Origin of the sequence: Actinoplanes auranticolor, from assembly GCF_018332655.1 — a bacterium.
GTDB lineage: Bacteria > Actinomycetota > Actinomycetes > Mycobacteriales > Micromonosporaceae > Actinoplanes > Actinoplanes auranticolor.
On record NZ_BOQL01000040.1, the window covers coordinates 1 to 56,454 of the forward strand.

The 56,454-nt window shown below is 69.9% G+C and carries 52 protein-coding genes and 1 pseudogene (1 of these 53 only partly in view); 19 read left to right on the forward strand and 34 right to left on the reverse strand.

What is annotated here, in order from left to right; all coding sequences use genetic code 11:
- Positions 1-119: 119 nt before the first annotated feature.
- Positions 120-734, forward strand: coding sequence for a dihydrofolate reductase family protein (locus Aau02nite_RS24610; protein WP_212990929.1), 615 nt, complete (start codon positions 120-122; stop codon positions 732-734).
- A 24-nt stretch (positions 735-758) separates the two neighbouring features.
- Here Aau02nite_RS24610 and Aau02nite_RS24615 read toward each other — a convergent pair whose 3' ends face one another.
- Positions 759-1,934, reverse strand: a complete 1,176-nt coding sequence (locus Aau02nite_RS24615; protein ID WP_212990930.1) for an FAD-binding oxidoreductase — start codon at positions 1,932-1,934, stop codon at positions 759-761.
- A gap of 129 nt (positions 1,935-2,063) precedes the next feature.
- Here Aau02nite_RS24615 and Aau02nite_RS24620 point away from each other — a divergent pair, with 129 nt between their 5' ends.
- Complete coding sequence (locus Aau02nite_RS24620) at positions 2,064-4,151, forward strand: S9 family peptidase (RefSeq protein WP_212990931.1); 2,088 nt, start codon at positions 2,064-2,066, stop codon at positions 4,149-4,151.
- A gap of 37 nt (positions 4,152-4,188) precedes the next feature.
- On the opposite strand, the gene Aau02nite_RS24625 is transcribed toward Aau02nite_RS24620, so the two are convergent.
- From Aau02nite_RS24625 to Aau02nite_RS24665, 9 genes are all read right to left on the reverse strand, one after another.
- Positions 4,189-5,712, reverse strand: coding sequence for an FtsX-like permease family protein (locus tag Aau02nite_RS24625; protein WP_212990932.1), 1,524 nt, complete (start codon positions 5,710-5,712; stop codon positions 4,189-4,191).
- Entirely contained in the window at positions 5,709-6,398 is a 690-nt protein-coding gene (locus tag Aau02nite_RS24630; RefSeq protein ID WP_212990933.1) for an ABC transporter ATP-binding protein, read from the reverse strand. The genes Aau02nite_RS24625 and Aau02nite_RS24630 overlap by 4 nt, the downstream gene beginning before the upstream one ends.
- Positions 6,395-6,931, reverse strand: coding sequence for a PadR family transcriptional regulator (locus Aau02nite_RS24635; protein WP_212990934.1), 537 nt, complete (start codon positions 6,929-6,931; stop codon positions 6,395-6,397). Before Aau02nite_RS24635 ends, Aau02nite_RS24630 begins: the two co-directional genes overlap by 4 nt.
- Before the next feature lie 69 nt (positions 6,932-7,000).
- Positions 7,001-8,545 (reverse strand): fused response regulator/phosphatase, encoded by a 1,545-nt coding sequence (locus tag Aau02nite_RS24640; RefSeq protein WP_212990935.1) that lies wholly within the window; start codon positions 8,543-8,545, stop codon positions 7,001-7,003.
- A complete protein-coding gene (locus tag Aau02nite_RS24645; protein ID WP_212990936.1) occupies positions 8,542-9,888 on the reverse strand; it encodes a sensor histidine kinase in 1,347 nt (448 codons plus the stop codon). Before Aau02nite_RS24645 ends, Aau02nite_RS24640 begins: the two co-directional genes overlap by 4 nt.
- Entirely contained in the window at positions 9,885-10,916 is a 1,032-nt protein-coding gene (locus tag Aau02nite_RS24650) for a SpoIIE family protein phosphatase (RefSeq protein ID WP_212990937.1), read from the reverse strand. The genes Aau02nite_RS24645 and Aau02nite_RS24650 overlap by 4 nt, the downstream gene beginning before the upstream one ends.
- Complete coding sequence (locus tag Aau02nite_RS24655) at positions 10,913-11,305, reverse strand: anti-sigma regulatory factor (RefSeq protein ID WP_212990982.1); 393 nt, start codon at positions 11,303-11,305, stop codon at positions 10,913-10,915. Before Aau02nite_RS24655 ends, Aau02nite_RS24650 begins: the two co-directional genes overlap by 4 nt.
- A gap of 23 nt (positions 11,306-11,328) precedes the next feature.
- Positions 11,329-11,748: an STAS domain-containing protein gene (locus Aau02nite_RS24660; protein ID WP_212990938.1), complete on the reverse strand. Its 420-nt coding sequence runs from the start codon at positions 11,746-11,748 to the stop codon at positions 11,329-11,331.
- 3 nt (positions 11,749-11,751) lie between these two features.
- The gene (locus Aau02nite_RS24665) at positions 11,752-12,621 is read right to left on the reverse strand and encodes an STAS domain-containing protein (RefSeq protein WP_212990939.1); all 870 of its coding nucleotides are present in this window, start codon (positions 12,619-12,621) and stop codon (positions 11,752-11,754) included.
- 200 nt (positions 12,622-12,821) lie between these two features.
- On the opposite strand from Aau02nite_RS24665, the gene Aau02nite_RS24670 reads away from it, so the two are divergent.
- The 3 genes from Aau02nite_RS24670 (at position 12,822) to Aau02nite_RS24680 (ending at position 14,003) form a co-directional block, all read left to right on the forward strand.
- Entirely contained in the window at positions 12,822-13,175 is a 354-nt protein-coding gene (locus Aau02nite_RS24670; protein WP_212990940.1) for an anti-sigma factor antagonist, read from the forward strand.
- Between the two features lie 87 nt (positions 13,176-13,262).
- A complete protein-coding gene (gene mscL, locus Aau02nite_RS24675) occupies positions 13,263-13,709 on the forward strand; it encodes a large conductance mechanosensitive channel protein MscL (RefSeq protein WP_212990983.1) in 447 nt (148 codons plus the stop codon).
- A gap of 60 nt (positions 13,710-13,769) precedes the next feature.
- A complete protein-coding gene (locus tag Aau02nite_RS24680; RefSeq protein ID WP_212990941.1) occupies positions 13,770-14,003 on the forward strand; it encodes a hypothetical protein in 234 nt (77 codons plus the stop codon).
- Here the strand turns inward: Aau02nite_RS24680 and Aau02nite_RS24685 are convergent.
- The 4 genes from Aau02nite_RS24685 to Aau02nite_RS24700 form a co-directional block, all read right to left on the reverse strand.
- Positions 14,000-14,779 (reverse strand): zf-HC2 domain-containing protein, encoded by a 780-nt coding sequence (locus Aau02nite_RS24685; protein ID WP_212990942.1) that lies wholly within the window; start codon positions 14,777-14,779, stop codon positions 14,000-14,002. The genes Aau02nite_RS24680 and Aau02nite_RS24685 overlap by 4 nt on opposite strands.
- Positions 14,780-14,821: 42 nt before the next feature.
- Positions 14,822-15,460, reverse strand: a complete 639-nt coding sequence (locus Aau02nite_RS24690) for a CGNR zinc finger domain-containing protein (RefSeq protein WP_212990943.1) — start codon at positions 15,458-15,460, stop codon at positions 14,822-14,824.
- A 162-nt stretch (positions 15,461-15,622) separates the two neighbouring features.
- Positions 15,623-15,970: a hypothetical protein gene (locus Aau02nite_RS24695; RefSeq protein ID WP_212990944.1), complete on the reverse strand. Its 348-nt coding sequence runs from the start codon at positions 15,968-15,970 to the stop codon at positions 15,623-15,625.
- Positions 15,971-15,974: 4 nt separating this feature from the next.
- The gene (locus Aau02nite_RS24700; RefSeq protein WP_212990945.1) at positions 15,975-16,430 is read right to left on the reverse strand and encodes a TetR/AcrR family transcriptional regulator; all 456 of its coding nucleotides are present in this window, start codon (positions 16,428-16,430) and stop codon (positions 15,975-15,977) included.
- A 101-nt stretch (positions 16,431-16,531) separates the two neighbouring features.
- On the opposite strand from Aau02nite_RS24700, the gene Aau02nite_RS24705 reads away from it, so the two are divergent.
- A complete protein-coding gene (locus Aau02nite_RS24705; protein ID WP_212990946.1) occupies positions 16,532-17,335 on the forward strand; it encodes a L,D-transpeptidase family protein in 804 nt (267 codons plus the stop codon).
- A gap of 34 nt (positions 17,336-17,369) precedes the next feature.
- Here the strand turns inward: Aau02nite_RS24705 and sthA are convergent, their stop codons facing one another.
- Together sthA and Aau02nite_RS24715 are read right to left on the reverse strand one after the other, a co-directional pair.
- Entirely contained in the window at positions 17,370-18,773 is a 1,404-nt protein-coding gene (sthA, locus tag Aau02nite_RS24710; RefSeq protein ID WP_212990947.1) for a Si-specific NAD(P)(+) transhydrogenase, read from the reverse strand.
- A 39-nt stretch (positions 18,774-18,812) separates the two neighbouring features.
- Positions 18,813-19,385, reverse strand: a complete 573-nt coding sequence (locus Aau02nite_RS24715) for a hypothetical protein (protein ID WP_212990948.1) — start codon at positions 19,383-19,385, stop codon at positions 18,813-18,815.
- A gap of 137 nt (positions 19,386-19,522) precedes the next feature.
- On the opposite strand from Aau02nite_RS24715, the gene Aau02nite_RS24720 reads away from it, so the two are divergent.
- Both Aau02nite_RS24720 and Aau02nite_RS24725 read left to right on the forward strand, forming a co-directional pair.
- On the forward strand, positions 19,523-20,290 hold the full coding sequence (locus tag Aau02nite_RS24720) for an alpha/beta fold hydrolase (RefSeq protein ID WP_212990949.1): 768 nt from the start codon (positions 19,523-19,525) through the stop codon (positions 20,288-20,290).
- A gap of 89 nt (positions 20,291-20,379) precedes the next feature.
- Complete coding sequence (locus Aau02nite_RS24725) at positions 20,380-21,039, forward strand: fasciclin domain-containing protein (protein ID WP_212990950.1); 660 nt, start codon at positions 20,380-20,382, stop codon at positions 21,037-21,039.
- Positions 21,040-21,052: 13 nt separating this feature from the next.
- Here the strand turns inward: Aau02nite_RS24725 and rho are convergent, their stop codons facing one another.
- Positions 21,053-22,264, reverse strand: coding sequence for a transcription termination factor Rho (gene rho / locus Aau02nite_RS24730; protein ID WP_212990951.1), 1,212 nt, complete (start codon positions 22,262-22,264; stop codon positions 21,053-21,055).
- Between the two features lie 254 nt (positions 22,265-22,518).
- Positions 22,519-23,294: pseudogene (locus Aau02nite_RS24735) on the reverse strand (helix-turn-helix transcriptional regulator); the annotation flags it as partial.
- A gap of 301 nt (positions 23,295-23,595) precedes the next feature.
- Here Aau02nite_RS24735 and Aau02nite_RS24740 point away from each other — a divergent pair.
- Positions 23,596-24,249 (forward strand): fasciclin domain-containing protein, encoded by a 654-nt coding sequence (locus tag Aau02nite_RS24740; RefSeq protein WP_212990952.1) that lies wholly within the window; start codon positions 23,596-23,598, stop codon positions 24,247-24,249.
- 62 nt (positions 24,250-24,311) lie between these two features.
- Here Aau02nite_RS24740 and Aau02nite_RS24745 read toward each other — a convergent pair whose 3' ends face one another.
- The 3 genes from Aau02nite_RS24745 to Aau02nite_RS24755 are packed head-to-tail and all read right to left on the reverse strand — an operon-like array spanning position 24,312 to position 25,810.
- On the reverse strand, positions 24,312-24,512 hold the full coding sequence (locus tag Aau02nite_RS24745; RefSeq protein WP_212990953.1) for a hypothetical protein: 201 nt from the start codon (positions 24,510-24,512) through the stop codon (positions 24,312-24,314).
- A gap of 3 nt (positions 24,513-24,515) precedes the next feature.
- Positions 24,516-25,427, reverse strand: a complete 912-nt coding sequence (locus Aau02nite_RS24750; RefSeq protein WP_212990954.1) for a hypothetical protein — start codon at positions 25,425-25,427, stop codon at positions 24,516-24,518.
- Entirely contained in the window at positions 25,424-25,810 is a 387-nt protein-coding gene (locus Aau02nite_RS24755; protein ID WP_212990955.1) for a hypothetical protein, read from the reverse strand. The genes Aau02nite_RS24750 and Aau02nite_RS24755 overlap by 4 nt, the downstream gene beginning before the upstream one ends.
- A 52-nt stretch (positions 25,811-25,862) precedes the next feature.
- Between Aau02nite_RS24755 and Aau02nite_RS24760 the strand changes: the two genes are divergently transcribed.
- The gene (locus Aau02nite_RS24760) at positions 25,863-28,952 is read left to right on the forward strand and encodes a CHAT domain-containing protein (protein WP_212990956.1); all 3,090 of its coding nucleotides are present in this window, start codon (positions 25,863-25,865) and stop codon (positions 28,950-28,952) included.
- A 20-nt stretch (positions 28,953-28,972) separates the two neighbouring features.
- On the opposite strand, the gene Aau02nite_RS24765 is transcribed toward Aau02nite_RS24760, so the two are convergent.
- From Aau02nite_RS24765 to Aau02nite_RS24790, 5 genes are all read right to left on the reverse strand, one after another.
- Complete coding sequence (locus Aau02nite_RS24765; protein ID WP_212990957.1) at positions 28,973-29,776, reverse strand: nitroreductase family protein; 804 nt, start codon at positions 29,774-29,776, stop codon at positions 28,973-28,975.
- Positions 29,776-30,129 (reverse strand): hypothetical protein, encoded by a 354-nt coding sequence (locus tag Aau02nite_RS24770; RefSeq protein WP_246595415.1) that lies wholly within the window; start codon positions 30,127-30,129, stop codon positions 29,776-29,778. The genes Aau02nite_RS24765 and Aau02nite_RS24770 overlap by 1 nt, the downstream gene beginning before the upstream one ends.
- Positions 30,126-30,827, reverse strand: coding sequence for a class I SAM-dependent methyltransferase (locus Aau02nite_RS24775; protein WP_246595417.1), 702 nt, complete (start codon positions 30,825-30,827; stop codon positions 30,126-30,128). The genes Aau02nite_RS24770 and Aau02nite_RS24775 overlap by 4 nt, the downstream gene beginning before the upstream one ends.
- Positions 30,828-30,974: 147 nt before the next feature.
- A complete protein-coding gene (locus Aau02nite_RS24785) occupies positions 30,975-32,015 on the reverse strand; it encodes a DUF4034 domain-containing protein (RefSeq protein ID WP_212990959.1) in 1,041 nt (346 codons plus the stop codon).
- A 34-nt stretch (positions 32,016-32,049) separates the two neighbouring features.
- A complete protein-coding gene (locus tag Aau02nite_RS24790; RefSeq protein ID WP_212990960.1) occupies positions 32,050-32,802 on the reverse strand; it encodes a TetR/AcrR family transcriptional regulator C-terminal domain-containing protein in 753 nt (250 codons plus the stop codon).
- A 102-nt stretch (positions 32,803-32,904) separates the two neighbouring features.
- Between Aau02nite_RS24790 and Aau02nite_RS24795 the strand changes: the two genes are divergently transcribed.
- Positions 32,905-34,419, forward strand: a complete 1,515-nt coding sequence (locus tag Aau02nite_RS24795; protein WP_212990961.1) for an MFS transporter — start codon at positions 32,905-32,907, stop codon at positions 34,417-34,419.
- Positions 34,420-34,439: 20 nt separating this feature from the next.
- Here Aau02nite_RS24795 and Aau02nite_RS24800 read toward each other — a convergent pair whose 3' ends face one another.
- From Aau02nite_RS24800 to Aau02nite_RS24820, 5 genes are all read right to left on the reverse strand, one after another.
- Positions 34,440-35,114 (reverse strand): cytidylate kinase family protein, encoded by a 675-nt coding sequence (locus Aau02nite_RS24800; RefSeq protein WP_212990962.1) that lies wholly within the window; start codon positions 35,112-35,114, stop codon positions 34,440-34,442.
- A 10-nt stretch (positions 35,115-35,124) separates the two neighbouring features.
- Complete coding sequence (locus Aau02nite_RS24805; protein ID WP_246595416.1) at positions 35,125-35,613, reverse strand: MarR family transcriptional regulator; 489 nt, start codon at positions 35,611-35,613, stop codon at positions 35,125-35,127.
- Positions 35,614-35,621: 8 nt separating this feature from the next.
- Positions 35,622-36,869, reverse strand: a complete 1,248-nt coding sequence (locus Aau02nite_RS24810) for an FAD-dependent oxidoreductase (RefSeq protein WP_212990964.1) — start codon at positions 36,867-36,869, stop codon at positions 35,622-35,624.
- A 136-nt stretch (positions 36,870-37,005) separates the two neighbouring features.
- Positions 37,006-38,709, reverse strand: coding sequence for a glycoside hydrolase 5 family protein (locus Aau02nite_RS24815; RefSeq protein WP_212990965.1), 1,704 nt, complete (start codon positions 38,707-38,709; stop codon positions 37,006-37,008).
- A gap of 147 nt (positions 38,710-38,856) precedes the next feature.
- Positions 38,857-39,261 carry an NUDIX domain-containing protein gene (locus Aau02nite_RS24820; RefSeq protein WP_212990966.1) on the reverse strand — a complete coding sequence of 135 codons (405 nt, stop codon included), beginning with the start codon at positions 39,259-39,261 and terminating at the stop codon, positions 38,857-38,859.
- 233 nt (positions 39,262-39,494) lie between these two features.
- Between Aau02nite_RS24820 and Aau02nite_RS24825 the strand changes: the two genes are divergently transcribed.
- The gene (locus Aau02nite_RS24825) at positions 39,495-39,656 is read left to right on the forward strand and encodes a hypothetical protein (RefSeq protein ID WP_212990967.1); all 162 of its coding nucleotides are present in this window, start codon (positions 39,495-39,497) and stop codon (positions 39,654-39,656) included.
- Positions 39,653-39,943, forward strand: coding sequence for a hypothetical protein (locus Aau02nite_RS24830; protein ID WP_212990968.1), 291 nt, complete (start codon positions 39,653-39,655; stop codon positions 39,941-39,943). Before Aau02nite_RS24825 ends, Aau02nite_RS24830 begins: the two co-directional genes overlap by 4 nt.
- A gap of 155 nt (positions 39,944-40,098) precedes the next feature.
- On the opposite strand, the gene Aau02nite_RS24835 is transcribed toward Aau02nite_RS24830, so the two are convergent.
- Positions 40,099-40,749: a DUF6518 family protein gene (locus Aau02nite_RS24835; RefSeq protein WP_212990969.1), complete on the reverse strand. Its 651-nt coding sequence runs from the start codon at positions 40,747-40,749 to the stop codon at positions 40,099-40,101.
- Positions 40,750-41,032: 283 nt separating this feature from the next.
- Positions 41,033-42,088 carry an aldo/keto reductase gene (locus tag Aau02nite_RS24840; protein WP_212990970.1) on the reverse strand — a complete coding sequence of 352 codons (1,056 nt, stop codon included), beginning with the start codon at positions 42,086-42,088 and terminating at the stop codon, positions 41,033-41,035.
- Between the two features lie 119 nt (positions 42,089-42,207).
- Between Aau02nite_RS24840 and Aau02nite_RS24845 the strand changes: the two genes are divergently transcribed.
- Positions 42,208-43,047: a helix-turn-helix transcriptional regulator gene (locus Aau02nite_RS24845; RefSeq protein ID WP_212990971.1), complete on the forward strand. Its 840-nt coding sequence runs from the start codon at positions 42,208-42,210 to the stop codon at positions 43,045-43,047.
- Between the two features lie 257 nt (positions 43,048-43,304).
- Here the strand turns inward: Aau02nite_RS24845 and Aau02nite_RS24850 are convergent, their stop codons facing one another.
- Positions 43,305-43,802 (reverse strand): winged helix-turn-helix transcriptional regulator, encoded by a 498-nt coding sequence (locus Aau02nite_RS24850; protein WP_307857953.1) that lies wholly within the window; start codon positions 43,800-43,802, stop codon positions 43,305-43,307.
- An 86-nt stretch (positions 43,803-43,888) separates the two neighbouring features.
- Between Aau02nite_RS24850 and Aau02nite_RS24855 the strand changes: the two genes are divergently transcribed.
- The 5 genes from Aau02nite_RS24855 to Aau02nite_RS24875 form a co-directional block, all read left to right on the forward strand.
- A complete protein-coding gene (locus Aau02nite_RS24855) occupies positions 43,889-44,476 on the forward strand; it encodes a dihydrofolate reductase family protein (RefSeq protein ID WP_212990973.1) in 588 nt (195 codons plus the stop codon).
- Positions 44,473-45,054, forward strand: a complete 582-nt coding sequence (locus Aau02nite_RS24860) for a GNAT family N-acetyltransferase (protein ID WP_212990974.1) — start codon at positions 44,473-44,475, stop codon at positions 45,052-45,054. The genes Aau02nite_RS24855 and Aau02nite_RS24860 overlap by 4 nt, the downstream gene beginning before the upstream one ends.
- A gap of 1,002 nt (positions 45,055-46,056) precedes the next feature.
- Positions 46,057-47,532, forward strand: coding sequence for an Ig-like domain-containing protein (locus Aau02nite_RS24865; RefSeq protein WP_212990975.1), 1,476 nt, complete (start codon positions 46,057-46,059; stop codon positions 47,530-47,532).
- 282 nt (positions 47,533-47,814) lie between these two features.
- Entirely contained in the window at positions 47,815-50,784 is a 2,970-nt protein-coding gene (locus Aau02nite_RS24870; RefSeq protein ID WP_212990976.1) for a LamG-like jellyroll fold domain-containing protein, read from the forward strand.
- A gap of 305 nt (positions 50,785-51,089) precedes the next feature.
- Positions 51,090-56,454: the 5' portion of an RHS repeat domain-containing protein gene (locus Aau02nite_RS24875; RefSeq protein WP_212990977.1), read on the forward strand. 971 nt of this gene lie beyond the right edge of the window; 5,365 of the gene's 6,336 nt are visible here — the first part of the coding sequence; its start codon is at positions 51,090-51,092; its stop codon lies off the right edge, out of view.

The following is a 56,454-nucleotide window of genomic DNA, read 5'->3' on the forward strand; positions in this document are numbered from 1 at the left end:
CCAACGTCCCCGGACATCACATCTAGCGCGTTTCTGTCGTACCGCTGCGGCGTCCGCCGGCATGATCCGCTACGCCGGAATCGGCCCTTTTGTCGGCTAAGCCATGGCATCGTGATGTGGTGGCAAAGACGCAGTACTACACCGCGACCAGCATCGACGGCTTCACCGCCGATCTGGACAATTCGCTCGACTGGCTGTTCGAGGTCGACGAGGGCACGGACAACCCGTTCGGCGCGTTCTTCTCCGGCGTGGGCGCCTTCGCGATGGGCGCCGCCACGTACGAGTGGGTGCTGAAGAACGACAACGTGCTCGAGGAGCCGGAGAACTGGCACGAGATGTACGGCGACGTACCGTGCTGGGTCTTCACCCACCGCGAGCTCCCGCCGGTGCCGGACGCCAACGTCTTCATGGTCAGCGGTGACGTGCAGCGGGTGCACCAGGCGATGATGGTCGCCGCCCAGGGCCGCAACGTCTGGCTGGCCGGCGGCGGCGACCTGGTCAGCGAGTTCGCGGACGCGGGCCTGCTCGACGAGATCATCCTGGCCATGGCCCCGGTGATGCTCGGCGCGGGTACGCCGCTGCTGCCCCGCCGGCTGACCTCGCAGCAGCTGGCGCTGACCCACGTCGCCCAGATGGGCCAGTTCGCCTACCTGACCTACGCGGTGGGCTCCCTGGCCAAGCTGGGCCGCCACCTGGCCGCGGACGCCCTGGCCCGGGAACCCGCCTACCGCTGACCCGGCCGACCGGCCGGCGAGCGGTCAGAAGAGGTCTCGCCGGCCCGCCATGGCCACCGTCGTGCTGATCGGTGGCGGGGCCGCGACCACCACGCACCGCCCGCCCCGGGCCAGCAGCACTCCCCGCACCGCGTCCAGAATGCCCTCGACCCGCTCCGGCGCGAGCGTCCCCGGCAGCACCGCGTGCACAGTGCCCATCCCGGCCGAGCCGCGCACCGGCACCGCCATCCCGGCCACGTCCCGCAGCGCATAGACCGCCGCATGCAGATCAGCGATGGACACAGCGATCCGCAGCGCCACGTCATCGCGCCCGAACGGGTATCTGCCCCACCACCTCGGCGCCGTCGGCGTCACCGCGGTCGCGCCGCCCAGGACCGTGGCCAGCCGCCGGGCACGCTCGCCGGCGTCCGCCGCATCGCCCTCCAGCAGCACCGCCAGTGCACCGGCCGGCTGCGTCGCCGTGCGGCTGCCGGCCGGGACCGGCAGGTCGACCTCGATGGCGCTCGGCGAGAGGCGCTGCGCCAGCGTCGCCTCGACCACGTCGTGGACCTGCAGCGGCGTGGCGACCGGCACGTTCACCCAGCGCCGGGCCGCCGGCAGCGGCTGCAGGCGGACAGCGGCCGAGACGATCACGCCGGCCACCTCCGCGATGCCGGGGCTGCCGTTCTCGCCGTCCGATTCCGCCGGCATCCCTTCGATGTCCACGTAACTGATCCGGTCGACCTGGGCCGCCGGGCTGCCGTACCGGTGGCGGAGCGGTCCCGACTCGTTCACCGCGAGCATGCCGCCGATCGTCGCCTCCGGCGACGGCGGGTCGACCGCCAGGCGCTGACCGCGCAGCGCCAGCGCGGCCTGCACCGCACGCACCGGTGTGCCCGTGCCGATCTGTGCTGTCATCCCCGCCGGGCCGTGGTCCCAGATGCCGTCCAGGCGGCGGGTGTCCAGCAGCAGGTCGATGCCCTGCGGCGGGGCACCCCAGTCGATTTTGGAGCCGCTGCCCCTCGCCACCACCGCCAGGCCGCGCTCGGCGGCCAGCCGCAGCGTGTCCATCACAGCGCGGGTGGTCGCCGGTGCCGCGACGAAGCTCGCCAGGTGGCCGGCCACCATGTCCGGGGCGGCCGCCTCACGGGCGAAGTCGGGACCACATATGTCGATCAGCGCGCGCAACAGCGGCTCACGCCCGGGAAGCGCGGTCACCATCAGCCCTCCCCCGAAGATCGCACAGGTCGAAGATCGTCCACTCTGGCATATCGTACACATGTTCGAATGGCGAGGGGAGACGTGCGTGTGACCGCCCCGGGCTGCGCCCTCCCGGTAACGTGGTTCAGCGTGACCACCGACATGCCCACGACCCCGCCAGCGGTCCGTCAGGTGCCCGCTGAGCGCACCTTCCACGGCGACACCGTCACGGATGAGTTCTCCTGGCTCGCCGAGAAGGAGAACCCGGACACCATCGCCTACCTCGAGGCGGAGAACGCCTGGACCAAGGCGGCGACAGCGCACCTCACCGACCTGCAGGACACGATCTTCAACGAGATCAAGGGCCGCACCCAGGAGACGGACCTGTCGGTGCCGAGCCGCAAGGGCGGCTACTGGTACTACACCCGCACGGTCGAGGGCAAGCAGTACGGCATCCAGTGCCGCGTCGCCGCCGCACCGGGTGACGTCGACCCGCCCGCCACCGGGGACGGCGCCCCGCTGCCCGGCGAGGAGGTGCTGCTCGACGGCAACGAGCTCGCCGAGGGCAAGCAGTTCTTCGCGCTCGGCACGTTCGACGTCAGCCCGGCCGGTGACCGCCTCGCCTACTCGGTCGACTTCGACGGCGACGAGCGCTTCGTCCTCAAGGTCAAGGATCTGCGCACCGGCGAGGTGCTCAGCGACGAGGTGCCCGACACCTTCTACGGCAGTGCGTGGTCGGCCGACGGCTCCACGCTCTTCTACATCACCGTCGACGACGCCTGGCGGCCCAACAAGGTGTGGCGGCACATCGTCGGGCAGGCCGCTGCGGACGACGTGGTCGTCTACGAGGAGGCCGACGAGCGCTTCTGGGTCGGGGTGGAGCTCACCCGCAGCGAGAAGTTCATCGTCATCGACGCCAACAGCAAGGTCACCAGCGAGGTACGCGTCATCGACGCGGCCCGGCCCACCGCCGAGCCCGCCGTCATCCGCGAGCGGGTCCAGGGCGTCGAGTATTCCGTCGAGCACCACGGTCACCGCTTCCTGATCCTGCACAACGAGAACGCCGAGGACTTCGCGCTCGCGTACACCTCGGTGGACAACCCGGGCGACTGGGTGGAGCTGATCGGTCACCAGCCCGGCACCCGGCTGGAGTCCGTCGACGCGTTCCAGCGGCACCTGGTCGTCTCGCAGCGCCGCGACGGGCTCACCGGGCTGCGGGTGCTCGCTGACGGCAGCACCGACAGCTACGACATGCAGTTCCCGGAGCCGATCTACAGTGTCGGCCTCGCGGGGAACCCCGAGTACGACACGAACATCGTGCGGATCAGCTACACCTCGATGGTCACCCCGGAGTCCGTCTACGACGTAGACCTGATCACCCGCGCGATGGTGCTGCGCAAGCAGAAGCCGGTGCTGGGCGGGTACGACCCGGCGGACTACGAGCAGTTCCGCGAGTGGGCGGTGGCCGACGACGGCACCAAGGTGCCGATCTCCGTCGTGGCCCGCAAGGGCACGCCGCGCAACGGCACCGCGCCGCTGCTGCTGTACGGCTACGGCTCGTACGAGATGAGCATGGACCCGTACTTCTCCATCGCCCGTCTGTCGCTGCTGGACCGCGGCGTCGTCTACGCCATCGCGCACATCCGCGGCGGCGGCGAGATGGGCCGGCGCTGGTACGAAGAGGGCAAGATGCTCACGAAGAAGAACACCTTCACCGACTTCGTGGCCTGCGCGCGGGCGCTCGTGGCCTCGTCGTGGACCACGCCCGAGCGGCTGGTGGCCCGCGGCGGCTCGGCCGGCGGTCTGCTGATGGGCGCGGTGGCGAACATCGCGCCGGAGGCGTTCGCGGGCATCGTCGCGCAGGTGCCCTTCGTGGACCCGCTGACGTCCATCCTGGACCCCTCGCTGCCGCTGACGGTGACGGAGTGGGAGGAGTGGGGCAACCCGCTCGAGAACGCCGACGTGTACGCCTACATGAAGTCCTACAGCCCGTACGAGAACGTCGCGAAGCTGGCGTACCCGAAGATCCTGGCCGTGACCAGCCTGAACGACACCCGGGTGCTCTACCACGAGCCGGCCAAGTGGATCGCCCGGCTGCGGTCGGTGGCGCCCGACGGGTCGTACCTGCTGAAGACCGAGATGGGCGCCGGGCACGGCGGCCCCAGCGGCCGTTACGACTCGTGGAAGGAAGAGGCGTTCGTGCTCGCCTGGACCCTGGACACCGTCGGCCTCACCTGATCGGGGTGGCCCGGCCCGCCGGGGCCGGGCCACCGCCTCAGGCGACCCGCAGTTCGTCCAGGTCGGTGCTGCGCCGCAGCAGCAGCAGACCCACCCCGACGACCAGCAGCATGACCGCGACGGCGCCGCCCCCGAGCACCAGCAGATCGTCCAGGGGTACGGGCACCGCCCTGGTCACCACCGGGTGCTCCACCCAGCTCGGCGATCCTGGGTAGCAGTCGCTCGGACCGCCGGAGCAGGTCGCGCCGCCCCTTCCGGTGGCCTCGGCGGGGACGACCGCCCGCAGCAGGCTCACTCCCACCGTGAGGGCCACGAGGACCGCCGGCACCAGCGGGGCCAGCGTCTGCCAGGCGATCGAGGCGCCCAGGACCCCGCGCGGCACCCCGGCGGCGATCAGCCCGGCGTAGGTGCGGCGCCGGGCGACGATGCTCTCGGCCAGCGCGACCATGATCCCGGCCGCCGCGACCAGCGCTCCCACGACGACAGCGATCCGCACCAGGTCCACCGCGTTCCGGAAGAAACTCTCCTGGTCGGACTCCGCCACGATGTCCTCACGACGGGCCAGAGCCTCGTTCGTCACGGCGAAATGGGTCACCATGTAGGCGCGGTAGGCCAGCACGCCGGCCCCGACCACCAGCGCGGCCAGCAGCGCCGACAGGGTGCGGCTGCCGTTCCAGGGATCCGCCATCAGGTTCCGCCCGGCCAGCAGCATCGCGGGCCGGCGGCCGAAGCGGTGCAGCAGCCGGCCGGCGGTGTAGGCGATCCAGCCCGTACCGATGATCACGCCGGCCACGGCCAGCAGCACGCCCACGAAGGCGACGACGAGGGCCAGGTCCCCGCCGGCGGTGTCGTCGAGGCGGGCGAGGAACGCGCCGAGCGGCCGGATCACGAGCGGCGCGAACACCCCGACGAGGATGAGCACCCCGGGCCAGAGCCGTGGGGACTGCGACCGGACCCGGCGGACCACCCCGAGCGGCGTGATGATCACCCGGCGCAGCAGAAACGCGCCGATCAGGGCGGCGAGCACCGGCACCAGCACCAGCACCCCGGTGAAGGCGAGCGCGGACGGCAGCACGTCGGTCGGCAGGGGCAGCCGGCCGTCCGCCGGCCGCCGGTGCAGCAGGACCCGGAGCAGCAGGAACGCGCCGGTGCCGACGATCGAGCCGAGCAGCGCGGCGGCCGCCGTCTCGGCCGCGGCGATCCGGACCGCCTGGCCCGGGGTCGCGCCGGCCAGCCGCATCGCGGCCAGCCGCCGGTCCCGGGCCGGGCTGCCGAAACGGATGCTCTGGCCGGCCAGGAAGAGCACCGGTACGGCCAGCATCAGCAGGGTGAACACGACTCCGGGCCGCAGCCCCGGCTCGCGGAGCAGGGAGTTGCTGTACACCTCGTTCAAGATGTCGGAGCCGTCCTGCTCGGTGCCCAGCTCCGGCACGGCCACCACAGCCGCCGCCGCCAGCAGCACCACGGCGGCCGGGGCCGAGCTCACCGCCGTGAAGGTCATCCGGACCTTGTCGGTGCGGCCCCCGGCGACGGCCAGCTGGGCCAGTGTCGCCGCTTTCACGAGCCGATTCCCAGGCCGAGACCGCTGTGGTCGACCACGCCGTCCCGCAGGGCGATCTCGCGATCCGCGTACGCGGCGACCTGCGCGTCGTGGGTCACCAGCAGGACGGAGGTGCCCTGCTGGCGGGCGATGTGCACGATCTCGGTGAGCACCTGCTCGCCGGTCAGCACGTCGAGCGCGCCGGTCGGCTCGTCGGCGAAGAGCACCTTGGGCTCGGTGACCAGCGCCCGGGCCACCGCACAACGCTGCTGCTGCCCGCCGGACATCTTGCCGGGCAGTTGGTCGGCCAGATCACCGACGCCGAAGCGGCCGAGCCACAGAGTCGCCGCCTTCCGTGCTTCTCGCCGCCCCGAGCCGGCGAGAAGCAACGGAAGAGCGACGTTCTCGGCGGCCGTCAGCTCGGGCACCAGCTGGCCGAACTGGAACAGCACCCCGAACTCGGTCCGCCGCAGCCTGGACCGGCTCGCCTCGCTCAGGAGGCCGAGGTCCTGGTCGCGGTAGCGCACCTCACCGGCGTCGGCCCGGAGGATCCCGGCCAGGCAGTGCAGCAGGGTGGACTTGCCGCAACCGCTCGGGCCCGTGACGGCGACGATCTCGCCCGCGCCGATCTCGAGGTCGATGCCCCGCAGCGCCGGGGTGGGCCCGTACGAGCGCTGCAGTCCGGTTCCCTGGAGCAGGGCGGTCATGTGATCACCTCTCGGTGCAGATCGGTGATGCGCAGCAGCGTGGCCTGCAGCCAGCGCAGATCCGCATCGAGGTGGGCGATGGCGTAGTCGGCGGCGACGACGTCACCGGCGGTCGAATCCCGGGTGGTCTTGATCGCGGTCAGCTCGCGCATCCGGGTGGTGTGGGCGGTGCGCTGGGCGACCAGGTAGTCGGTCGCCGCGGTCGTCCCGCTGGCGAGCAGGCTGACGACAACCTTCGCGAAGAGGACGCTGTTCACGTACGGGGCCGGCGGCTCGATGGCGGCGAGCCACTCGCCGAGCTTTTCGCGCCCGGCGTCGGTGATCGCGTACGTAGTGCGGTCGGGGCCACCGTCGCGGTCCTGGCCGGCCTGCTCGACGAGACCGTCCCGCTCCAGCCGCCCGAGGGTCGCGTAGACCTGCCCGAAGGCCAGCGGTTTGGCCTGCGGCAGCCGGGTGTCGTGGGCTCGTTTGAGGTCGTAGCCGTGCTGTGGCCCGACGGAGAGCAACCCCAGGAGCAAGTGGGACGTGGACATGGCCCTCACTATTCACTGAGTGAATAGCTGGCGTCAAGTCATCGTGTTATGCGTTGCGTCAGGAAAAAGTTACGAGGCGCTACGGCGCAGCGCGACGACCGCGATGTCGTCGGCCTGCTCCCCCGCGCCGGCGAGATTGACCAGCAGCCGCTGGCAGAAGGCGTCCAGGCTGGGCTCCACCCGGGTCGCGCAGTTCGCCAGCGCACTCAGCCCCACGTCGATGTCCGCGTCCCGGCGTTCGATCAGGCCGTCCGTGTAGAGCACCAGCGTGCCCCCGGGCGGCAGGATGAACTCCAGGTCGGCCGGCCGGGGCGCGTTGATGCCCAGCAGCGGGCCGCGCGGCTGGAGGAAGTGGGCCTCGCCCGCCACATGCAGCAGCGGCGGCAGGTGGCCCGCGCTGGCCAGGCGTACGCGGCCGGTGTCCGGTTCCAGGGTGAGCAGGCACAGCGTCGCCGACTCGGCCGGCAGCACCGTCCGCATGAAGCGGTTGACCAGCTCCAGCACCGCGCCCGGCGGATGGCCCTCCACCGCGTACGCGCGGACGGCGTGCCGCACCTCGGCCATCACCGTCGCCGCGTGCAGCGAGTGGCCGGCCACGTCCCCGATCGCGACCAGCAGCCGGCCGTCCAGCATGGTCAGCTCGTAGAAGTCGCCGCCGACCTCGGTCTGCGCGCCGGCCGGCTCGTAGCGGACCGCCAGCTCCAGCCCCGGCACGTCGGGCAGGCGGGACTGCAGCAGGCTGCGCTGCAGGGTGACGGCGATCCGGTGCTCCTCGTCGTACGAGCGCTGCGCCTCCACCGCGGCCGCCACCGCCTGCGCGAGCTGGCGCAGCACCGGAAAGCCCGGGCTCTGCGTGCTCGCCGGCACGGCCACGTAGACCGGCGTACGGTCGCCGCGCAGCCGGGCCGCCGCCACCGCGACCGACTCGCCCTCCGGCCACGGGCCGGCGTCGCTCCAGGCGGCCGGCTCGTCGGTACGCAGGGTGGACCCGACGGCGATCTCGTGGTGCTCGACCGGCCATGACCGCACCGTCGCGGGGGCGCCGTTCGCCACCGCGGCCAGGCCGTCACCGTCGGCCGCCTCGGCCACGACCACCACCGGTCCGCCGAAGATCTCGTGGGCCCCGTCGGCCGCCGCCTGCAGCAGGCCCGGCAGCGTCGAGGCGGAGTTGATGGCCAGCGTCGTCTCCGCCAGCCGGACCATCCGGGCGGCCAGCGTCTCGGCGCGCTGCCGGGCCCGGTAGTAGCGCAGGACGGCCTGGGCCGTGGCGATGAGCTCGTCCGGCTCGATCGGCTCGACCAGGTACGCGTCCGCGCCCCGGTTCAGGCCCTGGGTCCGGTCCACCACGTCCACCGCGTGCGCCGACACGTGGATGACCGGCAGGATGCCGTACTCGGGATCGGTCTTGATCCGCTCGCAGACCTCGAAGCCGTTCATGTCCGGCAGCTTGACGTCGAGCACGACCAGGTCGATGTCCGCCTCGGTGAGCCGGAGCAGCGCCTCCCCGCCGGTCTCCGCCTCGACCACCGAGAACCCGGCCCGCGACAGCCAGCTCACCAGCAGGTAGCGCTTGGTGGCGCTGTCATCGACGACCAGCACAGTGGCCGGGGTCATGGCGACACCGGCAGGGAGACCGTGAAGGTGCTGCCCTTGCCCGGTTCGGAGGAGACCCGCAGCGCGCCGCCGAGGATGCCGACCAGCCGGCGGGCGTACGGCAGCCCCAGCCCGGTGCCCTTGCCGCTCAGCGCCTGGCTGCCGGGCACCTGATAGAACTCCTCGAAGATGCGTTCCTGCAGCTCGGGCGCGATGCCGGCCCCGGTGTCGGCCACCGTGAACTCGATCTCGCCGCCGACCCGGGTGGCGGCCAGCCGCACCGAACCCTCGGCGGTGAACTTGATCGCGTTGGTGAGCAGGTTGCGCAGCACCTGGGCGAGCAGCACCTCGTCGGAGTGCAGCCGCGGCACGGCGGGCTCCTCCACCACGAAGTCGACCCCGGGCCGGGTGGCCAGCGGACGCAGGGTGCCGCGGAGCTGGCCGAAGACCGCCTTGAGGTCGACGTCGCTCCAGTTCGGCTCGAGCCGGCCGGCCTCCGCCTTGGCCAGGTCCAGCAGGTCGTTGACCAGGGACAGCAGGTCGGCGGCGGAGCCCCGGATGAGCTCCACCTGGCGCTCCTGCTCGGAGGTGAGCGGGTCGGAGGCGTCGTCGCTGAGCAGCCGGCCGAGGCCGATGATCGCGGTCACCGGCGCCCGCAGCTCGTGGCTGACGTTGGCCAGGAAGCGGCTCTTGGCCTCGCTGGCCGCGCGCAGCTGCACGGACTTCTCGTCCAGCTCGTTGTAGAGCGCGACGACGCCCCGGTTGGTCTCCTCCAGCTCGTCGGAGAGCTGGTGGTAGAGGGCCATCACGCCCCGGTTGGTCTCCTCCAGCTCGGCGTTCAGCCGGGCCAGGTCGTCGCGCTGCGCGCGTACCTCGTCCAGGGTCGCGATGAGCTGCTGGTTCTGCACCGCGAGCTCGTCGAACGGGGATCCCGGCACGTGTCCGGTGAGTTCGCTACGAATGTCATCCATACGGCCGGGACTCAGGACCGGGGCGTTCGGCGGGAGTCGACGTGACATCCGCACGATCGTTCCGGTCTCGCCATCCCTTACCTCCATCGAGTCGACCAGGCGTGCGACCTGTGCCAGCTGAGCGGCGAGCTGGTCCGCGTCCCCGTGCGCGGCGTGTTCCAGCTTCACCGTCAGTGCAGGTACCCCGTCCGGGCTCGCCGCGAACACCACCTCGGTCTCGCGGCCCGCCGCGACCAGCAACCGGCCGACCTCGCTGAGCGCGGTGGCCAGGCGGATCTGATCCTGGTCCTCCAGGCCGACCAACCGGCCCACCTCGCGACCCAGCTGCCGCACGGCGAACACATCCTGCTCCACCCGGATCCGCGTGCTCACCAGCGGATCGGGGCTGTTCATGACACACGCGCCACGAGGACGCCGGCGTCGTCGCGCCGGGTGCCCGCGTCGCGCAAGACGGTCGCCGCGATGACCTGCGGGGAGTGCGAGAGCAGACCCGGATAGTCGGTCGCCTTCCAGCGATCGACCACGCCGTCGGAGTGCATCAGCACGATGCCGCCGGCCGGCAGCGGGTAGTCGTACTCGCGGATCTGCCGGCGCTGGTGCCCGACGATGCCGGGCAGCGAGACCATGCCGCGCCGGCTGCCGTCCGGGTTGAGCACCGTGCCGGCGATGTTGCCCAGGCCGGCATAGCGGACCAGGCCGGCGCCGGGGTCGAGCTCCGCCACGGCGAGCGCGGCACCCCGGGTGTGGCTGAGCTTGCGGTGCAGCGCCTCCACGACGGCGGCGGGCGGCGCGGCGGGGGTGTCGGCGAAGACCCGGACCGCTTCCTGGGTGGCCGCGTGGGCGAGCCGCCCGTGCCCGAGCCCGTCGCAGACCAGCACCTGCCGGCGGCCCTCGGCCTCGCGCACGGCGAAGCCGTCACCGCTGACCGGCTCGCCGGCCAGCGCCCGGGTCAGCCCGGCCGCCCAGGCCTGCGGCGGGGTCTCGCCGGCCCACACCTGCAGGGCCATGACAGTGCCCTGTCCCGGTACGGAATGCAGGTCGCACCAGCTCGACTGGCGCACGATGGCGCCGAGGCCGATGCCCAGCGTGCCGGCCGTGGAGTGCCCGTCGCCGATGGAACGTGTGATGTCGGCCATGCCGGGGCCCCGGTCCAGGGCCAGAATCTCCACCCCGGCCCGGTTCGGTACGCGCACCGGGCGCAGCAGCAGGGTCCCTTCGTCGGCGTGCTTGACGAGGTTGCTCGCGGCCTCGGTGGCGACGATGGCGAGATCGGCGATGCGTGCGGCGGGCATACCCAGCTCGGTGGCGAGCCTCTCTGCGGCCCGGCGGACCGCTGCGGCCGTACCGGCGGCTTCCACCCGGAACCAGACTCCCGCGTCGAGGAGTCCCTCGGGTAGCACTGCCACCGCGCCTCCGCTCATCGGCACCACTTGATCACGCTGATCGTCGTACCTTGACCGACTGCGGTGTCGATGTCGAACTCGTCGACCAGCCGGCGCGCCCCGCTCAGACCCAGACCCAGGCCACCGCCGGTGGTGTAGCCGTCGGTCAGCGCCAGATCCAGGTCGGGTATGCCCGGTCCCTGATCGCTGAAGACGATCCGGATGCCGCTGCGGCGACCGTTGTCGACCCGGCCGGCCGCGACGGTCCCACCGCCACCGTAGACCAGGGTGTTGCGCGCCAGCTCACTGGCGGCCGTGACGAGTTTGGTCTGATCGACCAGGGAGAGCTTGACCGACACGGCAAGGGTGCGGACCAGCTGGCGGACCCGGACGACATCCTGGTCGGAGCGGATGGCCAGAGTCTCCATCGCGGCGATGTCGTCCCCGGCCGTCACGATGCGGCTACGACGGCCTCGTCGGCGTCGTCCTCGTCGTCATCGATGTCCTTGAATTCGAAGTCCCTTTCGCGGGCGAGCAGCGCCATGCCGAGTTCCACGTTCAGCGCCGTGCGGATGCCGGGCAGCGACAGACCGAGCTCGACGAGGGTGATGGCCACCGCGGGGCGCATGCCGACGACCACCGTCTCGGCGTCCAGCACCCGGGAGATCGAGGCGATGGTGGCCAGCGTGCGGCCCACGAACGAGTCGACGATGTCCAGGGCGCTGATGTCGATGATCACGCCGTGGCAGCCGGTCTCGACGATCCGGTCGGCCAGATCCTCCTGCAGCTGCAGGGCGGTCTGGTCCTCCATGTCGATCTGGATCGACACCAGCAGGATGTCGCCGATCTTCAGGACCGGTACGCGTTCCACGGCTCAGCTCTCCCGGCGTCCGGCACCGCGCCGGCCGGCGTTGACGTCGGCCTTGCGCAGGACGTGGCGCAGGGCGTCGGCGAGGCTCGCCTTGGTGGCGATGTCACCGAACTCGATGCCCAGCGCCACGATGGTCTGGGCGATCTGGGGGCGGATGCCGGAGATGATGCAGTCGGCGCCCATCAGCCGGGCGGCCACCACGGTCTTGAGGATGTGCTGGGCGACCTGGGTGTCCACGGCCGGGACCCCGGTGATGTCGATGATCGCGTACGGCGAGCCGGTGTCCACCAGGGTCTGCAGCAGGCGTTCCATCACCACCTGGGCGCGGGCGGAGTCCAGGGTGCCGACCAGTGGGACGGCCACGACGCCCTCCCACAGCTTCACCACCGGGGTGGAGAGCTCCAGCAGCTGCTCGGCCTGATCGGAGATCAGCTCCTCGCGCGCACGGACGTAGCTGTCGAAGGTGAACAGCCCGGCCCGGTCGACGAAGGCCGAGAAGGAGACGTAGTCACGCAGCGTAGTCGCATTGATGTCCCCGTCCTGGCCCAGAACCGTCAGCATGGCCTCCTTGAGGGCGAAGATGCTGACCGCCGTCTCGGTGGCGCTGAAGCCCTGCCGGGCGCGGGTGTTGGACAGCTCGCTGAGCAGCCCGCGCAGCTCTCCCGCGGCGTCGGCCTCCAGATCGCCCGCCCCGCCGGCGAGCGCCGACTGGAAGCCTTTCTGCAGCTCCGCGATCTGCCGGTGGAGCTCGGCGTGGCTGAGCCGGCCGCGCAGCAGGGTCGCCACCGCATCGGTCCAGGCGGTGGTCAGCGCATCGCCGTTACTCTCCAGCAGTCCGGCGAAGCGTCCTACCTCATCGGTACTCAGCGCCACCGCCGCCTCCCTGATAGTCATCATTCCTGGGAGCGGCCCCGCGAGTCGCGGGCAGTCGTCACCGAGGGACGGCCGGACTTTACCACCGTGTCCGCGGTTACTTGCTGTAGGCCAACTAAAATCTCGGCACCAACTCGGTCCCCGTTCTGCGCACCCGTCCCGCCGTGGAGTAGCGTTCGGGACATAACTGGAGGTCCTGAATGTCCTTGACGGTACAAACGGAACAGCGCGGCGAAATGGTCGTCGTGTCGGTCGCCGGTGAACTCGACATGGCCACCGCGCCGCAGCTCCAGGACCAGATCAGCGACCTGCTGGAGAAGGGGCGCACCCGTCTGGTCTTCGACCTCGCGGACGTGTCGTTCTGCGACTCCACCGGGCTGTCGGTCTTCGTGCGCGCGAAGAACAGCACCGACGACGCCGGCGGGGTCGTGCGCCTGGCCGCCCCGCAACGCGGGGTGCTGCGCATCCTCGAGGTCAGCGGCCTGGTCGAGGTCCTGCACACCTACCCGACGGTGGACGAGGCCGTGACGGCCGAGGAGCCCGCGCTCGACTGAGCCGATCCGCCTGGTTTGTCTGCGACGGACCATGGGAAACTCCTGCCCGGCGAACCCCCGCCTCACGCGCAGGAGTGACTCTTGTCCATGCTCAAAGGCTTCAAAGACTTCATCATGCGGGGCAACGTCGTTGACCTCGCCGTCGGCATCGTCATCGGCGCGGCCTTCACCGCGGTCGTCACCGCCTTCACCAACGCCTTCCTCAAGCCGCTGATCCAGCTTCTCGGCGGCGGGACCGGCGCCTCGGCGGGCACCTGGGACGTCGACGGCGTGAAGTTCGACTACGCCAGCTTCATCAACGCGGTCATCACGTTCCTGCTGACCGCGGCGGTGCTCTACTTCCTCGTCGTCTTCCCGCTCAACAAGCTGGCCGAGCGGCGCAAGCGGGGCGAGGAGCCGCCGCCGGAGGCCCCGAGCGAAGAGGTGAAGCTGCTCACCGAGATCCGCGACGCGCTGGTCCGCCAGCAGGTCGCGCCGGGTGCGGTCAACGACATCCTGGGCCGGCACCAGCAGCAGGACCCGCCGCAGCGCTGATTCCGCGAAAAGATCAACCCACCCGGCACTGTTCGAACAGATGTTCGATACAGTGCCGGGATGGAACAGCGTAAGCACTGGTGGAACGGCAGGTGGGGCCGCATCGCCCGCAAGGACGTCTACCTGCGGACGAGCGGTGACCAGTGGTACGTCGAGCAGCGCGCCGGCGGCTCGGACGGCGTCTCGCACTTCTTCGAGTACGACAGTGAGGACGCCGCGCTGGACATGGTGCGGGCGTTGCTGGTCGGCCCGGACGAGTGGCGCGAGCTGTCGGTCCGCCCGCCCACCCGCTAGGCAGCCCGGCGTCGTTCCGCGTCCCGGCCCGGCACCGGCGCGGCGGCGGTGAGCGGTCCACGCGGCACCAGGCGCAGCTTCGGCACAGCCGGCTCGGGCACCTGTTCCTCCTGGACGAAGTGCCAGCCGTTGCCACCGGCCACCCGGTCACCGGGCGGGCGGGCCGAGTCGCCGCCGACCCGCGAGAGCGCCACCACGATCAGGTAGCCCAGCAGCACGAAACCGTGGCTGACCAGCCGCGCCGTGTCGACCCGGGCCGCCGAGAGGTCGTTGACCGACAGCAGCAGGAGCATGCCGACGAAGGCGGTCAGCATCGGCACCAGGCCGGTTGACCGGCTGCGGCGCAGCGCGATGAAGAGGAAGCCCGCCCCGACGGCGACGTTCCAGGCCGCCGACTCGTGCCACAGGTGCCCGGGCGTCGCGTCCAGCCCGGTGTGCACATGGGCGCTGCTGGCCCCGCCACCGACCTGGGCCAGCCCGAGGATGAGCTGGACCGCGCCGACCGCCGCGAGGGCGACGAAGAGCGGCCCGGAGCCGAGCCGCCGGCGACTGCGCGCCGGGGCGGACGGCAGGGCAGCCAGGATGGCCGCACTGAGGTCGGGCACGTCCGGCACGAGGCCCGTACGGGTCAGCCGGTTGACCGTGGCCGCCTGTTCCAGCCACTCCCGGCAGCCGGCACAGCCGGCCAGATGCTGCTCGACCCGCGGCCGATCGGCCGGGTCGTCCTCGCCGTCCAGCTGCGCGGACACCAACTCGCGCCACCGCTCACACGCCATACCCCCATAGTCGCCCGCCGAGGGCTCCTGGTTCCCGCGGGTTCAGTGCAGGTCGGGCCGCTGCACGCTGGGACCGCCGAGCTGGCTGCCGGAGTTGCCCATCAGCCGCTTGCGTTCCCGGAACGCCCGCAGGTTGGCCGTGTTTCCGCAGGTGCTGACGTCGTGCCAGACGCCGCTGTTGTTGCGCGAGGTGTCGAAGAAGGCGGCCCGGCAGTCGACGTTGTGGCACAGCTTGAGTCGGGGCCAGAGGCCGGCCTGCTGGGCGAGCAGGGCTTCGGCCCACAGAGCCGAGGCGAGCCATCGGGTGCCCCGGCCGCTGGGCACCATCCGCACCCAGCCGTCGGCGTCGGGCACCAGGCTGACCGGCACGTCGGCGGGCGGCAGGGCGCCGTCCGGCTCGGGGTTACGCCCCCCGGCCAGGATGACGTTCTCGAAGGTGGTCCGCAGCCGGCGCAGTGAGCGCATGTCGGTCGAGGACAGCAGGATCACCGGCGCGGGCAGACCGGCCACCCGAGACCAGGTGCCGAGCGCGTCGGTCAGCCACCGCTGCGCGTCGTCGGCGCTGCCGAGCAGGTCCGGGGCGAAGGACATGCCACCGCGGGTGTTCACCAGATCCTGCAGCAGGGCGAGGCCGGCGGGCGCCTCGCGGACGCCGTGCCGGGCACTCGCCTTCCATGACATAGGCGAAGGGTACTTGATTCTTTTTCACCCCAGCATCCACCGGTCGCACGATCGATCGGGGGGCTTCAGCCGCCGGATTGGAACTCAATCCGGCTCACCGCCCGCTGACCGCCGCCTGATCGCGCGGGCCGCCCCACCCCTCGGCGGTACGGCCCGCGCCCGTCACAACGCGTGCTCGATCAGGTCGACCGCGGCGTGCGGATCGTCGACCTCGAGGACCAGCCGGGCGTACTGCTCGTCCTCGAGCTGGATGACGATCGCCTTCCGGGCGTCGCGCACGTCCCAGAAGATCCGCTCGCCGCCGGAGTGGAACGTCCCGGCCACGATGACGCCGGGCATGTGGGTGCCGGGCGAGCGCACGCCCTTGGGCTCGCCCATGATGCCCGGATCGACGGTGGCGCCCCGCACGTTGGTCAGCGGGACGGTGATCCTGCTCTTGAGCGCCCAGACCTTGTTCAGCCCCTCGATCTCCACGATCAGATCGCCGCCCTCGATGCGTACGTGTGCCATGACGTCACTCCCCCACGAATTCCGGCGCGGGCCCGATGGCCCGCGTCCGCAGCAGCAGGCCCAGGGCCTGGTCCAGATCCGCCCGGGCGTCCCGCAGCCGGGCCAGGGCCCGGCTCGTCTCCACGGCCACCTCGGGATCGACGGGTGCCCGCTCGACCAGCGCCAGCAACAGCAGCCCGAGATCCGGTCCCGCGGTGGCGATCCGGTGCACTGCCGCGTCGATGCCGGTCGTCGCCGCGAAGACCTCCGCCGCCGCGGCGACGTCCCGGTCGACGTGCTGCCGCAGCGCGGCCAGATAGAGCCCGCGCTTGCTGCCGAACGTCTTGTAGAGGCTGCCGCGGTGCACCCCGAGGTGGCTGACCAGGTCGTCGACGCTGGTGCCGGCGAAGCTCTGCCGCCCGAACAGCCCGACGGCTGCGCGCACGGCCTCATCCTCGTCGAATCCCCGTGGCCGGCCCATGCCCCTACGATAAGCCGTTCGAGAACGATCAGTCAAGAACGATCGTTCTCAAATCTCCCTTGACGGGGCGGTGGCCACACTGAGAGGTTTCGCGTGTGACCATGCGACGAGCTCTGACGTACGCGACGACGGTGGCCGCCCTCGTCACGCTGGCGGCCGGGTGCGACTCCGGCGGCTCCGAGCAGGCCGCCGCGCCCACGTCCGTGCCCGCCACCGCGCCGTCGCCGGCCGCGTCGCCCAGCCCGAGCCCGACCGCTTCGCCCAGCCAGAGCACGAGTCCGAGCACGAAACCCACCGCGGCGCCGAAACCGGAGAAGCTGAAGACCGGCGTCAAGGGCGCCCGGGTCGTGGCGCTGCAGCAGCGCCTGACCGACCTCGGCTACTGGAACGGCAAGGCCGACGGCACCTTCGGCGGCCGCACCCAGCAGGCGGTCTACGCGCTGCAGAAGGCGGCGGGCCTGGGCCGCGACGGCGTCGTCGGGCCCAAAACCCAGAAAGCCCTCGACCAGGGGGTACGGCCCGAGGCGAAGAGCAACAAGGGCCGGGTCATCGAGATCAACCTCAAGCGTCAGCTGCTGATGCTGGTCGACGACGGCACTGTCAGCCACATCTTCAACACCTCGACCGGCTCGATGGAGCGCTACGAGCAGAACGGCGCGATGTTCCTGGCCGACACCCCCAGCGGCAAGTTCCGGGTGTCGCGGCAGATCGACGGCTGGCGGCACGCACCGCTGGGTCTGCTCTGGCGGCCGAAGTACTTCAACGGCGGCATCGCCGTGCACGGGGCGAACAGCGTGCCGCCGTACCCGGCCTCGCACGGCTGCGCCCGGCTGTCCATCGCCGCGATGAACTGGCTGTGGAACAACGACAAGATCCCGATCGACACCCGGGTCTGGGTCTACTGAGCGACCCGCGGCGGAAACCCGGGCAAGATCCTTGCTAACCGTCGATCCTGGTGATGTTGCGGATCTTGTTGCTGGCGTCCAGGGCCGCCACTTTGTACGCCTCCGACAGCGTCGGGTAGTTGAACACCGTGTCGACCAGGTAGTCGACCGTGCCACCACAGCCCATCACGGCCTGGCCGATGTGCACGATGTCGGTGGCCGCCGTGCCGAAGACGTGCACGCCGAGCAGCCGGCCGTCGTCGGGCGAGACGAGCAGCTTCAGCATCCCGTACGAGTCGCCGACGATCTGCCCGCGGGCCAGCTCGCGATAGCGGGCGATGCCCACCTCGAACGGGGTCGCGCTGTCGGTCAGCTCGTCCTCGGTCTTCCCGACGAAGCTGATCTCCGGGATCGTGTAGATGCCGATCGGCTGCAGCTCGTGCATCTCGCGCGCCGGCTCGCCGCACGCGTGCTGGGCCGCGAGCCGCCCCTGCTCCATCGAGGTCGAGGCGAGCGCGGGGAAGCCGATGACGTCCCCGACGGCATAGATGTTGTCGACCGCGGTGCGGTAGTTGGTGTCCACGTCGATCCGGCCGCGCTTGTCGGCGCTCAGCCCGGCGGCCTCCAGCGCCAGGTCGTCGGTCTGACCCTGGCGACCGGCCGAGTACATCACCGTGTCGGCGGCGATCTTCTTGCCGCTCTTGAGGATGCACAGGGCGGCGGTCTGGTGGCGCTCGACGGCGGCGACCTCCTCGCCGAACCGGAACGTCACCGACAGGTCGCGCAGGTGGTACTTCAGCGACTCGACGATCTCCTCGTCGCAGAACTCGAGCATCTTCTCCCGGCGCTCGACCACGGTGACCTTGGTGCCCAGGGCGGCGAACATGGAGGCGTACTCCATGCCGATCACCCCGGCGCCGACCACGACCATGCTGCGCGGCACCTTCTCCAGGTTGATCACGCCGTCGGAGTCGACGATGGTCCGGTCGTCGAAGTCGACGCTGTCCGGCCGGGCCGGCCGGGTGCCCGCGGCAATGACGATCTTGTCGGCGCTGACCTTGGTGTCGTGCCCGGTGCCGCCGTCGAGCCAGATGGCGTGCGCGTCGGCGAAGCGGCCCGTACCGGTGAGCATCGCGATGTGGTTGCGGGCGAGCTGGTTGCGGATGACGTCGGTCTGCCGGGTGATCACGTGCTGGGTCCGCGCCGCGAGGTCGCTGACCGTGATCTGCTCCTTGACCCGGTAGCTGCTGCCGTACAGGTCGCGCTGGCTCAGGCCGGTCAGGTAGAGCACGGCCTCACGCAGGGTCTTGGACGGCACCGTCCCGGTGTTGATGCACACCCCGCCGAGCATGTCGCGACGGTCGACGATGGCGACCCGCTTGCCCAGCTTGGCGGCGGCGATGGCGGCCTTCTGACCGCTGGGCCCGGAGCCCAGCACCAACAGGTCGTAGTCATACACGGGCCTCAGCGTGGCAGGATCTTCCGGCCCGCGCCCGCGCTATTGCGCGTTTTCGCACATATCCTTGATCGGGATATCCATCTCCGGCGCGTGCCCGGGCGGCCAGGGCGATCCGTAGAGCTCGGCGCACATGACCACGGTCATCCACGGCACCCAGGGCCCGCGCAGCATGACCGGCTGAGCGCCCTGGAAGTAGAGGTTGACCGACCAGTCGAGCGGGTTGGGCTGGATCATGATCAGCGAGCGGAAGTCGTACGCGGAGTCGCCGACCAGCACCCGCTGACTGGTGACGGTCACGGCCCGCCGCTCCCCGTCGCTCCAGCCGGCCCGGGCCGCGCTGCTCTGCTCGGTGCTGTGCCCGGTGAAGAACAGTCCACCGCTGGCGAAGATGCTGCTCGAATAGTCCACCTTGGTGGAGAAGTACGCGGACACGTCGGCCAGGAAGGAGCCGTACTGCTTCTCCTCCGGCTGCAGCTCGACCGTCGGCGTCACGGCGACCGGGTGACCACCCCGCTGCACATGCCGGACCAGCATGGACATGGAACGCCAACCGGCGTCCGTCTGCCCGGCGGTGTACACCCGGGTGGGCACTGTGGCTGGGTCTGAGTTCACCAGCAGAGCCTGGCACGCCGAAATGGTGGATGACCAGCGACTTCGCTCTGCCGTGAGCTGAATTGTCCGGAGCGGGCGGGTTAACTGCCCGAACGTCCGGTGTGCGGGCGCCGGTGCGGCGAACCGATGATGGGGACATGCGGCGTGTCATGGTTGAGCACTTGTCCTGCCTGGTCTCCGAACCGGACGGTCCGCCGGTGGTGCTGTTGCACGGACTGGCCGGAAGCGCCCGGGAGATGACGGTGACGCTGCCCGGCCACCAGGTCATCGCCCCTGACCAGCGCGGTCACGGCCACAGCATCCGGCGCCCGGCGGACCTGTCCCGCGAGGCGTACGTGGCCGACGTGGCCCGGGTCGTCGAGGCGCTGGCCGGCGGTGGCCCGGTGGCCCTGGCCGGCCAGTCGATGGGCGCCCACACCGCGATGCTGACCGCGGCGCGGCATCCCGAGCTGGTCAGCCGGCTGGTCATGCTGGAGGGCGGGGTCGGCGGGAGCGAGGACGACTACCCCGGTCGGCTGGGCAAGTGGTTCGCCTCCTGGCCGGTGCCGTTCCCGTCCCGTACGGCCGCGGTCGAGTTCCTGGGGGCCGGATCCCTGGCCCGCGCCTGGGCCGAGGAGCTGGAGCACCGGCCGGACGGCTACTGGCCGCGGTTCGACGCCGACATCATGGAGGCCGCCATCCGGGAGGTCGCCGCGACCGCGCAATGGGAGAGCTGGCAGCGGCTGCGCGTGCCGACCCTGCTGGTCCGCGGCGCGGAGAGCCGGATCCCGGACGAGGAGGTCGCGCGGATGCTCGAACTGCGTCCCGACGTCGAGCTGGTGACGATCCCGGACTCGGGCCATGACGTCCACCTCGACCAGCCGGCGGCCTGGCAGCGCCTGCTGGGTGAATTCCTGGATCGGTGACCGCCACGTGCATCCAGCGCCCCGGCCGGGGGCGAACACCAGGAGGCGGCACCCGCCGCTGACCGGTACGGATGACGAAAGGCGCGTTGATGAACATCGCTCGACTGGCCACCCGCATCGCCGCAGGAGCCACGGCCACCGTTCTCGCCTCCGCTGCTCTCGGGGCGCCCGCGCAGGCCCACGGCAAGACCAAACCGCTCGGCACCAAGTCGCTCGCCGCCGTACTCACCGCGGACAAGAGCGGCTTCGACCGCAACTCGAAGGACTTCGACGTGCTCACCGCGGCGGTGCTCGCGGTGCTGGACGCCAAGCCCGCCAGCCCGGTCAAGGTTCTCACCGACGGCACGGTCGCCCTGACCGCCTTCTTACCCACCGACGGTGCGTTCCGTCAGCTCGCCCAGGAGGTCAGCAAGTCCCGCAAGCTGCCTACCGAGAAGGCGGCGTTCACCACGGTCGCCGGCCTGGGCATCGACACCGTCGAGGCGGTGCTGCTCTACCACGTCGTGCCGGGTGCCACGGTCGACCGCAAGGCCGCGCTCAAGGCCGACGGGGCCAAGCTCACCACCGCCGCGGGCTCGACGATCACCGTCGACGTCTACCGGGCGTGGTGGCGCACCAAGAAGGTGGCCCTGATCGACGCCGACCGTAACGACCGCAACCCGCGGGTCGTCGCCTTCGACATCAACAAGGGCAACAAGCAGATCGCGCACGCCATCGACCGCGTGCTGCGCCCGGTCGACCTGCCCTGATCGTGCCCGTCCTCTAGGTGCGCGCGGCGCGACGCAGGAATTCGGCGTTCGTGCTGGTCGCCTTGAGGTGGTCGAGCAACTGCCGCATGCTCTGCTTGCGGTCCTCACCACCGAGTGCCCGGCGGAGTTGGTGCATCAGGGCCAGCTCCGCCGGCGCCACCAGCGCCTCGTCGTGCCGGGTGCCCGAGCCGGTCACGTCGATCGCCGGGAACAGCCGGGACTCGGCCAGCGACCGGTCGAGCTTGAGCTCGGCGTTGCCGGTGCTCTTGAACTCCTCGAAGATGACGGTGTCCATCGCCGACCCGGTGTCGACCAGCGCGGTCGCGATGATGGTCAGCGAGCCGCCGTGCTCGATGTTGCGGGCGGCGCCGAGGAAACGCTTCGGCGGATACAGCGCGGTGGAGTCCAGACCACCGGACATCGTGCGGCCGCGGCCCGGCGCGGCCAGGTTGTACGACCGGCCCAGCCGGGTGATCGAGTCCAGCAGCACGACCACGTCCCGGCCGGCCTCGACCAGGCGCTTGGCCCGCTCGATGGCGAGCTCGGCCAGGGCGGTGTGATCCGTCGGCGGCCGGTCGAAGGTGGCCGCGACGACCTCGCCGTGCACCGAGCGCTGCATGTCGGTGACCTCTTCGGGCCGCTCGTCCACGAGCACCACCATCAGGTGCGCCTCGGGATTGTTGCGCGTGATGGCGTTGGCGATCGCCTGCAGCACCATCGTCTTGCCGGCCTTGGGCGGCGACACGATCAGCGCGCGCTGGCCCTTGCCGATGGGCATCACCAGGTCGATGACCCGGGTGGTCAGGACGTGCGGCTCGGTCTCGAGCCGCAACCGCTCCTGCGGGTACAGAGCGGTCAGCTTGTAGAAATCGGGACGGCGGGTGGCCCGTAGCGGGTCCTCGCCGTTGATGGTGACGACGTCGAGGGTGGCCGGCTTGCGGCCGCTGGGGACGTGCGCGATGCCGGTGACATGGTCACCGCGGCGCAGGCCGTGGCTGCGAACCTGAGCCGACGACACCGCGATGTCGTCGGGGCCGGGCAGATAGCCGTCGGCGCGCAGCCAGGCCTTGTCGTCGACGATGTCGAGCAGACCGTCGACCGCGACATCGGCGCCGGGGGCGCCGGGGCCGGTGTCGGCCGGCCGGTTTCGCGGGCCGGTGCCGGTGGGCCGGCGGCGGGTATGGGAGGTTCGGCGTTCGCCGGAGCGAACGTCACGCTCTGTCATGGGGCTCTCCTCATCTGAGGTACGCGGATACGCGTGGGCGCGGCTGCGGAAAATCAACGACAGCTCGTGCGCCGGGAAAAAGAAACGGGGGCCGGTGTCTGGAACTCGGCCGATCGGGATTCCCAGGGGCGGTAGCGCCGCCTACATCCAGGTCCTGACTGCGCTAAAGGTAGCGTGCCCGGGCCACCGCCACAAGGACCGAGCACCGCCGTACCCACAGTAACCGCAGATGGGACGGTGTTGTTCCCGCCGGCTCATAGCCATCCGCGGCGGGCGGCGTGTACCCCGGCCTGGAACCGGCTGGCCGCGTTCAGGCGCTCGGTGAGGGAGGTCATCATGCGCTGCACACTACGCAGTGAGATCGCCAGCTTGCGGGCCGCGGCCTCGTCGGTGTGCCCGGCCGCGAGCAGCCGGATCAGCTCACGTTCCTGAGGGCCCAGACCGCGCTCGTCGACCACCGCCGGCTCGCCGAAGGGCGTCGCGCTGCACCAGACCTGTTCGAAGAGGGCGACGAGCCCGGCGATGACACCGGGCTGCGCAACTCCAGCGCCCCCTGACGCGGATTGTCCGGATCGATGGGGACGAGCGCTGTCTCGCAGTCGACGATGACCATCCGCATCGGCAGCGTCGGCGTGGTGCGGGACCGGCCGCCGAGCTTCGCCATCCGCTGGGCGTGCGCGACGGTGGCCGGGTCGTTCCGGAAACTCTCCTGGTACACGTTGCGGATCCGGATGCCGCGCCCCAGTGCCAGCTCGTTGAGCGAGGTCTCGGCGGCCATCGTGTCCGGGGTCTGCGCGCGGCCGGTGGTGAAGGACAGGCATTCGGTCCGGGCCGTGTGGGCCAGCTCGGCCAGCCGTTCCCGTACGGTGTCCGTCCCCTCCAGGACCCGGCCTTCCCCGCCCCGGTGATGCCCGTCGTGGGCGGTGGCGATGGCGGCGATGGCAGCCCTGGTCGCGTCCACCTGCCGTTGCCGCACCGCGACGTCGGCCTCCACCTTGGCCAGCAGAGCAGCGAGCCCGCGTGAAGGCCGACGGCTCGATGCTGCTCTACTCCAACAACTTCGCCCGCGACAACCGCAAGCCCTACAGCGGCGTCCGCACCATCGGCGGCGGCTGGAACAACTTCGCCACCATCTTCTGATCCGTCACACGATCTCACCTGAGTGAGCGCGGCGGGACCGGACTACTCCGGTCCCGCCGCGAGGCGTTCCGGGCCGCTCGCAGAAATGCGGCCCGCGAGGGCCGCACAGTGCATCCGCGCGGACCCCGGCCGACGAAGCATCAGTCGTGACAGCAGTCACGACCCGCCGCTCGAAGAGGAAAGGTCCGCTGATGAACGTAGCCCGGATCGCCACCCGCCTGACCGTCGCCACCATGGCCACCGTCATGGTCACCACTGTCGCCACCACCGGCGCGCAGGCGAGCACCAAGCCCCTGGCCAAGAAGTCCCTCGCGCAGGTGCTGCTCAAGGACAAGAGCGGCTTCGACCACAACGCCCGCGACTTCGACATCCTGAAGTCGGCCGTGCTGGCTGTGCTCGAGGCCAAGCCGAACTCTCCTGTCAAGGTGCTCACCCAGGGCCAGACCCGGCTGACCGCGTTCCTGCCGACCGACGGCGCGTTCCAGCAGCTGGCCAAGGAGGCGACGAAGGCGCGCAAGACGCCGAGCGAGAAGAAGGCCTTCACCGCGATCGCCGGCCTCGGCATCAACACCGTGGAGAGCGTGCTGCTCTACCACGTCGTGCCGGGCGTACGCGTGACCAAGAGCCGGGCCCTGAAGGCGGACAACGCCAAGCTCAAGACGGCCCTCGGCAAGACCGTGAAGGTCGACGTGCGGCACCCGCGGAACAAGGCGGCCCAGGTCTGGCTGAAGGACGCCGACACGAACGACCGCAACCCCCGCGTCGTCGTCTTCAACATCAACGCCGGCAACCGGCAGATCGCGCACGCCATCGACCGGGTGCTGCGCCCGGTCAACCTGCCCTGACCCGTACGGCTGAGGCCCCGCGGAGCTGCCGACGCGCAGCTCGGTGGGGCCTCGCCCGGCGTTCAGAGGTCCGGCAGGACGATGTCGACGCGGTCCGGCTCGGCCTCGGCCCGGTTGATGTGCACCAGCACCCGCAGATCGCCGGCGGGAACCGCGATCCAGACCACGGAGTCGTCGACGACGTCATCCACCCGCAGCCGGCCGCTGCCGACGCGGACCACGCCGTCGAAGACGGCCGGACCGAGCTGTCCGAGAAGCGGCATGGCTCAGGGCCGGACGGCCGGTGGGTCCTTGCGGAGCCGAGCGCTGATCTCGTCACCGAGGTCGGTGGTGAAAGGCCCGGACACAGGGGTACGGAGTTGCTCGGCGAGCACCGGACCGTAGAGGTCGGCAGCGGTCTCCACGAGATCACACACGGTCGCGGTGGCGGTCCGCGCCCGGAACACGCCGGCGCCGGCCACCACCACGCCGATGAGCGGCGCGGGCCACCAGACCACGCCGAGTGCGGCGTAGAGCAGAGCCCACCCGGTCAGCGTCGCCGCAGATGTGTACGCCAGTTGAGCGGCGGCGATGTCCGTGCGCAGCTGTTCCGGCAGGACAGTCCACAGCCGGGGCCAGACGACGGTCAGATCGAGGCCGTACGCACGCCGGACCCGTACTGTGGCAGCACGCCAGCGGTCGCCAATCCATGTTGGACGCTCCGGCACTTCCAGGCCGACGGCGTCGCGGCGGGCCAGCGCCTCGGCGATCCCGGGTCCGGTCACGACCTCCGACGCGGTACCCGCCGCCCCGATCGCCTCGGTGACCAGCGCCTCGACCCGGCGGGACTCGCGACCCCACCGGGCGCGCCGCCACTCGACGAGCCAGCGGGCCGGCCGGCGCCGGCCGGGCAGCAGCCAGCCGCGCCGCAGCGCCCAGCCGATGCTGGTCGCCAGGAGCCCGGCCGCCGCGCTGCCGACCAGCGTGCCGGCGACGATCGCGACCAGCAGGCCGGAGGGGTGCGGACCCTTCGTCCACCGGCTGATCCAGTCGACGACGGCTCCGGGGTGCAGCGCGTCGCGGTGGCCGAGGTGTACGGCCACGAGAGCCGTCGCCAGCCACAGGACACCGGGCAGTACGAGCAGGACCAGCCACCGCTCGGCGGCCTTCTTGCCCAGTGCCTCGAGGAACCCGGTCACTCGCTGACGACCCGTACCGGAGCCAGCGGGTCGCCGGTCAGCGCACAGGCGGGCGCCCGCCCGTCGCGGTCGGGTTCACCCCGGCCGCAGGGACGTGGGTGAGGGCACCGCCACCCGCGCACCGCCCGTGATCCGGCCGTACCTCCGGGCAGCGGCTCGAATCCTCGCGGTCCGGTGCTGATCCCGTCCAGGCCGGCGGTGGCGGCGGCCTCCTCCACGGCGTCCAGCAGCGCCACGATCGCATCGCCCGGCCGGCCGGCGCGGACCGCGGCCACGAGTGCGTCCCACTGGGCGTCGGTCAGGCCCCCGTCGTCGAGCGCTTCCCGTACCCGCGGATCAAGGTCGAGGTTCGCGCACAGGGTGGCGACCCGGGTCATCGGCACGCGACCTCCTGGATGGACCGGCGGTGTATGAGCCTGAGTGACAATGCTCGATGTGGCCGTTCCCAAGGTACGCGTTCAGGTCGACAGTGGATGCGTCGTCACGCTGGCGGTGGTCGCCGGCACGGTGATCCTGATCGATTCGGGCGGGCCCTGGTGGATTCCGCTCAGCTGCCTCGTCGTGATGGGGCTGCCCGGCCTCCTCGCCCTTCCCGTGGCCGGGGTACTGGTCTATCTCACCTGGCCGACGTGGTGGATGGTGCTTCCCGTGCTGGCGTTGCTCAGCGGGATCAGGAATCGGAGCCTGTGGCGACCGGTCACCGCGCGGAACCGGGGCCTGCAGGCGCTGGAGGTCTACGTCAGGACCGGACGGACCTGGCACCTGCTCCGGTCGGTCCGGTTCCTGGGCCGGGCGATGGCCGCGACGGATCCTGGCGATCCGGATCATGCCGTGTACGTCGGCAACTACGTGACCGCCCTGGTGGCGAGATACGAGCAGGCGGGCGGAACCGAGTTGCTGGACCACGCCGAGCGGCTGATCCGGGAGGAGCTGGATTCCCTCCCGGACGGCCACCGGCACCGGAGTCTCTGCCTGAGCGGTCTCAGCACAGTGCTGCAGGTCCGGTACCGATCGACCGGGGACCTGGCCGTACTCCGGGAGAGCGTCCAGCTCTGCCGGGCGGCGATCAGCACACCGCACAGTGACGACGAGTCCGCCGCCCTCTCGACCAACCTGGGACTCGTCCTGCTGCAACTGCACCAGCAGGACGGGGATCCGGCGATCCTGACGGAGGCCGTGGCCGCGAGCCGCGACTCGGTGGCCGCCATGCAGCCCGGTTCCCCGTACGCGGCCGGCCTGCTGAGCAACCTCAATGCCACCCTGATGGTCTCGTACGCCGCCAGTGGTGAGCTGGCCGTGCTGGAGGAAGCCGTCGAAACGGGCCGTCGGGTGGTCGCCACCACCCGGCACACCGGCGCGTGGTCCGACGGCCACCTGGTCAATCTCGCGGGCACGCTGATCGCCCTGTTCCAGCGCACCCGGCGCCCCGCTCTGCTCGACGAGGCCGTCGAACTCACCCGGGAGGCCCTCGCCAAGGTGCCCCGTGGTCATCCGCAGCGGGTCACCTTCCTCAGCGCGCTCGGCCGGATGCTGTGGATGGCGGCCGAGCACGGGGACCGGCCGGCCCTCGCCGACGAGGCGGTACGGACGCTGCGGGAAGCGGTCGGGGCCGGCAGCGGACACCCGACCGGCCGCGGCGACCGTCTGGACGACCTCTGCGCCGCCCTGGTGACGTCGTTCACCGTGCACGGGCGCCCGGACGACCTGACCGCGGCAGTGGAGGCGGGGCGGGGTGCCCTCTCACTCACCCCGCCGGCCGAGCCCGGGCGCGGCCTCTCCCTGCTCCGCCTCGGTCTGGCCCTGGAGAAGCGGTACGACCACAGCGGTGACCCCGCCACCCTGGCCGAGTGCTGCCGTACCTATGCCGAGGCTGCGAACACGACCACCGCACCGGTGCATGTCCGTGGCCGGGGCGCGCTGAAGGCCGCCGAGGCGTACCTGCGTGCGGGGGACCCGGACGCCGCCCTGGCGATGGCCGAGCGGGGGGTGGGTCAGCTCCCGAGGATCGCCCCGCGGCACCTGGGCTTCGACGACCGCGTCCACCACGCCGTCACCATGGCCGGGCTGGCCTCGACGGCGGCGGAGGCCGCGATCCGGGCGGGCCGGCCGGACCGAGCCGTGGAACTGCTGGAGCAGGCCCGGGGCGTCACCCTGGGCGGGCTCCTCGACCGGCGCGGAGATCTGGCCGGGCTGCGCTCCCGCGCCCCACGCCTGGCCACGGAACTGGACGAACTGATCCGGGCGATCGAAGGTGCCGATACGGATGCGCCGGCCACAGTGGCGAGCGGCGCGACCCCGAGTCACGAACCACCGAGCGGCCAGGCGCTGGGCGAACTGCGTACCCGGCTGAACCGGAGCTGGGACGAGCTGATGACGCGCATCCGGGCACAAGCCGGGCTGCACGATTTCCTCCTGCCACCGCCGATCGAGCGCCTCCGCGACCAGGCGCGGCACGGACCGGTCGTCTGCGTCGTCGCTCATCGCGACCACGGCAGCGCCCTGATCGTCACCAACAGCCCCGGCGAGCCGGTCGTCGTCGTGAATCTGCCACTGCTGAGCCTGGCAGCGGTCGACGACCGGGTTGCGGCACTGCACCGCGCCCAGCGGTCGGCGACCGGGCCGGGCAGCGCTGCCGAACGCCGGCAGGCTCAGCAGGACGTGCTGCGCGTCCTCGAGTGGCTGTGGGAAGCCGCCGCCGACCCGATCCTCACGGCACTGGGCCGGACCGGTCCACCGGCCGAGGGCGAATCGTGGCCGAGGCTCTGGTGGTGCCCGGTTGGTCCGTGCACGCTCCTGCCGCTCCACGCCGCGGGCCGGCATGCCGGGGGCGGGGATGACACCGTACTGGATCGGGTTGTTTCCTCCTACACCACCACGATCCGCGCGCTCACCCACGCGCGCCGGACCGGATCCCGCCCGTACCGGAAGGTCTCCGCCCTGGTGGTGTCCGTGCCCGAACCTCCCGGCGCCGCGCCGTTGCCCGGAGCGACCGCTGAAGCCGATCTGGTCGCCCGGCTGCTGCCAGGCACGACGATCCTGCGCTCACCCGACCACGGCGCTGTCACCGCCGCGCTACCGCGCCACGACATCACGCATTTCGCCTGCCACGGCATCGCCGACCTGCTCAGCCCGACCGAGAGCCGCCTGCTGCTGCGCGACCACCTCGAACGCCCGCTGACGGTCACCGCCATCAGCGGGATGCACCTCGACCGTGGCGAGCTGGCCTACCTGTCGGCGTGCAGCGTCACCCACACCACGGCGGACCACGCCGACGAGGCGGTGCACCTGACGGCCGCCTTCCAGCTCGCCGGTTACCTGGCGGTAGTCGGCACCCTGTGGCCGGTCAACGACCGCGCCGCCGCACTGATCGCCGAGGGTTTCTACACCCACCTCACGGCCCCGGGCCGCACCGGACCGGATCCCGCCGCTGCGGCGGCAGCCCTGCACCAGGCCGTGCACGCCCACCGCGCCCGCTACCCCGCTCTGCCGACCCAGTGGGCCGCCCACGTCCACCACGGCCTCTGACGCGACACCCGGCCGGCCGCCTATCCGGTAGTTCTCTGGTCCCAGCCTTCTTGTGGGGTGGCGCAGGTGCCCCGGAAGACGTACTGCGAAGGCAACCTGCGCTGCTCGCTGGTCCAGTCGATGGGAGGTCGCCGCTGCTGCGGAGGTAGGTAGCCCAGGCGGTAGACGGCCATCAGCTCGAGGTCGTCCGGCACCTGCAGCAGGCGGACGATCTCGTCCCAGCGCCCGGGGACCTCCATCGGGAAGGAGACGAACTGGATGCCCATGCCGAGTTCCACGGTGGTGAGCCAGACGTTCTCCATCGCCGCGCCCATGCTGAACACGGAGTAGAAGGACGACAGTTCTCCGGGCCGGTACTCGGACCGGTCGAGCATCACGCCGAGCAGCAGGGGCGATCCGGCGACGAGTTTGCGGTTCTCCTCGCCCAGGCTCTGGGGCACCCGCATGGCGTTCATGAGCTTCTGCCCCCGGGCGGTGAAGACCTGACTGGTGAACGGGCGCAGCGGTGCAGGCAGGCGGTCGAACAGCATCCCGTCGCGGCGGCGTTCCATCTCCTCTTTGCTGAAGCGGAAGTACGGCTTGTAGCGCTCGAAGAAGGTGCCGTTGGACATCGCCTCGGTCATGCTCTCGCCGCTGATCTGCGCGATGGCTTCGATCGTCGGGCGTTCCTCCACGATCACGAACCGCCACGGCTGGCTGTTGAGCTGCGACGGCGCGCGGCCCGCGACCTCCATCAGGAGCCGCTGGTGCTCCTCGGAGACCGGATCGGGCAGGAACGCACCGTTGGTGGTCCGGCGACGGCGCACCACATCGAGAAACTCCATCAGCGACTCCTCCAGGCCAGAACGAGAGCGGTGGCGTACGCCGGCGCCGCGGACCCGGCAACGGCGGCATGCCGGCGAAGCTGTCCGCCGGCGTACGGAAGGACGATGAGCGGGCCGACCGCCGGCAGCAGGGCCAGACCGGCCGCTCGGCGCTCGATCGCGCTGGCAGCGAGCGCGACCGTGGTCAGCGATGAGGTCACGATGTACAGGGCATGGTGGACCCAGCGGATGCGCCTGTTGTCGACCGCACCCACGGCGACGGCCGCGCCGAAGGCGGCGTTGCTCGCGTAGCTCACGCCTGCCGCGGTGATCAGCGGCAGGGCCATGCGTGCGCGCCTCCGACGGTCGCTCACCGGTGTGCTCCCTCGTGGGTGAGCAGGAGACGCTGCGGGAACATCGACCTGACCTGCCACCCCGGCGGCACGACCGCCTGCAGCTCCGGACGTCGGTAACTGCGGCGGATCGAGAGCAACCCGTCCTGATGGATGAAAGACCGGCGGGCGAACGGCAGTGTGGCGACGGCGTAGAGGCCATAGCCCCCGCGCGCCCGCGCCAGGTCGTTGTGGACGACCAGCCGGCGCGCCAGTGCCTGACTGTCCGTCAGCAGGGCGGCCAGCCCCGCCGGGTCCAGGTGGTGCAGGAGGTGGTTGGAGATCACCAGGTCGTACCGTTCACCCCGGGCGACCAGGTCCGCACTCGACGCCTGCTCGAACCGAACTCCGGCCGGCGGCAGCCCGCGTACATGACGAAGGGCACGCTCGTCCGGGTCGATGGCTGTCGTACGGAGAACCAGCCGGTCCCGAGCAGCCCATCCGGCGAGGGCGCGAGGGATGTCCCCGCCACCGAAGCCTATGTCCAGCAGCGTCGTCGGTCGCTCGGCATCCAGGCGCGGCCGGATCCACTGCCGGTAGATGCGCCGCCAGCCCGAAACGAGCCGGTTGATGGTGCTGAACTGCTGGTAGGTCCGTTCCAGCCGGTCGGGGTCGCAGCCCGGGGCATCCATGAACTCCTGTGATTCGGTGTCTCGCCGGGCGAGCGCTGCGCGGGGCATAGCCACCATCCGCCTCCTTCACCGCACGGTGATCAACCTTGGACGGCATACCCACCAGGACCATGCGCTAACGGAACGGACGGCGGCGGCCTCGAACCGGGCGAGGACCCGTGGACGGCCCTACGCCGCGCACTTCGCGAGGAAACGTCAGGCGAGGCGACGGGCCCGGCTACGGGCCCGGATGAAGAACACATCTCCACGCTCGTGGCCATACCAGGACCACGGAATACTGGTCAGATACTTGCCGATCGACGCGAAGACCGGCGCGGCGTCCGCGTCGCGGCCGCTGCGGGCCAGCCCGTACGCCAGGAAGTTCACGTCATGGAGCCAGTCCGCGTGCCGGTTCGCCGGCTGGCGGAACCATCGGGCCAGCGCGTTGTCGAGGTCGGACTGCATGACCGGATCCTGGCGCCACCGCTCGCCGATCTCCGCGGCGGTACGGCGCGGCGACTCGCGTTCCTGCTCCCACAGGGCCCACTCGGCGGCGGCCCGCACCGGCAGCACATGCAACGGCGATCCCACGGGTGCTGCGGCGGCGACGGACCGGGCAAAGCTGAACATCTGCTCGTGAGAGCCGCTCCACTTGCGGCAGAGGTACGTCAGCATGAGCTGGTGTCCGTCCCGGTGCCAGGGGTCCCGCCGGGTCAGCTCACGCCACGTCTCCTCGACGTCTTCCCGTGACGCACTGCGGTCGATCATGAGATGCAGCCGGTTCACCCACGGCGTGGGGTCCTGCGGCGCCAGCTGCATCGCCCGGTCGTTCGCCTCTCCGGCCCGCTGCAGCAGGCGTCTGAATTCCGCCCACTGCTCCGGTCGGACGCCGCTGGCCCAGCCGCCGCCACGGACCTCCCAGGCTCTTTCCATCAGAGACCGGGCACGGACGAGCTGAGCATCCGGATCGGTGGGGCAGCGTGCTGCCCACCGATCGGTCCAGGCCGCCTCGGTGTCGACCCGGCCGGTCGACCGGTCGATCCGGGAACCCAGGCCACCGGCAGTCGACTCGGCCATCACGCGGACGTAGCGGGCCCGACGGTCGTAGTCGCTCCGGCTGCCGATCACGATCTGCCGGGCCGGCCCGTCGTCGGTGCCGTACCGCGCCTGCGTACACGCCTCGCGCAGGGCGGCGTCGTCCTGCGCAGGGTTCGTGTCGATCTGCCGGGTGAGCAGCCGCCATACAGTCGTGATCATCGCCGACGAGGGTAGACCTTCGCATCGGCTCCGGTCAGGCCGAGGTCTGACCCGGATTCTTGGCCAGCCACATCTCCAGGCCGTCGAGCAACCGCTCCAAACCGAACGCGTACGACTCCTCGAGCACTTGATCCGGGTCCTGACGCAGCGGCCCGGTCTCCTTGCGCCACTTGTCGTAGTGGGGGTTCTGGGGGCCGAGCCGCTCGAGGTAGGGCTCCACGTCCTCCGCGACCTCTTTCCACGTCTTTCCCGTACGTTTCAGCGCCGACCTGATCGCCGCCTCGGAGGTCGCCGAGCCGATAGCGTGCGAGTTCAGCACGGCGGTCGCATGCGACAACGCCATGCCGCTGAAGCCCGCCCTGGTGAAGAGGGTGACGAGCCGTTCGCCCAGCCGCATCGCGTTCGGGCCGAGCGTCGGGTGCAGGCCTAGCAGGCCGATCACCCACGGGTGCCGCAGCAGCGCCGACCGCATGCCGTTCGCGCAGATCGACGCGCCCATCCGCCAGCTCGTGTCGCCGGGCAGCGGCACGTACACCTCACCCAGCACCTCGTCGACCGCCAGCTCGAGCAGCTCGTCCTTGTTCGCCACGTGCCAGTAGAGCGACGTCGCGCCCGCACCGAGCTTGGTGCCGAGCCGGCGCATGCTGAGCCCGGCCGGGCCTTCGGCGTCGAGCAGCTCGATCGCCGCGCGGACGATCTGCTCACGGCTCAGGCTGGGCTGGCCGGTTTGCGCGCGCGGCGGCCGCAACCAGACGGAACCGGTGAACGAGTCGGACTGCGACGGCATGCAGGATCCCTTCGACCTGCCCATTCTAAATGCCCTCGCACAGCGTTCGAGTCTACTGGTACGGTGTTCGAGCTTATCGCACACTGTACGAGAGGGGCCGACATGACGGACCGCAATCCTCGGCGCTGGCTGATCCTGGGCGTGCTCTGTCTGAGCCTGCTGGTGGTCGTCGTCGACAACATGGTGCTCAACATCGCGATCCCGTCGCTCATCCGCGACCTCGGGGCGAGCACCGCCCAAATTCAGTGGATCATCGACGCCTACATCCTGGTCTTCGCCGGTCTGCTGCTCACGGCGGGCAGCCTGTCGGACCGCCACGGCCGCCGCCGGGGGCTGGTGATCGGGCTCATCGTCTTCGGCAGCGCTTCGGTGCTGGCCACGCTGTGCCAGACGCCCGAGCAGCTCATCGCCGTCCGCGGCCTGATGGGGGTCGGCGCCGCTTTCCTGATGCCGGGCACCCTCTCGATCCTCACCACCGTCTTCGCCGAGGACGAGCGCAAGAAGGCCATCGCCATCTGGAGTTCGGTGCTGATGCTCGGTGCCCTCGGCGGTCCCAGCCTCGGCGGCCTGCTGCTCGAGCACTTCTGGTGGGGCTCGATCTTCCTGCTCAACGTGCCGATCGCCGTTCTCGGCATCGTCGCCGCCCTGGCGATCATTCCTGAGTCGCGCGGCGAGGCGAGCCGTCCCGACCTGCTCGGCGCGCTGCTCTCGATGATCGGCATGACGGCCCTGGTCTGGGGCGTCATCAGCTCGGCGCAGCACGGCTGGGACTCACCGTCCACCCTCGGCGGTTTTGCCGTCGCGGTGGCCGGGCTGGGCGCGTTCACCTGGTGGGAGCGCCGGGTCGCCGAGCCGATGCTGCCTCTCAAGCTGTTCCGCGACCGGAACTTCGCGGGCGCCAGCCTCTCGATCGTGCTGTTGTCGTTCTCCGCCGGGGGCGTGCTGCTCGCCCTCACCCAGTACCTGCAGTTCGTACTCGGCTACGAGCCCCTCAAAGCCGGCACCGCGTTCATCCCGATGCTGGTCACCGCCATGATCTTCAACGGCGTGGGCGTCGTGATCGACAAGCGCTTCGGCACCCGTACGGCGCTGACGGCCGGCCTGCTGCTGATGTCGGCCGGCTTCGGGGTCCTCGCGTCACTGTCGCCCGGCGACGGCTACCCGAAACTGGCTCTCGCCCTGGTCGTCCTCGGCATGGGCAGCGGCACCGCCGGGCCCGCCGCCTACGGAACGCTGATGAGCGCCCTCCCGCCGGAGCGGGTGGGCGTCGGTTCCGCCGTCAACGACACCGTTCAGCAGGTCGGCACGGCACTGAGTGTCGCCGTGCTCGGCAGCGTGCTCACCGCCACCTACCGCGCCGCGATGCCCGCCGACGCAGCCGACCAGGCGCGCGACTCGATCGGCGACGCCCTGCGCATCGCGGCCACCACCGGTGACGCCACCCTGGCCCGGGTCGCGCAGGACTCCTTCGTGTCGGCGATCGCGTCGACCTCCCTGATCGGTGTCGTCGGCGGCATCATGGCCGCCGTGGTCGCGGTGACCGTCCTCCGCCCGAAGCCGCCGGTGGCCGCCCCCGAGGATGCCCCCGCCGAGCCGGAGCCGCAACTGGCCGGCTGAACCCTGGTGGACGGCGACGGTCAGTGCGTCCGGATCTGCCAGACCGGCGCCCGGGGCTCGTCGTTGTGCACGATGACGTCGGCGTGCTCGGTGGGGCGGACCGCAGCGAAGTAGAGCTGCTGGGAGGGGATGTAACGCTCACGCCAGCGCCGTTCGACGTCGGCCCGGGACGACACCCGGCGCTCCCGGACCACGGCACGTTCCACGGTGTTCTCGAGCGCGACCGACACGAAGATCCGCAGATCCCACCGGTCCATCAGTTCCGGTCGCATGAGGAAGACACCGTCGAAGACCAGCACGGCGCCGGCGGGGGCAGCCGCGACCGGCGGGGACAGCACGGTGTCCGCGGTACGGTCGTAGACCGCGTGTTGGAAGCGTCGGTCTCCGCCCGGGCCGAGCGGATCGAGCAGCACCCGGTTCAGCGCGTCGTAGTCGTGGGTGTCGAAGTAGCAGCCTTCGGCCGAATACTCGCCGCGCGGATAACGCTGCGCCCGGGGGAAGAGGAAATCGTCGATCGTCGCGCGGATGACGTCGCGACCCTGGGCCCGCAGGACGACGGCCAGTTCGTCCGCGAGCGTGGTCTTGCCTGCGGCGGGCGGTCCGTCGACGGCGACCCGCGTCGGGTGCGCGCCGGTGACGGACCCGACCGCCTCAGCCAGGCGGCCGACCATCTCGTCGCGCGTGCCCCGGTCCATGCCCCGTCGCTCAGGCCGTCTGCTGCGCGGTGTCGCCGCTGCGGAGGCGGTCCAGCTCGGCGAGGTACATCGCCTGCATACGGTCATTGTGCCGGACCAGCAGCGTGATCTCCTCGACGCTGTAGCCCTCGATGAGCTGCGCCGTCCGCTCGGCGAACCGCTCGTACGGTCGCTCCAGCTCGGCGGTCCGCTCGGGCCGCAGGGTGACGATCACCCGCCGCCGGTCCGCCGGATCGCGTTCGGCCGTGAGGTATCCGGCCTGCTGGAGCCGGCGGAGCATGCTGGTCACGGCCCCGGTGGTGAGGTTGGTCCGCTCGGCGATCTGCCCCGCGGTGGCGGATCCGGCGTCCGCCAGGAAGTCCAGGCACTCCAGGTCGCTCACGGTGAGGCCCAGCCGGTCCGCGATGGCGTACCGGAACACCATGGACAGCCGTGCGGTCTCCCGCCCGGCGCGCATGAGGTCGGCGATCGCGGACGCACGGGCCGGCTCGTGGGACATGCCCGCAATCATGCCTCCGGCACGGTGACCCGGTGCAGCCGCGGTAGCACGCGGGTCAGCACCCAGTGCGGTGCAGCCGCGCCCCCGGTGAGGCGGCGCATCAGACCGGCGGCGGTGTCGACGGCGCGGAAGGCGTAGGGCACCATCTCGTCCTGGTAACCGGCGATCGCCTCCTCCACCGGCGTGCCGTTCGCCCGGGCCTCGACCAGCCTGTGCCCGAGCAGGGCGGCGTCGCGGAGTGCGGTGTTGCCGCCCTGAGCACCGAACGGCGGCATGACGTGCACGGCGTCGCCCATCATCGTCGCCCGGGGCACCGCCCACTCCCGCGGGCGCCGGCCGGTGGCGAAGAGGTTGAGCACCGTGGCGTCCAGCTCGGCCGTGTCGACCAGCCGCCGGATGAGCGGGTGGAAGTCCGTGGTCATCCGGACGGCCAGCTCCCGCAGCGCCAGCAGGTTCCCGCGTACGCCGTCGGGCACCTCCTCCTGCCGGAGCAGCAGCCCCCACATGACGTAGTCGTCGCCGGTGGGCGCATAACTGCCCGGGGCCAAGCGCGCGAATGCCTCCCGCGGGCTCTCGCCGAAGCGCATGGAGGTGAAGAAGAAGGCGCGTCCCGGCCGGTCGGCGATGGCCAGAACCCCACTGGTCCGCAGCGCGTCCGGGATGACACTCGCACCGTCCTGCCGCAGGGGCGACCGGCCGTAGATGCCCGCCATCGGGGTGCTCGCCGGGCCGGCGTCGGGCGTGATCTGCGCACGCAGTGCCGAGCCGACGCCGTCCGCGCCCACGACGACGGTCGCCGCGACGGCCCCGCCGTCGGCGAACCGCAGCCGCAGCCCGCCCGCGCCGCCACTGTCCAACCCGACGGCGGCCTTGCCGTAGTGGATGCGTCCGTCCAGTCCCGACATCAGGATCGACCGCAGGGTCAGCCGGTCGACCTGGCGGGTCGCGTGCGGCTCGTCCTTGAAGGTGATGGTGAACGCGTCCCGCAGCCGGCTGTCGGTGAAGCGCAGGTGCCCGCCGGGCTCGTCGCCGGTGGCCAGCGCCAGGCGGTACAGCGGGCGGGGCAGGCTCTCGCGCAGCGCCTCCAGCCCGTACCGGTCGAGAATGATCCGGTAGCCCTGCTGCCGGACGAAGGGGCCCGGGTCCCGCTCGTAGACGTGCACGTCGATGCCGGCCCGCATCAGGTACTGGGCGAGGCAGAGTCCGGAAAGGCCGGCGCCGGCGATCGCCACTGAGAAGTCGGTCGATATGCCCATGCGGTTATCTTAATGACTAAGATGATTGAGCACTAGTAGGGCGAGTACCCAGCAACTCGACCTCGCGCAGCAGCGCTTCACCGCCATCCTCGCCGCCTGAACGAGCTGACTGCGGTGAGTCCAGCAGATTCCGCTGCTACTCGAAGGCGGCGCGGTCCAGGGTGACGCCGGTGCCGGCTGAGACGGCGTTACGGTATCCGGTCACGCGGATGCGCAAGGTGTGGCTGCCGCGCGGCAGGGTAGGGCTGGTCCACACGAGGACGTCGCCGGCCTTGGTCGTACCGTGAAGGTCTATCAGGGTTTCGGGTCCGCCGTCGACCGATACGGCGGCGACGCCGTGGTGGGCCGCGATGACCCCGTAGTAGCTGACCCGGACGCCGGTGAAGGTCAGCGTGGCGGTCCGGCCGGCGACGGCACTCCAGCTCTGCGAACGGCCGTGGTACGCCACCGGCGGCGTGAGCTCGTCGCAGTTCGTGCAGTGGGTCCACCCGTCGCTGTAGGTCCATCCGCCGACGCCCGTGACGGCGTCGTCGACCACGGTGGAGACGTTCTTGGCGCGCATGTCCGCCGCCGCGCTGGCGAACACCGGGTACGCCGGGTCGGTCGAGCCGTTGATGCCGAATCCTTCGCCGTTGTCCGCCGGCCAGACGAACGTACCCGGATCGGCCGTGTCGTCCTGCGGGTGCGGCCGCGTCGGTTGCGGCTTCACCTTGCCCTCCAGCCGCCAGTACAACCAGCCGGCACAGTCGTCGTTCGCCTGCACCGCTGCCAGCCAGGTTCGGTACAGCTCCGCCCGGCTCTCCCGGGCGGCCTCGGTCGTCGCCGGGTACGCGAACTCCTGCAACAGCACCGGCTTCCCCGCCCGGCGCGCCGAAGCGCAATGCCGCTCGATCAGGTCGGTGACGTCCGCGGGCGGCACGTTGTGGTAGGTCGGATAGACGTGCCACGTCTGGAAGTCGACGGCGGGGACCGCCGCCGGCTCGGTGTCCGGGTCGCTGCCCGCCCGCCCGTCGTAGAAGCCCTCGCTGCCGCTGCCCACCAGTTGACGTGCGCCCTGGGCCTTCAGGTGCGAGGCCATCTCCTGCATCCAGCTCTGGGCGAGCGCGACGGAGCTGACCTCCGGCTCGTTCATGAGGTCCCACGCGAAGATCGTCGGATCGTCCTTGTAACGGATGCCGGTCAGCGGGTTCACCCGGTTGAGGACGTGCGCCGTCCAGTCTCGGTAGAACTGCTTGGCCCGCGGATCCTGGTAGAAGAAGGTGTACCGCCGCGGATCGGCGGCCGCGTCGTAACCGTCGAGATACCAGGCGTTGACCTGCTGCGAACCGCCCGCCCACTGCCAGAAGTCGAGCATGGCGATGTTGAGTCGCAGCCCCAGCCGGCCCGCCTTGAAAATCACGTAGTCCCACCGGCCCAGGCCGTCGGTCGCGCTGTCGTTGAAGGCGTACGTGCTCCGCGCGGGATCCCAGTAGGCCAGATAGGTGCCGTGGACGCCCATGTTGGACGAGTCGGCGGTGCTCGCCGGATTCCACACGTGCCGCTTCGTCGTGCCGTCCGGTGAGCCCTTCACCGAGTGCAGAATGCCGCGGACGACGTTGTACCCCGACCCGGCGGCCGATTCCAGCACCGAGTCGACCTCGGCGCGGGTGCCCCAGCCGAGATAGTGGTTGTTCGTCCCGGCGACGTAGAACGACCGGCCGTCGAGCACGAACCTGGTCCCCTCGGCCCGGACGTACGGCGTCTCGGCCCCGGCGGCGTTCACCGGCGCCCCCAGGCCCGCCAGCATGAACAGCAGCAGCGCAGCCACGACCGGGACCCGGCCCCGTCCGGCGATACCCATAACGTGCTCCCCGCGTCGTGCGCCGCCGCGACCCGGGCCAGCACCCGAAGGCGACGATCCCGCTCGCACACCACCCGGCACAATCCCGACGGCCGCAACCGGCCACGGTCGGCCAACGGAGATCCGCCATTGACGGCGCGTCGGCGTTCAGGCGCGGGCACTCCGCATCGCTTCCACCAACACCGGGCCCATGAGTTCGTGGGCGAGCGGCGGAACCTCCTCGGGACGGAACCAACGGATCTCGTCATGTTCCTCGGGAGCGACGTTGGTCGGTGTCCCCTCCCACTCGCCGACAAGCCAGGCGCTGAAGCGTACGGATTGCTCGCCGTGGCCGGCCTCCAGCCGGCACAGATGAATCGCCGAGATCGTTGCTATCCGCACGCCCAGTTCCTCGTGAAGCTCTCTGGTGAGTGCAGCCAGCTCTGTCTCGCCCGGCTCGATGTGCCCGCCGGGGAGATCCCACACGTCCGGGTAGGCGTGGCGGTCCGGGCTGCGGTGGACGAGGAGGACTCGACCTTCGCGTACCAGCGCCGCGGTAACGATCTCGTGCATGGCTGAGGATTGTGGCAGGACCATCCGACAAGAACGTCGCGACTGAAAGCGGCCGTCCATATGCGAGCGTTGCGTAGCATGGCGGTCACGCATCCTCCGAGGGGAACCGCCGTGGAGATCGAGATCGTCAGCGCCACGATGAGGCCGGCCGAGCTGCGCGCCGCACTCGAGGCCGAGGTCCCGGGCGTGCCCTTCGCCGAGCGGCCGCCGCGCTAACCGCGCTGATCAGCGGAGTGCTCTCGCTCGCGGTCGCCCGTCGGGCCGCCGAGCGCCCGCTGATCGTCCGGGGCCGGTCGGCCAGCATCGAGGTGCCGCCCGGCGCCTCGCCGGAGGACATCGCGAAGCTCGTGGAGCTGGCCCGGGACCTGGACGAGCCGGTGCTCGAGCTGCCATGACCGGGTGGGGCGCGTGGCCCCCCGAGGACGCCGCCGGGACGTACGGCCCGCTCCTCGGCGTGCTGCTGCTGGCACCGTCCCGGCAGGACCCCAGGCCGTTGCTGCAGATCATCGACCTGCTGGAGGCGGAGGGCAACGCGCTCGGTCTCGAGATCGTCGCCGACCGGATCAGCGCGGAGGCGCACGACGAGTTCCTCGACACCGACGCCTCCACCGTGCTCGTGCAGCTCGCCGTGCAGTTGTACGGCCGGGCGAGCGCGATCGCGTCCCCGTCCAATGGTCAATGATCATCTTCATGAGCCGCCGGCTGGCTCGTCATCATTCGACCTGAGCTGGTTCCCAGACAGGCACTGAGCCAGCCAGCACGTTGTCGGCATCCTCACCTGCCGAGACCAAACGCACGTCCCGTGACCAGCACTCGTCACCTCGCGTAGCAGTCGACTCAGCCGCCCAGCCGATCCCGGCCCGCCTCGACCGGAGACGCCACAGCACTGCGACTGAGGGACCTGCCTGCGACCAACACGGTGGCGACGGCGGCTGCGATCCAGACGCTCCACCGCACCGGTTCCGCCATCAGGCCCGCCGTCCGTGGCGGCAGGACGGCCATCTGCAAGGCCGCGCCCGCGGGGACGACAAGCGCGGCCACCACCCCGGCCCGACCGGGTAGCCCGATCGCAGCGCCGACGACACCGAGCGGCGGACCGAGCACCACGCCGGCGATCAACCAGAGCCGAGGCTCCACGCCCCACCAGGCGCCGCCGTGGAACAGCACGTCCGCGCCGTAGTAGGAAGTGGTGGCGAAACCCAGCGCGAGACCACCCGCCAGAGCGCCGCGCAGCATCCCTACCGCCGGCCGCACGCGCCGGCTCACCCACCAGCCCGCCAGCACGGCCGTCGCCGCCCACGCCCATCCGGCATCCAGGATCAGACCGGCGAACTCCGCGGCCTGCGACCAGTTACCACGCTCAGCACTCGCAGTACCGAACTCGCCCAGCATCACCGGCACCTGATTGACAACTGAGTCGCCGACGCCCAAGAACATCCCCACGACCGGGCCTACCATCCACCACATCCGCCCGCTGCACAGCATCACGCGATCATGGTGCCGGACCCGCCCTGACGGCGTCGCCCCACAGACGACGCCCGAGCCTGATCAAAATTGGGGAACGAAACTAGCCGCTCCGTGCACGCTGACCACGGTCGCGATCGTCGCGTAACGTAGCCAGGCCTCTGGGTGCAGGCGTCCGCTCCTGCCGAGAGTAGTGCACTCCATCAGTGGCCCGGTCAACATGTTCTCTCCCCTCGATGTGGGCATTAGGCCCTTCACCAGGGTTGATTGAACCCACCTGTTGCCGGCGCGGCTGCCGCGAGCGTGGTCAGCGGTTGGTCTGGATCTTCATCCCGCCGAGCATCACGTTCCCGATGTGGTCGCCGCCGAGCAGTCCGTGCGGCTGGCCGGGATCGATCGCACTGACCTCGCCGAGGCGGGCCAGCTGCGCAGCGGTGAGGTCCACCGTCAGGGCGGCCAGGTTGTCCTCCAGTTGCGCAGGGGTACGGGCGCCGATGATCGGGGCGGTCACGTTCGGGTTACGCAGGAGCCAGGCCAACCCGGCCTGCGCGGGGGTGCAGCCCAGCTCGGCGGCGACCTCCTTCAGGACGTCCACGATGTCGAGGTTGCGTTCGGTGACGGTGCCGAGCGCGGTGAAGTTGAACCCCTTGCGGGTGCCGTCGCCGGGGGCCACTCCGGCCACGTCGGCGCGGCTGTACTTGCCGGCCAGCAGCCCGCCCGCTAGCGGGGAGTAGGGGATCACGGCCAGCCCCATCTCTCGGGCCATGGGGATCAGGTCACGTTCGCCCGTACGCTCGAGAAGGTTGTACTCGAGCTGCAGCGCGACCAGCGGTGACCAGCCGCGTAGGTCAGCGATCGTCTGCATGCGCGAGATCTGCCAGGCCGGGGTGTTGGAGATCGCCACGTGCAGGACCTTGCCCTGCCGGACCAGATCGTCCAGGCCGCGCAGGATCTCCTCGACCGGCGTGGTGAAGTCCCACACGTGCAGATAGAGCAGGTCCAGATAGTCCGTGCCCAGCCGCTGCAGGCTCGTGTGCACCGAGGCGAGCAGGTTCTTGCGCGAGCCACCCGTGGAGTTCGGGTCGCCGGGCCGGCGCAGCGTCGAGTATTTCGTCGCCAGCACCAGGCTCTCCCGGCGGTCGCGGGCGAACTCGCCCAGCAGGCTTTCCGCGCTGCCGTAGCCCACCGCGGTGTCGAGAAAGTTGCCACCGAGGTCGACGTAGCGATCGAACAGCCGACGCGCATCATCCTTCTCGGCGCCCCAGCCCGTCTCGGTGCCGAAGGTCGCGGTGCCCAGCGCCAGTGGAGAAACCCGCAGACCGGAACGGCCCAGCAGGCGGTAGTTGTCGAGGGTGACCGACATGTTTGTTCTCCTGAAACTCGTGCGGTTGTCGGCAGAAGTCTGCGACCGCCACCAGCCGGAGATAAGGGAGAGAACTTCCTGGGAAAGCCGGTCCTACCCGCGCGCTAGCATCAACCTCGATGAGCGACACTCTTGATCCGGCCCGCGAGCTGGGCGCGTTCCTGCGGACCCGGCGCGAACGCCTCGACCCGCACGACTTCGGGCTTCCGGGGCGCCGGCAGTCCCGCCGGACCCCGGGCCTGCGCCGCGAAGAAGTCGCCGAACTGGCCGGGGTCAGCATCGACTACGTCGTACGGCTGGAGCAGGGCCGCGGGCTGCACCCCTCCGCGAACGTGGTGGAGGCCCTGGCCCGGGCACTTCGGCTGGCCCCCGACGAGCGCGCCTACTTCTTCGACCTGGCCCGCCACCGCTCCCGCCCAGCCAGCGAGCCCGCCACCGCCGCCACGGCGCCGCTGGCCCGGCTGGTGGCCGACCTGTCGCCGCTGCCCGCCATGCTGATCAACCACCGCTTCGACATCCTCGCTTGGAATCCCGAGATGGCGCGCCTCCAGCTGGACTTCGACACCCGGCTCCCGCCCGCCCGGCACAATTCGGCGTGGCTGTGCCTGATGCGCCCGGAGATGCGCGACTACTACCTCGACCGCGACCAGGTCGTCCGCGAAGGCGTCGCCCACGTGCGCGCCGCCTGGGCCGCGCACCCACAGGACCGGGCGCTCGCCGACCTGATAGCCGAGTTCAGTACCGACGAGAACTTCGCACGGGTGTGGGCCGAGGGCGACGTCAAATCGAACGGCCGCGGCAGCAAGACCATGCGGCACCCCGAGGTCGGCACGTTCTCCGTTCAATTCGAGACGCTCACACCACTGGGCGACCAGGACCAGCGCCTGGTGATCTGCCGCCCCGCGGACGACGCGAGCCGGGCGGCGCTGGACCAGATGTCCGCGACCACCGCCGCTTAGGTTCCGTCTTACCAATCTTGCCCATCGCGGACGGCGCACGGACCGGGGGCGCTAGAACCTCGCTCGAATTTGGCGCAACAGAGTATGAGGGCGGCGAAGGACTTGGCGGTGCGCACTGATGTGCCGCAGATAACGCGCGGTCGGGGCTCGTCGCTATCGGCACCGGCTCTTTCGCCGGTACTTCCCGCAGTTGCCCTTGGTGACGTAGCGAGTTGCTCCGCAGTGACGCCGGGCCGGGTGGAGGTTTGCCGGCGAGCTTACTCGCGTAGTGCGGTCTCGTAGGCCGAGCGAAGGTCGTCGGCCGCTCGCGGAGCGTGAGGATCCGGCCGAGGGGCGCCGAGGTGCAGGTAGCGCAGATCGTCCATGAAACGAGCGAGCAGTTCCTGGCCGCCGTCGCGTAGCAGCTCGGCACGAACCCGCAGGCGACGTTCGCCGCTGCGGTGCGCGAGGCCCCACGAGCCGAGCGCTGCCATGATCGGCAACGTTTGGATGCCGGCCTCGGTGAGCGAGTAGGCCGCCCGTTGCCCGCGCCGGGCCTCCTGCCGCGTGAGCAGGCCCGCATCCGAGAGCCGCCGCAAGCGGCTGCTGAGGATGTTCGGGGCGATGCCTTCCTCGCTGCCGACGAGCAGTTCGCGGAAGTGACGCCGGTCGCCGAACATGATGTCGCGCAGCACGAGCATCGCCCACGGGTCACCCAGAACCTCGACCGCCTGATTGATCGGGCAGCCCGAGCGTGGCGCGGAATCCATCGACATCCTCCTCGTGCAAGTGATTGCAGATTACTATCACTTTCTTTAGGGTGGCGGCTAGCAGTAGCAGACCACTGTCCCTTGGAGGGCTGATGCCAGGCCGGTTCGTGTACTGGATGAACGTGTCCCTCGACCTGAGGATCGAGCACGCCGAGGGCGAGCAGGGCGGCGGATCATGGATGCGGATCGGCGAGCCCCTGCACCACGAGTTCAACTCACGGGCGCGAGCGCTGTCCCTCATGGTCCAGGGACGCACCATCTACGAGACGATGGAGGGATTCTGGCCGAAGGCGCGCGACGACGCCTCGTTGCCCGGCTTCCTTCGCGAGTACGGCCGGATCTGGACCTCGATGCCGAAGGTGCTGGTGTCGCGGACGCGCGTCAGCGCCGAGCACAACACGCGGGTGATCAATGCCGACGACGCCGTCGGCGCCCTCGCGGACCTGCGCGCGCAGACCGAAGGCGACATCGGCGTCGGGGGTGCCACGCTGGCTACCGCGCTGCTCCGGGCCGGGCTGCTGGATGAGCTGCTGCTCTTCACCCACCCCGTGATCCTCGGCGCCGGCCGGCCGCTGTTCGACAGCCACGACGAGCCGCTGGAGCTGGACCTGCTCGAGCAGGCGCGCTTCGACCAAGGCGTCGCGCTCCACCGATACGCCGTCCGGAAGGTGCGTGCATGACCACGAGCACCGGACTTGCCGTGTTGACCTGGCCACTGCACACCGACCGTCTGACGTTGCGGCCGGCAACCTCGGACGACGCCGACGCCACCTGGCGGTTCCGCCGCCGCGAGGACGTGAGCCGCTGGATCACCCGCGCTCCTGCCACCCCGGACGAGCACCGAACCTGGTTCCGGGCCCCGGACAGTCTGGCCAGGACCCTCGTGATCGAGCGCAGCGGTACGGTCATCGGCGACCTCATGGTGAAGATCGAGGACGCCTGGGCCCAGGCCGAGATCGCCGAACGCGCCCGCAGCGTGCAAGCGGAGCTGGGATGGGTGCTGCACCCGGAGCACGCCGGCCACGGATACGCCACCGAAGCCGTCCGGGAGCTGCTCCGGCTCTGCTTCAAGGATCTCGGACTGCGCCGCGTGACGGCCACCTGCTTCGCCGCCAACGAGGCATCGTGGCGACTCATGGAACGCATCGGGATGCGCCGCGAGTTCTACACCGTCCGGGACTCCCTGCACCGATCCGGCGAGTGGCTCGACTGCGTCGGCTATGCCCTGCTCTCCGACGAGTGGAACGGTTCGGCATAGCCTGCGGGCCGTGCGTCATGATCCGGCGCGCCTCGTGCAGATTCTCCGTACCGCGCCGGCAGTCCGCGGAGGGTGGCACCCAAACTCGCGAACATCGAGATCGGTGAGATCGTGTGGCCGAAACTCATCCGACCTTTGGTTCCAGACTCAAGAACAAGGCCACGGCTGCTGGTCGCGACAGCCATCATTGGTCCCTGGTCGCGACGGATGGCGGGACACAGGCTCCGCGTTGGTTGCTCCGTGGTTGCACGCAAGTTCCCGCGGCCGCTCACGCCGCGGCGAAAGCCCTCACCAGAGCGACGAACACCAACCCCTGCCCAACAGGTCCATCGCTGGGTTTGCAGCCCCATGAGCAGGGCAAACGCCGACGCGCCAGGGACAGGGCTCTTGTCATCAAGCCTGGGCAGGTACCCTGATCGACGCGGGCTGCTAGCTCAATGGCAGAGCTGTGGACTTTTAATCGTCGTTGCGGGCAGAAACTGCTTACGCGACACGGCTTACGAGCTGCACAAACCCTCAATTGCTATATCCAATCCGGATGTCGTCTGCTCCGTGGCTGCTCCATTGAGGGCCGGATGTCACGACCCGACCGCGGACCTACCTGGAACGCGTCGGATTTCGCATCCTGCGGCTTTCACAACGAGCGTTACGCAGCTACTTCGGCGGCAGACCCGTGGGCGTCGCCGCGTCCTTCGTCGGTCCGCTTCCATCCACCGTCCCGGCTGACAGCCTCTCGCTGATCATCCGAGGATCGGTGACCGTTCACCCACGACCGGACCACGGTGCGCTCCTTGTGATGTCGGGGCTTCGCGAAACCTCATGGTTGCCGTTTGGGTATCCATGGATCACCGACGTCGAGATCGTCGAACGGGGGTCGGTCAGCCGTCCCTCAGCGCTGTCTACATTCGTAGCGATGTTCAGGCCGAGCATTCGGGATCGACAGTTGGTGATCGAAGCACGTATTGTCCGGGCGGCATTCATGATCACGGGGGTTCGGGCACCATGGGAAAGCTTCGTCTCACCACGGCGGCCGCGCTGGCCGTTTCGCTGACCATGGGGGCGACGCCGGCGTTCGCCGCCGCTGATCCGCCGGTTGACGCCGGCGCACCGGTCGTAACCTCGACGGGCCTGGTGGAGGGTCAGCTCGTCGGCCAGAGCCAGCGGCTGTATCCGAGCTGGACCGACGACATCGGCGTGACCAGGGTCGAGGTTGTTCTCAACGGCGCGGTTCTGCGCAGCTATGTGTCCGGGCAGTGGGATCAGGGCGTGTATCTTCCGGTGCCGGCGCGGCTGCATGACACCGACGCCGAAGTCGCCATCCGGGCGTTCGACGCGGCGGGCAACCACGGCGAGGCGACCAGCCGGGTCCACGTGGACACCGAGGGCCCGAAGGCCACGCTGACGCCACCGTTCGAGTCCATCGTCGGCGGCGTGGTCACCTTCACCGCGATCGACACGTCGAGCGATCTCGTCCAGGTGTCGCTGTACGACCACGCGGTTCCTGGCGAGGCGGCGAGGGCGACTGCCGCTCCATGGACGCTCACCTGGAACACGGCCGGGCGTAGCGGGGTCGCGTACGTACATTTCCAGCTCACCGACAAGGTCGGCAACGTCTCGTTCGCGTACGGCTTCTACGGCCTCGACAACACCGGCCCGACCATCACCGGCCTGCGATTCCCGCAGCAAGCCGACCACACGGTGGTCGATGGCCGCGTCAGCGGCCGAAGCCGCCTGGCCGCCTCGATAGACAGCATCTCGCCGCTGGACCGGGTCGAGTGGTGGGTCGACGGGACGCTGCGCTCGACCTATCCCGTGCCCTCGTCCGGGTCCAGTGCCGAACCGTACTTCGACTGGGACACCGGCAAGGCGAACGGCACGGCCGTGCTGGAGGTCCGCGCTTTCGACGTCCTGGGGCACCGGGCGATCCTTACGCGCAGCATCGTCATCGACAACACCGGCCCGGTGATCACGTCGATCACCCCCGGCCACCGTGCCCTGGTCCGAGGCAGCGAGTTCCGGAGCACCGTCAAAGGCACCGACCCGTCCGGGATCCGTCAGGCGTACCTGCAGAACGCCTCTAGCGTGACCAAGGCGCCGTTCACCGTGACCGCCTCTGCCGGTAAGGACGGGACCCGCACGCTGACCTGGACCCTCACCGACCGGCTCGGTAACCGCAGCACGGCGAAACGCGCTGTCATCGTCGATAACACCAGGCCAGCGGTGAGGATCACCAAGGCCCCCGGCAACGGCGCGAAGGTCACCAAGACAGTGAAGCTGACCGTGTCCGCCACCGACCGCAACGGCATTAACCGCGTCGAGCTGCTGGTCAACGGCAAAGTCGTCGCCAAGGACACCAAGGCGGCCTTCACCTTCTCGGTCAACCCGAAGAAGTACGGCAAGAAGATCAAGGTCAAGGTCCGCGGGTACGACAAGGCCGGCAACGTCACCACGACCGCCACCCGCACCTGGCGACGCTGAACACGGCTCCGGCGGCGAGCGCCGAAAGGGTACGACCACGTAAGCCTCGGTCGCACCAAACGACCGAAGGTTTTGGCAGGTGAGCGACCGCACGCCCAGCCTGACCAACCGTTGACGGCCGGTCGAGCGACTCGGCCAGTGACCAATGTGGTCACACTGCGCTGTGAGGCAGTGACGAAGGGTCTTGCGGACGATAGTCGGCGCTCGATATCGTACGGGCGGCGGTGATCTTGCTGAGGCGTTCGAGTCCTTGGGAGCGCCGCCAATCTCACGGGGGATTTGATGATGCACGGCATGCGGCCGGTGGGCCGCCGTTTTGCCCTGTCCGAGATCAGTCTGGTGCGTGCGCTGACGGTCTCGGCGGCCGCGATGATCACAGCGGTGGCCGCGGGGGCTGTCGTTGTCTCGTCTCCCTCGGTGGCAGCGGTGCCGGTCACCGGCGCGGCGCCGGTTCCGACCGAGGCTCATGACGAGGCCGCTGCCATGCATCTCGCGTGGAAGAGCCGCCGGCAGGTTGAGATTCTCGGCGAGCGGACCGAGTCGTCGGAGACGTTCGCGCAACCCGACGGGACTCTCCGAACGAAGACGTACGCTTCACCGATTCGCGTGCGCCGCGGCTCCGACTGGGTTGCAGTCAACACCGACCTCAAGGTCGCCGACGGTGCTGTAGTGCCCGAGGCGACAACGCTGGATGTCAGGTTCTCCAACGGTGGTGACGGCCCGCTGTTGACGGTGGTGCGCGATGGGCGGTCGATGGCCATGTCATGGCCCGGCACCTTGCGCCCTCCGAAGTTGGACGGCGACACCGCGACTTACTCGGAGGTGCTGCCGGGCGTCGACCTGCAGCTGACTGCTCACGTTGATTCGTTCAGCGAGGTTCTGCTCGTCAAGACGCGTACCGCAGCGGAGAACACCGAACTGCGACAGCTCCGCTTCGACCTCGCCACCCGAGGCGTTGTTGTGAAACGTGACGTCGACGGGTTCATCCGGGCCGAGACACCATCGGGCGAGCCAGTCTTCGTTTCCGACGGGGCGCGGATGTGGGACAAGCCGCAAATGCTGGGCACCGCGGTCTCCCAGCGGACGCTCGGTGCTGATTCGCCCGTGGCAGTTCTTCCTCAGGATCCGGAGTCGCGTCGGGTCGAGGACCTGCCGGTGCATCTGGACGGCACCTCGCTGACGGTCGTGCCGTCGCAGCAGATGCTGACCGACCCGGCCACGGTGTATCCGGTGTCGATCGATCCCGGGTTCAACGGTGGCAAGGAGATCTGGACGCACGTCAGCCGCAAGAACCCCACGAAGTCCTACTGGAGCGACAAGTCGACACGTGGCGACATGCGCGTGGGTCAGCTGTGGCAGGGTTCCTCGGACGACGACTGGCGCACGATCGTGCAGTTCGACGTAGCGAAGCTCAAGGGCTCTCAGATCAAGAGAGCGGCTGTGCTGGTCAACGTCCGGCACAGCGCCAACTGTTCACCGTCGCCGTTCCAGCTTTGGCGCACCAACCGGGTCGACAAGTCGGCGTCGGTGACGTGGAACAGCACCAAGAACAAGTGGTGGAAATCGCTGGGCCAGGTCAACGCCACGGCGAACAAGAGCGCCTGCCCGAAAGGCAACGACGAGGTCCGGTTCGCCCAGACAGCGGTCAGTGACGCCTTCCAGGATGCGACGGCGAACAACACCATCACGCTGGCGTTCCGGGCCAAAAGCGAGTCCGACGACTACCAGTGGAAGAAGCTGATACCGGACTCGGCGTACCTCGACATCTTCTACAACAACACGCCCGGCAAACCGACCAGCCTGGCCTTCAGCCCCTGCTATGTCGCGTGCGGCAGCGGCACCGCCGTGACCTCCAGCAAGCGGCCGGCGCTGAGCATGAAGGCGACGGATCCCAACAGCGGCAAGCTGACGTACATGTACGAGGTCTACGCCGCCAACAAGACCACACGGGTTGCTGGGTCCGACAAGACCGTGACCGGTGTGGCCAGTGGCAGCCAGCGCTCGTGGACGTTGAAGTCCGACCTGAAGGACGGGCAGTACTACTGGCGCGGCAAGGCCTGCGATGCCTACCTCTGCGGCTCGTACTCCGATTGGTTCGGGTTCAAGGTCGACACCATGAATCCGAAGAACCCGATCGTGACCAGCGCGGACTACTCCCCGACAGAATGGAGAGGCGGCCCGGGAATTCCCGGCAAGTTCGTCTTTAGCCCTGGCAGCACCAACGACGGTGTGCGGACGTACACATATTCGATCAACGGTGCCAAGGAAGAGCAGGTCTCGCCGCCGAGCAGTGGGGTGCTGGAGCGCAACCTGGTCCCGACCCGGGACTTCGTCAACACCCTGACGGTCAAGGCGATCGACACCGCGGGGAACCTGTCCGGAGTCGCTCACTACTTGTTCAAGGTCCGTCCCGTGGGCGAGTCCTGGTACTGGTCGCTCGACGAGAAGACCGGAACGACAGCCGCTTCAGCGCCTGAGAATAACCGCCCCGCCATGGTCTCCGGCACGAATGTGGCATGGTCCGAATCCGGTAAGTGGGGTGCCTCGGCCCTGAGGGTTACCGGCACCGGCGAACTCGTCACCTCCGCGCCGGCGTTCGACACCCGTTCCCTTTCGGGCTTCACCGTCGCTGCGTGGGCGCGCCTACCAGCGCCGCCTACCGCTGATGGTGACTCCGACGCCGATCCCGGCACTGAGCCAACCGAACCTGAGCCCGGTACCGGTGACGACCCCGACGAGGAACAGACTCCGCCGGACGATGAGCAGACCGACGAGCCCTCGGCGCTGCCGGCCGGCAACCACGCCGTGGTGTCTCAGGACGGGCAGAACACGTCGATGTTCAAGCTCGGCTACCGCACGGACCTGGACGTGGACAGCGACGGCGTGAAGGACCGCGCCTGGTGCTTCACAGTCGCGGCCACCGACACGGCCGGTGCCGCCACCACAAACGCATGCACCTCCAGTTACGTCGAGGCAGGCGCCTGGGTGCATCTGGTCGGCATCGTCAACCCGATCACCAACCGAATCCAGCTGTACGTCAACGGCACACCGGCCACCGACGGGGTACTGGCCGAACAAACAGGTACGGCGACCTGGGAGGCGACCGGGAAGTTCGCGATCGGCCGGGGTTGGATTCTCTCGCCCGGCGAACGGTGGGCCGGCGAGATCGACGAGGTACACCTCACTCCGCGAGTCTGGGAAGAGCAGGAGATCTACCGAATGTCGCGGCCGGAAGAAACCCCTGAAGCCTGATCGGCGCCAGCTCTCTCGCAGGACTAGCTGCCCAGCACGTTGACGTATCCGAAGAGTCAGCCGGCCATGGTCGGCGCACGGGGGACTGCCGCATCGGCGGCTGACAGGAGACTGGTGTGACGGCCAACGCCGCTATTTCGGGTGCTTCTCGGCAGGTCAAGCGCAGAGGCGCACGGCTGCTGCGCGTACTGCTCGTCCTGCCGCTGGTGGTGGGCGTTATCGGGCAACTCCCGGCCGCTCCAGCGGTCGCGGCAGCAGTAACAGCGGTCAAGCCGACCGATGTCAAAGGCATCAAGGTGACACCCGTGGTGGCGAAGCCTCTGCCCGAGTACACCGCGGAGGATCGAGAGCTCACCGAGGCGGACCTGCCGCCGGACCCCGAGGTCCCGGCGGATGAACAACTGGTCGACCTCAGCGGGCAGTCCACGACGCGGGTGAAGGCAGGGGCACTTCCGGTCACGGTCGCGCCGGTGGCCAAGCTCGCTGCATCGCAGAACGCTGCGGCACGCGATGCCGGCAGCGCGGTACGCAAGGTGCGGGTCAGCACCCTGGGCCGCGCCGCGACTGAGAAGCTCGGTGTGCAGGGTCTCGTGGTCCGGGTGGCCCGCGCCGACGGTGTGCAGCAGGCCGGGCAGGTTCGGCTGGCCGTCGACTACCGCCCGGTGGCCGGCCTGTTCAGTAGTGATGCGCTGAGCCGTCTTCGACTGGTGCAGCTCTCCGACGGCCGGCCGGTGCCGTCAACTATCGACGCGCGCAAGGCGACGGTCACGGCAACCGTGCCCCTCGCCGCCGCGGGTGGGGCGTCCTCGTTCGCGCTGGCCGCGGCGCCGGAGGGCGAGAACGGCGACTACAAGGCCACCACGCTGACGCCCGCATCGACCTGGCAGGTGTCGCAACAGAACGGTTCGTTCGCCTGGTCGTACCCCATCAAGGCCCCGCCGCCGCCCGGCGGCATGGCCCCCGACCTGGCGCTGAGCTATTCCTCCGCCGCGATCGACGGCCGCACTTCCGGTAACAACACCCAGGGCTCGTGGATCGGCGACGGTTGGTCGCTCGAGCCCGGCTACATCGAGCGCAGCTACCGCTCCTGCGCCGACGACAAGGGCGAGCAGGACGGCAAGGCGGCCAACAACAAGGACGTCTACGGCGACGACCAGTGCTGGTTCAACGACAACGCGACGATGTCGTTCAACGGCGCGTCGACCGAACTGGTCAAGGACGCGGCCACCGACAGTGGACCGGCTGACACCAACGTGCGCTACCACGGTGCGGCCGATGACGGCTCGCGGATCGAGCAGGTCAAGGGGGTGGACAACGGCGACGACGACAAGACCTACTGGCGCGTCACCACCGGCGACGGCACCCAGTACTACTTCGGCCGGGGCACAACCGACGGTGGCAGTTCCTCGGGCGCCGAAACCAACTCGGCCTGGACGGTGCCGGTCTACAGCAACCACCCCGACGAGCCGGGCTACAACAAGGACTTCGCCGAGTCGAGGGTGAAACGCGCCTGGCGGTGGAACCTCGACTACGCCGTCGACCCGAACAAGAACACGATCACCTACTTCTACGGCAAGGAAACCGGCGCCTACGCCCGGGAGGGCGACCAGGACAAGCGCACCACCTACGACCGGTCCGGCTACCTCACCAAGGTCGAGTACGGCAGCCGCAGCGACGCGGGTTCCACCGTCCATCCCGTCAACCGGATCCGGTTCGACACCGTGGACCGGTGTATCGGCACCTGCCGCACCAGCACCGACAAGCCGATCGCCAAGCGGTTCCCGGACACGCCATGGGATCAGTACTGCGACAAGGCGCCGTGCAAGACGCAGTACTCGCCGACGTTCTGGACCAACAGGCGACTGGCGACGATCACGACGGAGGTGTACTCCGGCAGCGGAAGCGCGTACACCCCCGTCGGGACCTACAAGCTCGCGCACGCCTACCTGCAAGCCGGCGGCAACGAGAGCACCCCGATGTGGCTGAAGAGCATCACCCACACCGGCAACGTGACCAGCGCCGGCGGCCCGGCTGTCACCGACCCGGCGGTGGTCTTCAACCCCAACGCCGACGTCATGCCGAACCGGGTGGACACCCCCAACGGCCACTCCAGCCTGTTCCGCAGCCGCGTAGAAACGATCACCACCGAATCCGGCGCGCAGATCGGCATCACCTACTCCAAGCCCGACTGCGACGACATCACCCTGCCCAAACCCTGGGCCAACACCAGGCGCTGCTTCCCGCAGTATTACGCGGCCGAGGGCGAAGACTCCAAGATCGACTGGTTCAACAAGTACGTCGTGACCCGCGTCGACGTCTACGACAACACCGGCGGCTTCGAGCACCAGCAGACCAACTACGACTACCTCGACAGCCCCGCCTGGGCCTACGACAACTCCGAACTGATCAAGCCCAAGCGCCGTACCTGGGGCCAGTTCCGGGGCTACGGCCGCGTCCAGGTCCGCACCGGCCTCGAGTCCGAAGTGCAGTCCAAGACCGAGTACCGCTACTTCCGCGGCCTGGACGGCGATCCGCAGCCGGTCGACGGGGTTCTGCCGCCCAAGGGAACACCACGCGATGTGCAGGTCGAGGACTCTCTCGGTGGGAAGGTGAACGACCACGAGGCGTTCGCCGGCATGCTCCGCGAACAGATCGACTACAACGGCACCAGCTGGGTCGCCGGCACCCTCAACACTCCCGTCGCTGAGGGCCCGACAGCCAAATCCGGGCCGTTGAAGGCGTGGAAGACGCACGTCGAGACCGTCCGCAAGCGCACCAAGCTGTCCACCGGCACCACGCGGTGGACCAAGACCGTGACAAAGGTCAACGACGACAATCTCGTCAGCGAGATCAATGACCTCGGCGACGAATCCGACGCCGGCGACGACCGCTGCACCCGCACCGAGTACACCCGCAACGAACCGGTCTGGATGCTCGACCGGGTCAAGCGCAAAGTCATCGTCGGAGTCGGCTGCGGCACCGCCAGCAAGCCGGAAAATGTGCTCAGTGACATCCGCACCTACTACGACGACGCCGACACCTACGGCGCTGCCCCGACCCGCGGCCTGCCCGTCCGTGTCGACCAGGTCGACCGTTTCGAGGGCAACACACCGGTCCTGGTCACTGCCAGCCTGACCGGATACGACGCCACCGGCCGCGCCACCAAGCAAACCGACGCCCTCAAGCACGTCACCACCACCGACTTCACCCCCGCCATCGGGGGACCGGTCACCCAGACGAAGGTCACCAACGCCCTCAAGCAGACCGCCACCCAGATCTTCAACCCGGCACTGGCCGTACCGGTCAAGGTGATCGACACCAACGGCCTGGTGACCGAATCCAGCTTCGACGGCAACGGCCGCCTGCTCAAGGTGTGGGCACCAGGCCGCGACAGCACGACATTCAAGAACGAACCCTCGGTCAGCTACACCTACCACCTGAGCAAAACCGCGCCCAGCTCGGTCATCATCAAGAACCTGATGCCGTACGGCTCGAAGAACTACCGCACCACCATCTCCCTGTACGACGGGATGCTGCGCCTGCGCCAGACGCAAACGCAGACCCTCGCCGGCGGCCGAGCCATCACCGACACCGTCTACAACGCGCGCGGCCTCGTCGACTGGTCCAGCAGCCCCTACTACGACATCGACAACACCGCACCGGGCACCACACTGGTCACCCCGGTGCGCCGCCCCGAGATCCCGGCACTGACCGCGAACCTCTACGACGGAGCCGGCCGGATCACCGACGCCATCTTCAAAATCAACGGCGACGAGGCCTGGCGCACGCACACCGCCTACGCCGGGGAGAAGACCAACGTCACCCCGCCCCACGGCGGCATCGCCACGACCTCGATCACCGACGCCCGCGGCAACCTGGCCGAGCTACGCCAGTACAAGGACCCGGCGAAGGTCGGCAACGACGACGCGGCGACCTTCGAACGCACCACCTACCGCTACACCAACCGCGACGAACTCGCCTCAGTCACCGGCCCCGGCAACAACACCTGGACCTACCGCTACGACCTGCGCGGCCACAAGATCTACACCGAAGACCCCGACGCCGGTACGTCCACCAGCGGATACGACGCCGCCGGACAGCTGAGCTGGACCAAGGATGCCCGCGGTAAGGCGCTGCACTTCCGCTACGACGACCTCGGCCGCAAAACCTTCGAGCGTCAAGGAACAGAAGACGGTCGCCCGGTCGCTGAATGGGCCTATGACTCACTGCCGAACGGCGTCGGCCGGCTGACCAGCGCGACCCGCTACGAGTACGACCAGGCCGGCAACGCCTCCGCGTACGTCACGGCGACCACCGGCTACGACACCGCGGGCCGCCCGAAGGGCACCTCGGTGACCATCCCGGCCACCGACAGCGGCCTGTGCGTGTCCGGCGAGGCCAATCCGTGCACCTTCACTCAGACCCTGGGCTACCGGCCCAACGGCACGGTCTCGGAGGTCACCACGCCCGCCGTGGCCGGCCTGCCCGCAGAGGCCCTCACGACGCTGTTCAACCCGATCGGCCTGCCCAACGGACTCATCGGTAAGCAGATCTACGCCCAGGGAATCGTTTACAACCAGTTCGACCAGCTGATCGGTCAGAACCTCGGCGAGCACGGCTCCCGCGTCGGACTGACCTACGGCTACGACGACGCCACCGGTCGCAAGCTGTTCTTCAACGCCGTACCCGAACTCAAGAACGACATCTACAAACTCGCCTACCGCTACGACGACGCCGGCACGATCACCGCCATCACCGACACCCCCGACGGCAACCAGCCGGCCGAAACCCAGTGCTACCAGTACGACCACCTCAGGCGGCTCACCGAAGCCTGGTCACAGGCCACCGCCACCTGCCCGACAACCGTCACACCCACCGCCGTGGGAGGACCGGCCTCGTACTGGCGGTCCTACAGCTACGACGCCTCCGGAAACCGTAGGACCGAGGTCACCCACCAGACGACCGACACCACCCGGACCTACAGTTACCCGGCCGCCGGTGGCGCCTCGGGTAGCAAGCCACATGCGGTCACCTCGGTCACCGTTACCGGCGGCAGCACCGCCACTCTGCAGTACGCCTACGACGCGACCGGCAACACACTGTGCCGCCCGGCCGGGACCACGGCCAACGTCTGCAGGGAAGACGGCACGGCCGGAGCCGGAAGCCAGGCACTGACTTGGAACGACTACGGCAAACTCGGCACCAGCACCGACACCACTGGCACGACCAGCTACACCTATGACGCCGACGGCAGCCGGCTCATCCGTCGCGATCCCACCGGCGCCACCCTTTACCTGCCCGGCGGCCTCGAAATCCGCAAGCCGAAGACCGGCCCGGCGGTGGGAACCCGCTACTACAGCCACGCCGGCGCCACTATCGCCGTGCGCACACCGACGTCCCTGACGTGGATGGTCAACGATCACCAGGGAACAGCGACCGCCACGGTCTCCAGCGACGCCGGCCTGACCGTCAACCGCCGCCGCACCGTGCCGTTCGGCGAGGACCGCGGCGCCAAACCCGGCGTCTGGTCGGGCGACAAGGGCTTCGTCGGCGGCACCCGCGACAACACCGGCCTGACCCACCTCGGCGCCCGCGAATACGACCCGGCACTCGGCCGGTTCATCTCCGTCGACCCGATCATGGACCTGACGGACCCGCAGCAATGGAACC

Coding starts and splice junctions, on each gene's coding strand:
- Aau02nite_RS24615 (WP_212990930.1), bottom strand. CDS start 1,934: ATGGTGACCGCGCTTCCCGGGCGTGAGCCGCTGTTGCGCGCGCTGATC.
- Aau02nite_RS24630 (WP_212990933.1), bottom strand. CDS start 6,398: ATGACCGCCCTGCTCCAGGGAACCGGACTGCAGCGCTCGTACGGGCCC.
- Aau02nite_RS24635 (WP_212990934.1), bottom strand. CDS start 6,931: ATGTCCACGTCCCACTTGCTCCTGGGGTTGCTCTCCGTCGGGCCACAG.
- Aau02nite_RS24640 (WP_212990935.1), bottom strand. CDS start 8,545: ATGACCCCGGCCACTGTGCTGGTCGTCGATGACAGCGCCACCAAGCGC.
- Aau02nite_RS24645 (WP_212990936.1), bottom strand. CDS start 9,888: ATGAACAGCCCCGATCCGCTGGTGAGCACGCGGATCCGGGTGGAGCAG.
- Aau02nite_RS24650 (WP_212990937.1), bottom strand. CDS start 10,916: ATGAGCGGAGGCGCGGTGGCAGTGCTACCCGAGGGACTCCTCGACGCG.
- Aau02nite_RS24655 (WP_212990982.1), bottom strand. CDS start 11,305: ATGGAGACTCTGGCCATCCGCTCCGACCAGGATGTCGTCCGGGTCCGC.
- Aau02nite_RS24670 (WP_212990940.1), top strand. CDS start 12,822: ATGTCCTTGACGGTACAAACGGAACAGCGCGGCGAAATGGTCGTCGTG.
- mscL (WP_212990983.1), top strand. CDS start 13,263: ATGCTCAAAGGCTTCAAAGACTTCATCATGCGGGGCAACGTCGTTGAC.
- Aau02nite_RS24680 (WP_212990941.1), top strand. CDS start 13,770: ATGGAACAGCGTAAGCACTGGTGGAACGGCAGGTGGGGCCGCATCGCC.
- Aau02nite_RS24685 (WP_212990942.1), bottom strand. CDS start 14,779: ATGGCGTGTGAGCGGTGGCGCGAGTTGGTGTCCGCGCAGCTGGACGGC.
- Aau02nite_RS24690 (WP_212990943.1), bottom strand. CDS start 15,460: ATGTCATGGAAGGCGAGTGCCCGGCACGGCGTCCGCGAGGCGCCCGCC.
- Aau02nite_RS24695 (WP_212990944.1), bottom strand. CDS start 15,970: ATGGCACACGTACGCATCGAGGGCGGCGATCTGATCGTGGAGATCGAG.
- Aau02nite_RS24700 (WP_212990945.1), bottom strand. CDS start 16,430: ATGGGCCGGCCACGGGGATTCGACGAGGATGAGGCCGTGCGCGCAGCC.
- Aau02nite_RS24705 (WP_212990946.1), top strand. CDS start 16,532: ATGCGACGAGCTCTGACGTACGCGACGACGGTGGCCGCCCTCGTCACG.
- Aau02nite_RS24720 (WP_212990949.1), top strand. CDS start 19,523: ATGCGGCGTGTCATGGTTGAGCACTTGTCCTGCCTGGTCTCCGAACCG.
- Aau02nite_RS24725 (WP_212990950.1), top strand. CDS start 20,380: ATGAACATCGCTCGACTGGCCACCCGCATCGCCGCAGGAGCCACGGCC.
- rho (WP_212990951.1), bottom strand. CDS start 22,264: ATGACAGAGCGTGACGTTCGCTCCGGCGAACGCCGAACCTCCCATACC.
- Aau02nite_RS24740 (WP_212990952.1), top strand. CDS start 23,596: ATGAACGTAGCCCGGATCGCCACCCGCCTGACCGTCGCCACCATGGCC.
- Aau02nite_RS24745 (WP_212990953.1), bottom strand. CDS start 24,512: ATGCCGCTTCTCGGACAGCTCGGTCCGGCCGTCTTCGACGGCGTGGTC.
- Aau02nite_RS24765 (WP_212990957.1), bottom strand. CDS start 29,776: ATGGAGTTTCTCGATGTGGTGCGCCGTCGCCGGACCACCAACGGTGCG.
- Aau02nite_RS24775 (WP_246595417.1), bottom strand. CDS start 30,827: ATGCCCCGCGCAGCGCTCGCCCGGCGAGACACCGAATCACAGGAGTTC.
- Aau02nite_RS24785 (WP_212990959.1), bottom strand. CDS start 32,015: ATGATCACGACTGTATGGCGGCTGCTCACCCGGCAGATCGACACGAAC.
- Aau02nite_RS24790 (WP_212990960.1), bottom strand. CDS start 32,802: ATGCCGTCGCAGTCCGACTCGTTCACCGGTTCCGTCTGGTTGCGGCCG.
- Aau02nite_RS24795 (WP_212990961.1), top strand. CDS start 32,905: ATGACGGACCGCAATCCTCGGCGCTGGCTGATCCTGGGCGTGCTCTGT.
- Aau02nite_RS24800 (WP_212990962.1), bottom strand. CDS start 35,114: ATGGACCGGGGCACGCGCGACGAGATGGTCGGCCGCCTGGCTGAGGCG.
- Aau02nite_RS24805 (WP_246595416.1), bottom strand. CDS start 35,613: ATGTCCCACGAGCCGGCCCGTGCGTCCGCGATCGCCGACCTCATGCGC.
- Aau02nite_RS24810 (WP_212990964.1), bottom strand. CDS start 36,869: ATGGGCATATCGACCGACTTCTCAGTGGCGATCGCCGGCGCCGGCCTT.
- Aau02nite_RS24815 (WP_212990965.1), bottom strand. CDS start 38,709: ATGGGTATCGCCGGACGGGGCCGGGTCCCGGTCGTGGCTGCGCTGCTG.
- Aau02nite_RS24820 (WP_212990966.1), bottom strand. CDS start 39,261: ATGCACGAGATCGTTACCGCGGCGCTGGTACGCGAAGGTCGAGTCCTC.
- Aau02nite_RS24830 (WP_212990968.1), top strand. CDS start 39,653: ATGACCGGGTGGGGCGCGTGGCCCCCCGAGGACGCCGCCGGGACGTAC.
- Aau02nite_RS24840 (WP_212990970.1), bottom strand. CDS start 42,088: ATGTCGGTCACCCTCGACAACTACCGCCTGCTGGGCCGTTCCGGTCTG.
- Aau02nite_RS24845 (WP_212990971.1), top strand. CDS start 42,208: ATGAGCGACACTCTTGATCCGGCCCGCGAGCTGGGCGCGTTCCTGCGG.
- Aau02nite_RS24850 (WP_307857953.1), bottom strand. CDS start 43,802: ATGTCGATGGATTCCGCGCCACGCTCGGGCTGCCCGATCAATCAGGCG.
- Aau02nite_RS24855 (WP_212990973.1), top strand. CDS start 43,889: ATGCCAGGCCGGTTCGTGTACTGGATGAACGTGTCCCTCGACCTGAGG.
- Aau02nite_RS24860 (WP_212990974.1), top strand. CDS start 44,473: ATGACCACGAGCACCGGACTTGCCGTGTTGACCTGGCCACTGCACACC.
- Aau02nite_RS24865 (WP_212990975.1), top strand. CDS start 46,057: ATGGGAAAGCTTCGTCTCACCACGGCGGCCGCGCTGGCCGTTTCGCTG.
- Aau02nite_RS24870 (WP_212990976.1), top strand. CDS start 47,815: ATGATGCACGGCATGCGGCCGGTGGGCCGCCGTTTTGCCCTGTCCGAG.